This is a genomic window from Nitrosomonas sp., assembly GCF_019752415.1.
Lineage (GTDB): Bacteria > Pseudomonadota > Gammaproteobacteria > Burkholderiales > Nitrosomonadaceae > Nitrosomonas.
On sequence record NZ_JAIEME010000003.1, the window covers coordinates 1 to 57,671 of the forward strand.

The window sequence follows — 57,671 nt, forward strand, 5'->3', positions numbered from 1 at the left end:
ATTTTTTACGACATGAAAAGGATGCTCGACCTTGGCACGAATGCTAGCTTTCGCATGCTCAAGCTTCTCCATCAGTTTGCCTACTGTTGTTTTAGGCAATGCCTTGCGCTTGGAAGGGCGCATTGCAATATGCCAGGTTACGGGCAATTCAAGATTCTCTTCTCGTTTCTCAACGCCTTGATAACCTGCATCACCAAATACATCGGTTTCATCACCATGCAGTAGTGCTTGTGCCTGAGTAACATCGTGAACATTCGCTGCCGTTCCGATCAGGGTGTGAACAAGCCCGGATTGCGCATCAACACCGATGTGCACCTTCATGCCGAAGTGCCACTGCTTCCCTTTCCTGGTTTGATGCATTTCGGTATCGCGCGCTCGTTCCTTGTTCTTGGTCGAAGGAGGCGCTGCAATCAGCGTGGCATCAACAATCGTACCTTCACGAAGGAATAGCCCGCGTTCAGCCAGGTGCGCGTTGATTGCAGCGAAGATGGACTCAGTCAAATGATGCGCTTCCAGCAAATGGCGGAATTTCAGCAGGGTCGTCGCGTCCGGTGCCGCTTCTCGATTCAGGTCAATGCCAACAAAGCGGCGAATGGCTTGACTATCGTATACGGCATCCTCGGTGCCTTCATCCGAAAAACCAAAGCATTGCTGCACAATGTACATGCGCAGCATTCGCTCAAGACCAATCGGTGGGTGACCTCGTTTGCCACTAACGGGATAGTGCGGGGCGACGACATTCAGTAGGGAGAGCCAAGGCGTTACCGCTTCGATTTCGGACAAAAAGCGATCCCGTCGTGTTTGTTTCTTCTTTGCCGCATATTCCAGGTCAGAAAAGCTTGATTGCATCGCTCTATTCCATATTTATCAGTATGATGCATTTTATCAAACCTTTATGACCAAAGTCGATGTGATCGAATAAATCAGTGTTTCCCTAATAAAAATTATAATTTAGTTGTGAAAATTATATTTTCATTTTAATTATCATATTGTTATAAATTTATGCTTAAAATTGGCAAGACTATTTTAAGCTACTTTGCCAAGAAAATTTGTTTCTTTTTCATTTTATCTGTGGTATTTTTTTACACCTATTTCCATTTCTTCTCAAATTAAGCTGGTATTAGAAGCTCTAAATTAGCTGTCAAAAAACGAAAATCTTCACCGTTTCTTTCGATTCTGGAATTCCAGAAGTAGGTAATACCAAGAAGTAGAAGTGTCTTTTTTCTAACGAGAATGGATTCACTCTGTAACAGCTAAGGATCACTTTTAACTGAAATTGAAGGAGTCATCTTCAATATTTAAAGGAGCATTTTGCATGAGAGTTATTTCCCACAGGGAACCCAAGAATAGCACCAGTTTCTCCATGGTAGTGAGACAAATGCATAGCATACTAGTCGCAATATTATTCATCATAAGCATGATTTGGATTTCCTTCGGAACAGCGCATGCCGTTGTTGTCGGGACACCCGGATCAGTCAAATGGCACCCCGGCCATTACTATGCGATTATGAATTCGGGTAAAAATAAACCGGATTATCTGCAGCAAGTATATAGCGAACTGAAGGACACGCCAGCTCTGCGCGGAATGCAAGTGCGTTATAATTGGGCAGAGCTAGAAAAATCCTTTGGTGTATATGATTTCACATCCATTGAGGAGAGACTTGCTGAACTTGCCGCGCGAAATAAACGGCTTATAATTCTATTAGAACTAAAATCATGGGGTACTGACACGGATTTAGTGCCGAACTACGTGACAAATGATCCAATCTACGAACAAGGCATATTCGCTTTTAGTAGGGATGGCAGCGACACGATTACAGGGAGCAACATCAAGCTGTGGAATCCCATGGTGCGTGATCGTCTGGCTGCACTAATTAGTGCATTGGGAAAGCGCTTTAATTCCCACGAACACTTTGAAGGTATCGGCTTGACAGAAACCTCCCTGGGGTACCCGATAATACCGTTAACCAGTACTCAGAAAGCTGATTACTACGACAACCTGCTCGTAATAAACAAAAAGATGCGCGCATCTTTCCCCAATACGATGACATTCCAGTTCACAAACCATCCGCGTTGGCTTCTGACAACATTAGTAGATGATCTCAAAGGAATGGGATCGGCACTGGGTTGTCCGGATGTTTTCATAGAAGATCCGGGATTAAACTATCCAGGGAATAAATGGTCTCCTCCAGGTCTCTATACATACTATCCTAAAAATTCTGGTCTGATGCCCCTGACAGTTAAAGTGGAACCAGCGAATTATCGGAATACTCGGTGGGATAATAAAGGTTATCAGCCAACCGTCTCTGAGCTGCTCAATTTTGCTCGAGATAATCTGAAGGTCAACTACATTTTCTGGGTAAGGGACCTTGGTTATTATAAAAAAGTGCTGGAAACATTGAGTTTGAGACAACAAAATAGCAATCCATCCGGCGGATTGAATTCGACCTGTCCCGAAAACTATACTACCTGTATCGATTAGTATTGAATGGTACTAATTGAAACGTAGACGACAAACAGCCTCGTACAAAACTACGGGGCATTAGAAAAAGCTTGATGTGGTGGGCTCTATATGCCGGAAGCTCACCACCTACCCCACAGATCTCGTTGCAAAATACAGCTTCTCCTTAGTTTGCTCGTGAATTGACTACCAGTATCGGTACGCTAAAAAAAGTAACGATATGATAGAAATCATTATTCTAATCGGATTAATGGCAATTAGTATTCAGTTCTAACAAAATAGAATGAAGTTAAGCAGTTCACAATTCATGGATCATGTTCACTTTTTTGGTACAGTCAGTACCGACATATCGCTTGACCAAGCTTATGGTGCTCATTAAGAGCATAACCGAACGAGAAATTTTCAGACGATGTCCACAAGTTAAGAAGAAGCTTTGGGGTGAAGAATTTTAAACTGATGGTTATTTTGCAAGTGTAGTTGGCAAGCATGGAGATGAGCAGTTGATTGGCAAGTATGAACAGAATCAAGGTAAAACGTATCAGAAATTATACTCGGATTATCAGCTTGCATTGCTCTGAGCAAGAATGCCCTGCTGCTTGCGGCGGGATTCTTATTTCTGAAGGATTCATGCTGAGTTATTAAAGATGCTCAGCCATAATCTGGTTTTGTTAGCTGGATTGCGAAGAAAAACCCATATCATTAGTTGTTGCAATTAAATAGATAAAGCCACCCGATTTGCAATGGATGGAACCCATGTTGAAAACGTTATTTTGTCAAACGCTTGTTAATTTTTGTGTAAAGAGCAAGTAAGCTTTTCTTGTTTATAGCACATGATCTGTTCAGTTTTAAATAAATTCAAATTCAAGTCCGGTATGACCGTTATGCTATTTTTCTCTCTTGAGGCTGGAACTATGTTTGATCATTACGACCTGCTTGACGATCTCAATAAGCCATTGCCTTTAAGAGATAAGATTATCAGCGCGCACCATTCTGTTCAGGATAAATTTTCATTCATTTCACGTATCGCTATAGCACTGTACGATAGCAAAACACGGATTTTGAAAACTTATATGGACAGTAGCGGAGAAGACAAACCATTGATTCATTATCAAGCGCCCTTGGATAATGCGCCATCATTAAAGGAGATTCTGGCTAAAGGCTTGCCACGGATTGTCAATAATTTAGTGACTTTTGAAAATGGCACGAATGAGCACACACAAAGGATCGGCCGCCAAGGTTATGCGGCGAGCTACACCATGCCAATTTTTCATAGCGGTGAGTTTGTTGGATTTTTATTTTTCAATTCACACGAAAGTGACGTGTTTACAGAGAATGTTTTAAGCATCCTCGATATTTATGGGCATTTGATTGCACTGATGGTCGTGAACGAGCTCTCCACGTTAAAAGTCATGAGTGCAGCATTAAAAACAACCAGGAATATTACACATATGCGCGACCCTGAAACGGGTAGTCATTTAGATCGAATGTCACGCTATAGCCGCATAATCGCCGAATCGCTTGCCGATCAATATGATCTGAATGATGCGTATATTGAACATATATTTATGTTCTCGCCGCTTCATGATATTGGAAAGATCTCAATACCGGACAGCATTCTACTAAAGCCGGGACCGTTAAGTGAGGAAGAGCGATCGATCATGAATACGCATGCAAGTAAAGGCAGGAAAATGATTGATGATATTGTTGTAAATTTTGGTTTTGGTAATCTCAGTAACATCGATATTTTAAGAAATATCGCTGAATTTCATCACGAGGCCATTAACGGCAGCGGTTATCCAGTTGGCAAGGTGAACAATGATATTCCGCTCGAAGCTCGTATTATTGCGGTTGCTGATGTATTTGACGCACTTACTTCCAGTCGCCCTTACAAGGAAGCTTGGAGCAATGAGAGAGCATTTAACATGCTCAAACAGCTTGCTGGCGAGAAACTGGACAGTGATTGCGTGTATGCTTTGATTGAGAACCAGAAGAAAGTTGAATTGATTCAACAGCAATTCAAAGAAAGTGTCTACAGTTAGTCGTGGCTAACCGGCAGGGATGCTGCTATGAAAATTGCGTCGCAGGTACCCGGTGAATGCGCATTAGCTAAATCCGCTAAAATAGGCAGTTTTATTTGGAGGCTTTTGAATAAAAGCCATGACTGCTAATCACTCTACCCAAACTTTAATCAAACCCAGTGATGCTGCCGCGTGGATTGCATGCATCCGTCGTGTCTGGCTGGATAAGCATCAACCCGCTGTCTATGAGCCGGATGCATTTAATCAGTTACTCAGCGATCTAGGGCTAGCGCATGAAGCCGCCATACTGGCCAGACTAGAGAGCCAGTATCCTGTGACTCAAGCAATTTCCTTCGATCATACTCAAGATTTGATGAAGCAAGGCGCGCCAGTTATTTATCAAGGACGTCTGGTGGATAAGCAACATGGTTTGGTGGGCTATCCTGATTTTTTGATTCGTCATGAAAGTGGTGAATATCAACCTGCTGATGCCAAGCTTTCACTCAGTGAAAATAAGAAAGCAATTCAGATTCAACTGGGAATATATCGCCGTTTGCTGCGAAATGAATTACCCGCAATGGTTTTTCTCGGAGATGGCCGCACAGCAACGCTTGGCGATGAAGTCGACCCAGTAGTCGATGAATTTATAACCGGTATGAGAGCATTGCTAGGTCTCCCGCAACAGCCGACGGTTCGTTATAGCCACAGTAAATGCCGTATCTGTCCGTATGATGCTTATTGCCGTTTGGATTTTGAAACGAAAGAAGATATCTCGTTGCTTTATGGAGTTCACGGAAAAGCCGCTGAACATTTGGCGGAAGTAGGTATTTCAACAATTTCGCAACTTGCCGTGAGTACAGTCGAATCCATACCGGATGTGCCGTATCTCAAAGGCAATAAAAGAAAGCACCGCGCTATCCTGCAAGCGGGTTCGTTTTTAAGCGGTAAGGTATTTCAGTTGAATAAGGCCATTTTACCGGATGGCACCTGGATTCATTTCGATATTGAAGATAATCCCTTAACGCCAAACCGGGAGCGTCATGTCTATCTTTGGGGGTTTCTGGTACCCACATATACCCGGGAGAACTTTCACTATGTGTGGACCGATGATGAAGCCAGTGATTACAAAGGCTGGCTCGGTTTCTTGCAGAAAATTGAAGAGTATCGTGCACGCTATTCTCCACTGGTACTAGCCCATTACTCCAATCACGAAAAAGCCACTATCCGAAAATATGCCGAACGTTATGCAATGGAAAACCATACCACTGTGACATGGTTGCTCGGCGCGAATAGCCCTCTGTTTGATATGCAAAATCCAGTTCTGGATTGTCTGGTGCTGCCGCTACAGGGGTACGGTCTTAAAGACATTTGCAAACATCCGGATCTGGTTAATTTTCAATGGGAAAATGAAGAATCCGGATCGCAATGGTCAGTTGTGCAATTCAATCGTTTTCGATTAGAAACAGATCTAGCTGAGAAAGAAAAACTCAAGGCGGAAATACTGCGTTATAACCGTGATGATGTTATCGCTACCCGAAGATTGGAAGTATGGATGAGAAAGTTGTTTTTATAAAATCATAGGTGCTGGTTTTTTCATTTAAATGGTGCGTCCATAAGAATCTTCAAATCGTACGATGTCGTCTTCGCCCAGATAGGTTCCTGATTGGACCTCTATTAAGTGCAAAGGAATTTTTCCAGGATTCTCGAGGCGGTGCGATTTGCCAAGTGGGATGTACGTCGATTGATTTTCTGTAAACAAAGTTGCTTGATTTTCGACAGTAACTTTTGCGGTGCCGCTGACAACCACCCAATGTTCCGCTCTATGGTGATGCATTTGAAGTGATAATTTTTCTCCCGGCTTAACCATGATTCGCTTGACTTGAAAACGCTCCCCTTTGTCGATTCCTTCATACCAACCCCAAGGACGATGGACTCGTAGATGTTCGAGATGTTCCTTGCGATGATTGGATTCGAGTTGCTGTATTGCAGTTCTGAGATGTTGTGCCTTACTTTTGTGCATAACCAGCATAGCATCGGCTGTTTCGATGACAATCACGTTATCGAGTCCGATAACGGCGACTAGCCGATTATCCGCGCGAATATAGCTTTTTTGGGTATCAAACACGAGAGTATCGCCGCTGGTGACGTTGCCGTTGTCATCCTTAGGTGCAATCTGCCATAGGGAATCCCAAGATCCTACATCGCTCCAGCCGAACTGTGCGGGTACCACAGCGGCACGATCTGTTACCTGCATGATGGCATAATCAATCGAATCCGATGGAGAAGCCGTAAATGCATCCTTTCCGGGAAGGATAAAGTCAAGGTCCGTAGTTTTTTCTTGCCAAGCTTTTTGAACGGCGGCAAAAATATCCGGCCGATGCCGTTGCAATTCTTGCAGATAATTTTTGGCAGTAAAAACGAACATGCCGCTATTCCAGGTATAACCGCCTTCCTGTAGATATGCCGTAGCGGTTTCCCGGTTAGGTTTCTCAAAAAAAGATTGAACTTGATAAGCAGCCAGTGCAATGGGTGTGGCAAATGAGAGTGCTGTGCCAGCTTTAATATAACCATAGCCTGTTTCCGGTGCAGAGGGTACGACACCAAAAGTCACCAAATAGCCTTCCAGAGCTGCCACTTTCGCTGTTTCCACTGCTTGTGCAAAGGCAATCTGATCGTCAATGACGTGATCGGCTGGCAAAACGATCATTAAGGCATTTTCATCGATCTGCGCCAGATGAAATGCAGCAAGCGCAATGGCCGGTGCGGTATTGCGTCCGACCGATTCAAGATAAATTGCTTCCGGCTTGATTTTTATCGCTTCACATTGCTCCTGGATTAAGAAACGATGTTCGGAATTACACACAATAATCGGTGCCTGCGTATTCGATAGTGCGGCTGCTCGGGCGAGTGTAACTTGCAACATGGTATCCTTTCCAACGAGCGGTAACAGTTGTTTGGGATAATTGGCGCGCGACAGCGGCCATAACCGGGTGCCGCTTCCACCGGAAAGGATGATGGGGTGAATGTTTACGTTCATTTGTTTGGGGTATCCTTATTTTTATTTTACGAGACACACGTGATAAGTCGATTTTTTCTCTCTGGGATTGATATTGCCAATACTGCAAGGCATCTGACCGATTGTCAAATGGGCGACAAAAAGGCTGGCACGGTGTGCATAGTAAACGGAATGGTTTATTACATTGCAAATAATGAAGACCAGTAGTGTCCGGTCAAGAATTGAATAAATTTAGTTGGTTATCGGCACCGCACTGTTCTGGAATGTAAACGGCGTTTTGTAAGGTCTGCTGTAACTGGTTTTTCTCAAAAATAGAGACCGATAAAATCAGTACTTCGTGAGTCTTGCCATACGTGATGTGAATAACTGGTATAGCGGAGATACCGTCTCAAAGGTGATCGGCAGTTTCAAATTTCTGCTGAATACTCTCAAAAAATCTTCAATAATCTTTTTCCTGCTTGCTTTCATTCAATATAAATGCATGATCCTAAATCATTTAAAGTGTTTTCACTTCACTCAATACGAAGAAATAAATTACTTTAATCCATAATCAGATAGAATTTAACGAGTATTCAAGAGCCATATCCTATTCTTATTTAATTTTTATTTCATGTCCTCATTAAAAAAAACTTCACAAAAAGTTGGCTTTATTTCTCTCGGTTGCCCAAAAGCGCTGGTGGATTCCGAACAAATATTGACTCAGTTACGTGCCGAAGGGTATGAAATTTCGTCTTCATACGAAGACGCAGACTTGGTTGTTGTTAATACCTGCGGGTTTATTGATAGTGCGGTTGAAGAATCACTGGATGCGATTGGTGAAGCGTTAGCTGAAAACGGGAAAGTAATTGTCACCGGGTGCCTGGGTGCGAAAGAGGATGGAGACGTGGTTAAGAAAGCCCATCCTCAGGTGCTGGCCGTAACCGGACCTCATGCCCTGCCGGAAGTGATGTCTGCCATTCATATCCATTTGCCGCAACCGCATGACCCTTTTACCAGCTTGGTGCCGCCACAAGGAATCCGCTTAACGCCCAAACATTACGCGTATGTCAAAATTTCTGAAGGCTGCAATCATCGCTGTACGTTCTGTATTATTCCTTCGATGCGCGGTGATCTGGTAAGCCGGCCGATTCATCAGGTTATGCAGGAAGCAGAGCATTTGGTGAATGCCGGTGTGAAGGAACTTATGATCATTTCACAAGATACTAGCGCGTATGGCGTTGACGTAAAATATCGCACAGGTTTTTGGCAGGGCAGGCCGATTAAAACCCGCTTGACCGAGCTTGCTCAGGCATTGGGTACATTAGGGGTTTGGGTGCGCATGCATTATGTTTATCCCTATCCGCATGTCGATGAAGTTATCCCACTCATGGCGGAAGGTAAAATACTGCCTTATCTGGATGTTCCGTTTCAGCATGCAAATCCACGGATCCTGAAAGCCATGAAACGACCCGCCAATGCTGAGAATAATTTGGCGCGCATTCAGCAATGGCGCCAAATTTGTCCCGACATCACACTACGCAGCACCTTTATCGTAGGTTTTCCGGGTGAAACTGAAGCGGAGTTCGAAGAATTATTAGCCTTTTTGCAGGAAGCGCAATTAGATCGTGTCGGGTGTTTTGCCTATTCACCGGTTGAAGGGGCAACAGCGAATCAACTAGCTGATCCTGTGCCGGAAGCTATCAAGGAGGATCGCCGTGCACGCTTTATGCAATTGCAAGAAGAAATCAGCCGTCAACGTTTGGCAGAGAAAGTTGGCCGAAAGATGATGGTTATGATTGATGAGCTTGCTGCGGATCAGGTGATTGCAAGAAGTAGTGCAGATGCGCCAGAAATTGATGGATTGGTATATGTGAACAAGGCGGATCACGTTCAGCCTGGAGATTTTATTGAAGTTGAAATTATTGATTCGGATACGCATGATTTGTATGCGGTTGCATTAGCTAACCGTTGAAAAATATCGCCACTACAGTGTTACAACAGGTTAAGAATGCTCATTTATTGTGAATAAGCTGCGCTTTTCTGCCTGTTGGAGCCTTGCATCGACTGTTTCGAATACGTTTTCATAACAGCCTATAAAATATCGGTGCTCCAGCGGATCATCGCTAACCGCTAGATTGATCATTCGATGATGCTTTGCAAAAATTAAAGGGATTTTCGCTGACTGCCAGGGAACTAGGTTGTATTGGCAATTTGTCATAAATTGTAAATTTTATACCCTCTCTCCATGTACGGTGTACAAAACCAAGATACCAATGCTCTTGCTTGGAAAACTAAAAACCCCTGAACAATTACTTATTCAGGGGTTTCTTGAACTAAAATTTGAAGCTTATATTAGCGTACTTTCTGCTTCCGAATCGAAAAACCTATTAAACAAAGTCCAATTAACATCATGGCATACGTTTCTGGTTCTGGAACGGCACTTACGCCGATAACAAAATCATCCCAATCACCAAGATTCTTTTTGCCCGCGCTATCGTTGTAGCCGATAACATACTGATAAGTGGTAGTGCCGATGAGCATGTTTGTTCCAATCAGTCCGATCGAGGTACCTTTGTCCCAATGCCCGCCATTGAAGGCAAATTTTCCAATATTACCTTCAAAATTAAAATTTAACGGTCCGAGTGCACTGACTATTGAACTGACCGATGTTCCAATCGGATCGGATTCGAGCAGTGTCGTGCCACCTAAATTGTCATAAAATTTATTGTTATAACCGGATTCTTGACCAAGAAAGGTGTAAGTTACCGTTTGCGAGCCTGAGCCTGTGTAATCGAGGTGACCGACACTTAACGTTGAGCCAACAGCTAGGGTAGCAAACCCCCCGATATTAAATGCTTCGGTTCGAGTTGCTGTATCGGTTGGCACGAATACAAGCCCTGCATTAGCAGCGCCGCACGTAATCAGCAAAGCTGCAGCAATAATTGCCTGTTGCATGGAAAATTTTTTCTTCATTTTTACACCTCAAAAAGAATTAGTTATAAAGCTACCATTTGATGCGTTTAATAGAACTGCTTTTTGTGACACTTGATTCATTAAGTTTTAGATACATTTTTCATGAGTGGCTTCATCATAATTTTTAGAGCTGTTTACTGCTATAGTCAATTCATCCCAATTTATTAGTAGGTTTGTGTTGGTAGCTTTGTACTAGTCCCCTTGTCCCGGAAAAATAATTGATCGGTTATGAATCAGCAATACACTGGAGCGTTTGAGGAATCATTTTCCATCCTTCACGCGGCGGCGCCAGGTACGCCGAGTAAGTCGATTCGGCCTACCTGGCCATGCGTTTTGGTAGGTGACAGTTTTTTCTCGGGTAGTTTTTCCAGAACAACTGGTGTTTGATACACGATTAGTTACAAGACTGCTGAATTATTAAGGATGCGCCATTCCGGCGAAAGTAGAAATTAAGAAGATCAATGAACTGGTCACCAGCTTTCGCCGGTACGGCAAATAATTCAGTAGTTCCTGGGTTTTCTGCTAAAAATTGTTTTTCTGAGCCGGCAATTTATCCGCTCAGCGACACTTTTGACAATGCATTGGACTTTCAGTACATTTGCCCTCCATGATCAAAGTATTCATCAGCTACAGCCACGATTCCGACGAGCACCGCGAGTGGGTGCTCGGTTTATCCGAGAGCCTGCGCAAAAATGGCATTGAAACGATTCTTGACCGCTATGTCAGAAACGGTTCCCCGCCGGGGGGCTGGCCACGCTGGATGTCGGATTCTCTAGATGAGACCACGCATGTGTTGTGCGTTTGCACGGAAACCTATTACCGCCGTTTCCACGGGCACGAGGTTCCTGACAAAGGTAAGGGCGTGGATTGGGAAGGCGCGATGATAGCGCAAGAGCTCTACGATGCGCGCAGTGTTTCAAAAAAATTCATTCCAGTGCTGCGTCACTCAACCGACGAACTGCATATTCCAAAACCGCTAAGGCCACGAACCCATTATGTGTTGAACACCGAGGCCAATTACCAAGTGCTTTACGATGACTTGTTGGATCAAGGCGGTGTGGAGCCGGGTCCTATCGGTTTGCTAAAAATAAAACCTCGCACGGTTGGTACACCGCTAACTTTTGATGCACACCCACAAAGAACCGCATCGCAAGCGCACACGCGTGACAAAATCTCTCTCTACCATTCTGGTGATTTGGATCAAGTTGTTCAAAAAAGCAAATCAATACGTAACCCAGAGTACTTATTGGGTTTGTTAGATAGAAAACCGCAACATGTGCATTTTGATGGCCAGATTCCTGAAAAGCGACCTGTTGACGAAGGAAAAGCTTACGGATTTTGTATTTTCGGCCCCCGCAATGAATGGCCTAGCTCCGTGCGATATACACTGTCGTATTTACTTGAAGAACATAAGATTTCTTATTCCAAACATTCTCCAGAAATAAAACCACTGGAAACCAGGCTAAATCTGACTGACGAAAGTGCAGAATTGTTATCGATAGGAGAAACTCATTTGTGGAAGCTTTTGGGGCGCCAATTAAACTGCCGCTCTGAAGAAACAGATATTTTGAAGGTACTGCAGAGTAAAGAAGAATCGCATATTTTCTTCCGCGAATTGGTCGGAGACGAAGTTAAAAATCATAACTTTATCGCCGGAGTGCTTTTGGCATGGTCAAGGTTAACATTTGGCGTCAATTCCCACAGTCATTTTCTCCTGCTGATCTGTGAATCGGATTACTTGAGTGATTCAATGTTTTTTAGCCGGTTATTTCATAAGCGATCATCTTCCAGATGGTATCAGGATCTGCAAAAGCTACTATCCCGTCACCAGTTACAAAATTCGTTGCTGCCAACATTATGCTCACCGACCGTTGCCGAGGATATCGAAGATTGGTTTAAAAATCACGAAATACCGGAACATTTGCGTAGCACGATTCGAAAAGAGCTACCCAGGCATTCCGCCATCCCGCTTGGGGATTTGAAAGAAAAATTACTTCCTATTTTACAAAACCATCACTCACACTAAGAGCCAACCACCATGTCGATCATTCTACAACCCCATTATTATTCAGGTCGCGGCAAGGATTTAAAGCCAGAGAAATGGCGCAGTCTGCCGGGATTCGATCCCGACGATTTGACGCACCCGAAGGATTACCTGGCTCCGGCGGGTTTGGTTTCCGCCGTCAATGTGGCGCTGGAGCTGGGTATGCCGCTGCTGCTGACCGGCGAGCCGGGTTGCGGCAAGTCGCAGCTGGCTTATAGCCTGGCTTGGGAATTGGATCATCCGCAAAATCCGGATGATGCCTGGCAAAAACCGCTGGCTTTCACCGTCAAATCGGATACGCAAAGCCGCGATTTGTTTTATCACTTTGATACCTTGGGGCGATTCCGCGCTACCCGCAGGGATGGCGAAAACGACGATCCGCGGCGCTTTTTGCGGTTTGAAGCGCTCGGCATGGCGATCTTGCAAGCATTGGGAATAGACGCCGTCAGCAAGCTCGGATTGTACGATTGTCTTGATGTGTCGGGCGAATCGCAACCGGTTGCGGAACCGCGGCGTTCGGTGGTATTAATCGATGAAATCGATAAAGCGCCGCGCGAGGTGCCGAATGACATTCTGAACGAAATCGAACGCATGAGTTTTGATATTCCGGAGTTGTTCGAAACCGCGCGCAAGAAAACCACGATATCGCTGCAAGCAGCAGCAATGCGGCCGATCGTGATCATCACCAGTAATCGCGAACGCGAATTGCCGGATGCTTTTCTGCGCCGCTGCGTGTATTTCCACCTCGATCTGCCCGCTTTCCGCAGCAAACTGGACAGTACGGTAGCCGGCGCCGCAGGGGGTGGGGAGGGCGGCGATGTCACCATCGAAAGCATTATCGAGAAGCGCTTGAATATCAAAATCCCTAGCGAAGAGACTGTGCCGAATGCGCAGAAAAGCGTGTGGGCGGCGGGGATTTCTTTTTTCCGTTATCTACGTAGTGAAGGGCAATTGGAGAAACAGCCGTCGATTGCGGAATTGCTGAATTGGATGCAATTGCTGCAGAAACGCAGCCAACGGCTGACTGAAACACCGTACCTGACCAATACGGCATGGCTGGAAGTCTTTACTGCCAGCGCCGGTGTGACCTTATTCAAGCGCAAGGAAGATCAAGAACACCTCCCTCAATTAATCGGCCGCTGGAAAGAGCGGCCAGTCGCCTAATCTAACCTGAGCTAACCGAATTCCGTGGATAGCCGAGAATTTTATTCCCGCATCGATGAATTCGGTGTGTTGCTGCGCGCCGAAGGCATGGCGCACGGTGTCGATGTCTGGCTGTCGGTCGCGCGCTTGCTTAATCGGTTGCAACAGCAAGATAAGTTGCCAAAAGAGGCCAGCGAATTGGCCCCGCTGCTGGGGCCGCTGTTTTGCCGCAACCCGGAAGAGCAAGCGCGTTTTCCAGTGCTGTTTGAACAATGGCTAAAAGGCGAAAGCCAATCAACCCTGGCAACTAAAAACCGCATCAGTTCACCAGGCAGCAGTGCTTTCGTTGCCGCGCAAGAAACCGCGCAAAAAACGCAAAAAATCTGGATCATGGGCGGCGTCGCACTGATCGTTTGCGTGATCGCCGTATTGCTGGTCAAAGTACCGGATCGGCTTCAGGTAAAACCACCGCCGGGGCCGATCATAGAGCCATTCGGAGATAAACCGTCACCACCGATCCCCCGGAGCAAACCGCAACCGGCTACTGCATCCATTGCCATCGTTGATCACATCGCGCCACGGCCGCAACCGGAGCCGGACTATGTGCGGCTAGAGTGGAAAAATACCGTGCGCAATATTGGCTGGGCGTTGTTCGCATTGCCGTGGTTGCCGGTGCTGTTGATTTTGGCTTGGCGCTATCAACGCAACGCGGTTTTGCGCAAACAAACCGCTTCGGTTGACGACCTGCTGCATCATTTTCGCTTTGATCGCATACTGCAACCCTTTTTTGGCGGCGCCAAGGCCGAGCAGGCATTGCGCGAATTGCATGCAGCGCGGCTGGTGCCGACGAGCCGCCTGCATATCACCGCCACCATCGAAGCCACCGCGCGCAGTGGCGGTTATTTCCAGCCGGTACATCGCAACCGCCGGGTTGCCCCCGAACACTTATTGCTGGTTCGCAGCCAGCATCGCGACGACCAGCAAGCGGCATTGGCGGAAGAATTGGAGAAGCGCTTTAAAGCACTCGGACTGCCCATCAACACCTATCGCTTTCGCGACGATCCGCGCTGGCTGGTGCGCTGGCATGACGACGACAGCAAAGCCAGCTATTACCAACTGCAGCAACTGGTGGCGCGGCACGAAGCCGCGCGCTTGCTGATCATCAGCGAAACAGCGATTTTGTTTCATCCGTACAGCGGGGAGATTCGCACCTGGCTCGATGATTTGTCGCCTTGGCAGGACAAAGTTTGGCTGCACCCGCGCGATGCCGGTACCGCGCACGCAGCGGTATTGGCGCAGCACCACTTTCTGATGCTGCCGCTGGCGCAAGACAACCTGCCGCAACTGGTCAAACACCTGACCACACCGCAACCGCACAAGCTGATGCTACAAAAAACCGACCCATCGCCGCTGCCCGCGCTGATCGCTGCCGAGCCCGATGCCTGGCTCGGTGAGCGCCCGCCTTATGGCGCGAATCTTGCCTTGCTGGTGCAGCAATTGCAACAATTCCTAGCTGCCGATGGATTGCGTCTGTTGCGCGCAGTGGCGGTATTTCCAAAACCGCACTGGGCGCTGACGCGCGCGTTGGATTATTTGTTATTTGAGCGCTTAAATACCGCCGATCCGCTACCGCAGCGCGAACAGCGGCTGGCGCGCTTGAGCCGCTTGCCCTGGTTGACGCACGCGCATTTACCGGATTGGCTGCGGGAATACCTCCTGCTCGGCATGGGCCGTGACGAAAGGCAACAAGTAGCCACTGCCTGGCAGCGCTTATTCAACCGGCTGACCGATAAGGACAGCCCCAATTCGCTGAGCCTTGAAGTCAGAACACCACCCAAGCTGCAACTCAAACTAAATCTCGATGACTTGCGTGCGCTCTCTCAGGACAATGCCATTAACGACCCGATTTTCGCCAATATCCTGTTGGGCGGGAAACTGGGCTTGCTGGATTTTCGCATTCCGCAAGCGCTGGCTAAGCTACTGCCCAAAACCAATCAATCGCTGATTCTGCGCCCGGCCTTAATTCTGCTGTTTTGGGCGCTGCTCGGAACCGGTACGTTATTCGCCGCCTGGCATTACGTTGGCCAACACACATTCATCGACTATCAGCGCAACCAAATGGCACAGGAGAATGCCCAATGGCGCGTCACGCTCAACCACCGCGAAGACACGCAAGCACTGATGGAAGCCTTGCAAAGCAAGCTGAAAACCGCTCAGTTTCCCGTATCCATCGGATCGGATACCCTCGATGCTAAGCCAACGATCAACACCATCCGATTTGCGCGCGGCGGGCAGGCTGCTGCCGAACGGATTGCAGGCCGTTTGGCTTGGCTGACGTATGGCGCAGCAATTAACGTGATCGAGTCAACGGGCATCTCCGCAGGCACTATTCAAGTACAGCTTAACCGCACGTATCAACACGGTGCAGGATTTAATGATGAGTTACGCGCCGCAAAAGAATCCCGGCTTTCGTTTGAGCCCGAAATGGTACGTATTCCATCCGGAAAATTCCTAATGGGTTCGCCTAAAACCGAAGCCGGTCGAAGTTCTAACGAAGATCCGCAACACGAAGTCACTATCGCCTACGCTTTTGAAATCAGCAAATATGAAGTCACGTTTGACGAATACGATGCGTTTGCCAAAGCCACCAAGCGGCAATTACCCAGTGGTGGCAGTTGGGGGCGCGGCAAACGCCCGGTAATCAATGTGAGCTTTAACGACGCGCAAGCCTATGTCAAATGGTTGTCGGATAAAACCGGCAGGCAATACCGCCTGCCAACGGAAGCCGAATGGGAATTTGCCGCACGGGCTGGAAGCGAAACGGCATACTGGTGGGGTAATGACGTCGGCAAAATCTATGCAAACTGCGATGGTTGCGGCAGTGAAGGGGATGGTAAACAGACTGCACCAGCGGATTCATTTAACCCCAATGCATTCGGCCTGCATAACACGGCAGGTAACGTGTGGGAATGGGTGGAGGATTGCTGGCATGAGAATTATCAAGGCGCGCCAGCAGATGGCTCGGCGTGGAAGGAAGCCAATGGCGGGGATTGTAATCGCCGGGTGGTTCGGGGCGGTTCGTGGAACAACAACCGACTGCTCTTGCGATCGGCTAACCGTAACGGGGACAGCACCGATGAAGTCGTCGACGTCCTGGGTTTTCGTATCGCCAGGGCTTTTTGATGATTTGTTCTTTGTGCTTTGATTCTTTGTGATTTGTGTTTTTGTAGTTTTTGTCGGATGGATTAGCGCAGCGTAATCCGTCATTGCTGTAGTATCGTTCGCCGCTGTTCTTGGTGCATTGCGCTTTGCTTAATGCACCCTACTTTTGGGGTTTGCTGTCATTCCGAACGGAGTGAGGAATCTTTTTCAGTAATACAAGATTTCTCCCTTGGGTCGAAATGGCACAATGGGGTTTTCCGTCATGTATGCTTTGTTGCGTTTTAACGCGATAGGGTGTTTTTATGACATCGAACAGAGAAACAGTGGGGGGGTGACTCGCCACCACCCCGATTTTTAACGAGAAACTATATTCTTTTATACCATTTTCCGTTTTTTACCGAATCAACCTCAGTATATTCTTTCATCATTAACTCCCAAAGCTTTGCATGCTTTGACTCAATCAGCTTGTCATACTCATTTTTTACAAAGAGATAGGTCGGAAGCTTATTTTTGAATTGGTCATAAAAATCTTCCCATTGATAATCCAGATAATATTCCAATATCCAGCCGTTAATACTCAATTCAGGCAAATGGGATGTCAGTAGATACATTCTGGGGTTTCCACATATAAAGATGGTATCTTCTGGTTTAATAACATTAATGATATTTTCCGCATCATTTTTTGCGTAATCAAAAGTGTATCCTTTTTTATCGCCTTGTGGCGCTACGCCCTTCCAGAACGTATTCAATTGATTTGAAAATATCAAAGATATTATCGTAATGATTAAGAGACCTTTTATCAGCGGTGTGCCGAGTTTTATTTTCCGAAGAAAATGGTACAAAACAAAATCCAGTCCCATTACTGCAAACACGCCAATTGGGACATACAGAAGCTGAAAATGATAAGACCACCATGAGGTTTTTTGCATGAGTATGACCCCAAACCCTATAACCCCCCACGCTATGATCAAACTAAAAAAATGAGATTCTTTTTTCGTGATCAGAAAGACGCCAATTACTGCGAGTAATAGGAGCGCAAGCATTTGTTTGATAAACCACTTAATTGATGAGAGCAATCGATCCGGATCAATTTGATCGGCTAACGTTATGACACTCGTTGGGATTTTGAAATAGATATCGACCACCAGATTTTCGATCTGATGCGTAAAAACATAGGCTAGAAAAATCGATAGCGGTATCACGAATCCAACAAATAATGGGATTATTTGTTTAACAAGAATATATTTTAAACTCTGACTTCTTAGCGTGAATATAAAGTGAATTAGCAGAAAGAAGAAAATAATGGGAGCAAAAACCAGTTTGCTCAATAAAATAACGCCGATCAGAACACCTATCGTCAAGTACGTCACAAACAGAGCATTTCCCGTTTTGTAGGCTCTATCTAATAGCCAAACCATTAGAAACAAAGGAACGTTAATCAGTGCTTCCAGTTGAGTTAAATGAAAAATGGTCGCATTGCAATAATAGGATCCGACAATGAACAAGGGGAGCAGACTATTGAGATAATCCGCACGAAACAGTGAATAGCTCCTGATCGTATAAAATAATAGTATCGAAAATAATATCCAATAGCCTAATTCAAACAGATGAATACTGACATCACTCCAGCCTAAAGTTTTACCGGCCAGTAAATAAAATAAGAAAATTCCCGGCTGTTTATAATCAAACAGATCTTTGTATAGGATTTTTCCTGAATCTAGCAGTTGCGAAATGATTACGAATAAGGATTGATCGCCGCCCAAAACAGTGGGACTATGAAGTAAACCCATAGTCATGATAATTAACAGTACAGAGATAATATCCAGTCTATTTTTAATGTTTTGAAGCATCATAATTTTTAAAAAAGTTAGGTAAAGACAACTGAGAGTTTTTATGGAATTACTAATAAAACGCTAAAAATGTTATTTCTTTCCTGAGATTTACTTTGTTTTTTGTCTCCCAATGGGCGGATGGTTTTATGCTATCAGCTTTTCCTTCTGTTGAGTAATTAGCTGGTCATTTGCTTTCAAATTCACCTTTCCAAAACAGCGCCATACCCTAAGATTGCTTGTTTAGCACCACCATTAACATCAAGCCGTGTGAATTTCCTTTATTTCACCTCCGGTTGTGTCACCGTTCAAGTAACGCAAGGCTGCGAATTGGATGTCTAAAGTTGAGCGAAGTTAGACTGGATCCTGTTTTCAAAGACTTAATCGGGTATACTGAGCAGCTTTTATAATTCTGATTGCTTAAACTATGAGTGCATATCTTTTTACTTCTGAGTCTGTTTCTGAGGGTCATCCAGATAAGGTTGCTGATCAAATTTCAGATGCTGTTTTGGATGCGATTTTAAGTCAAGACGCCAATGCTCGTGTGGCTTGCGAAACATTATGTAGCACGGGTCTAATCGTGTTGTCAGGTGAGATAACCACTCATGCTACTGTTGATTACAACATAATTGCACGTGAAACCGTTAAGAATATTGGTTATACCAGTTCTAATATTGGTTTTGATTCTACAACTTGCGCGGTTTTAACAGCTTTCAATAAACAGTCGCCCGATATTGCGCAAGGAGTTGACCGTACCAAAGAAGAGGAAATGGAGCAGGGGGCTGGTGATCAGGGACTCATGTTCGGATATGCCTGCGATGAAACACCACAACTGATGCCCATGCCAATTTTTTATGCACATCGTTTGGTTGAACGCCAAGCCGAATTGAGGAAAAAGGGTAAATTGGCATGGTTGCGTCCTGATGCCAAGTCACAAGTGTCAGTGCGCTACCAGAATGGTAAACCGCAAAGTATCGAAACTGTCGTCATCTCAACACAGCATGATCCCGATATTTCTCATCACGCATTGACCGAGGCAGTGATTGAAGAGATTATTAAACCCGTATTACCTTCTGAACTCATCAGTAATCATATTAAGTATCTGGTCAATCCAACGGGTCGTTTTGTAGTGGGTGGTCCGATGGGGGATTGTGGTTTAACCGGCCGTAAAATTATTGTCGATAGCTATGGCGGTTCCGCGCATCATGGTGGCGGGGCTTTTTCTGGTAAAGATCCTTCTAAAGTTGATCGATCGGCGACTTATGCCGGGCGCTATGTTGCAAAGAATATTGTAGCGGCTGGGATTGCCAGCAGATGTGAGGTGCAAGTTGCCTATGCCATTGGTGTTGCTAGACCTGTTTCATTGATGGTCAACACATTCGGTACAGGAAAAATCACTGACGACAAGATTGTCGAATTAATTGAAAGACATTTTGATTTACGTCCCCGCGGTATCATTCATGCGTTGAATCTGTTACGCCCTATTTACGGGAAAACTGCAGCCTATGGACATTTTGGTCGTGAGCTTCCTGAATTCACCTGGGAAGCTACGGATAAGGCTGCTCAGTTACGTGTCGATGCTGGTCTATAAATTATTCATAGCAATTTGCCGCTATTGAAAAGCTTTAATTGATTCTTCCCCTATGCTGAGGAGCGCTGCAGCGGTTTGTTCCGTGAGGCTCAGCATGGAGGATATTGTTACAACGGCGCTCGTTCATATTTTAGGAGAAGACTATGAACGCTGTGCCTAATCCAAACGGTGGTTTTTTTACTGACTTTGAGGTTGCTGATATCTCATTAGCAGAATGGGGACGTAAAGAAATTGCAATCGCCGAAACCGAGATGCCAGGTTTGATGGCATTACGTAAGGAATATGCTGATCAGAAACCATTTGCAGGTGCACGCATTGCGGGTTCTTTGCATATGACGATTCAAACTGCTGTGCTGATTGAAACATTAGTGGCTTTAGGCGCAGAAGTGCGCTGGGCCTCCTGTAATATTTTCTCTACCCAGGATCATGCCGCTTCAGCTATCGCAGCTAAGAACATACCGGTATTTGCCTATAAGGGAGAATCTCTGGAAGATTACTGGATATATGCTCACCAGATATTCGAATGGACAGTTGCCGGCCAACCCAGTGGCGCCAATATGATCCTGGATGATGGCGGTGATGCTACATTGCTGCTTATTCTGGGAACCAAAGCTGAGAAAGACCCTTCAGTTATTGCCAATCCTACCAACGAAGAAGAAACTGTTTTGTTTGCTTCAATCAAAAGCAAATTATTATCAGAACCTAATTGGTATTCAAAGAACCTTGCCAGGATTCGTGGGGTTACTGAAGAAACCACTACAGGGGTTCATCGTTTGTATGAAATGCATAAAAATGGGGAACTTCCGTTTCCAGCATTTAATGTGAATGATTCTGTCACTAAATCAAAGTTTGATAATCTTTATGGTTGTAGAGAGTCTTTGGTTGATGGCATCAAGCGTGCAACGGACGTGATGATTGCTGGAAAGATTGCAGTAGTCTGCGGATATGGTGACGTTGGTAAGGGTTGTGCGCAATCATTGCGTGGCCTTGGTGCCACTGTCTGGATTACCGAGATTGACCCAATCTGCGCGCTTCAAGCAGCGATGGAAGGGTATCGTGTGGTTACGATGAACGATGCTTGTGATCAAGCGGATATTTTTGTTACAGCAACTGGGAATTTGCGAGTTATTGCACATGATCATATGTTGAAAATGAAGGATCAAGCGATAGTTTGCAATATTGGACATTTTGATTCGGAAATTGACATTGCATCTATCCAAAAGTATCAATGGGAAAATATTAAACCACAGGTTGATCATGTGATATTTCCGACTGGACGCCGTATCATTGTCCTGGCGCAAGGCAGATTGGTTAATCTAGGATGTGCTACGGGTCATCCTTCCTTTGTGATGTCCAGTTCATTTACCAATCAGGTATTGGCGCAGATGGAATTATGGCAGAATGCGGAAAATTACCAGAAAAATGTTTATGTACTACCCAAGCAGCTGGATGAAAAAGTAGCGCGATTGCACATCGGGAAGTTGGGGGTGAAACTCACTGAATTAACAGATGAACAAGCATTATATTTAGGTCTTGATAAGAACGGCCCTTATAAGCCAGCGATGTATCGATATTAATCCTTTATCCTTTAAGCCTTCTGAATGGGGGGATTGTTTGAATTTACATGAGTTCGAATGATTCTCTCATTTAGAAATAGCTTGTTATTAAACAGAGCTGATTGTTATTCGTGTTACTGTGGACCGAAATAATTCTGAACCTATAGACTCGTGCAGATGAAATCACAAAAGAAATTTTCCCCAACTTTCAGCTTTGAGCTTTTTCCACCTCAAACTCCGCAGGGTGTTGAGAAACTCCGTTTAGCACGTAGGCAACTGGCGCAATACAAGCCTAAATTCTTTTCTGTAACTTTTGGCGCTGGTGGCTCAACTCGTGAACGAACACTGGAAACCGTTTTAGAAGCTCAAGCAGAAGGACACATTGTTGCTCCTCACCTTTCTTGTATTGGCTCGACGCAGCAGAATATTCGAGCGATTCTTGAGAAATATCATCAAGCAGGCATTCGGCATATTGTCGCACTTCGTGGCGACTTGCCATCGGGTATGGCGCAAGCTGGTGAATTTCGTTATGCCAGTGAATTGGTTGCATTTATCCGGCAGGAGTTTGGATCTTCGTTTCATATCGATGTGGCTGCTTATCCGGAGTGCCATCCGCAAGCGCGTTCTGCACAGGCAGATTTCGAAAATTTTAAGCGAAAAATTGAAACCGGCGCCAATTCTGCGATTACTCAATATTTCTATAATGCAGATGCTTATTATCATTTCGTCGAATCCTGCGATTTAGCGGGTTTGAATATTCCGATTGTTCCGGGCATTATGCCAATTAATAAATTTTCCCAACTGGTTCGGTTTTCAGATACTTGTGGTGCTGAAATTCCGCGCTGGATTCGTAAAAAACTGGAAGGTTATAGTGATGATAGTGCATCCATTCAGGCTTTTGGATTGGATATTGTTACCGATCTTTGTGAGCAGTTATTGCAAGCCGGTGCACCCGGATTACATTTTTACACGTTAAATTCAGCCGATTTAACGTCTATCATATGGCAGCGCCTCAATCTGAAAGGAAATACTGCTTAATTTAAGTTTCCTTGTTTTGATTTGTTATTTTGATCCATTTCAGATCATATGGTCAGCAAGCTGCATGATCTTTTTCCTCAATTCTTTAGCCGGTATATAATACGCCTCACTATTCTGATTAAAATAATAAAGCACGAGGTTTCAAAATGAAAGAAGTAACAATTAATCCAGATAAATCCACAACCGAAGTAACAGATTCGGGAGGGGGTGCTCCAAATGTTTCAACAATGGATGCTTGTATAGCGCACGCAAGAGAAATAATAACTGCTCAGCTTGAACGCATTAAAAGCAAAGATTATGACTTTGCGCCAGAATTTAAAGAGATGACTACTCAACTTTATTTATTTGGGGTGATGTGGAAATTTGCCGAAAGCTTGGGAAATATTGATGATGCGCGTGAATTGGCCTTCGCAGCTTTGAAATCCATGCTGATCCAAGATGGGCTGCATAAACGGAAAGTAGCCAAACGCATTGAGTTTCTAAAAAAGATGTCTAAAATTGAAGATGATCACAATGCTTTGGCCGTAGCTATCGGGTATGAATCTGAGCCTGATGATAATAGTTTGGCAGAAGTTTTTGATCATTACGTAGATGATGTGCAAGTCTCTGGTGCCTTCTGGCGATTGTATGATCGCGGCAGAAAAATTATGCTGTATGGTGGATTATTTATCTCCTTTATCGTGATCTGGTTTATCACACTATTTATGCCAGGGAATAGTGCGATGGCAATTTTTGCTGCTGGATTAATCTCAGCGGCACTTTTTGTAATACCGGTATTTTTGATTGGTCTATTTATATATCGCAAAAAAATAAAGAAAGCCAAACAAGCGGACTGATATTTACTCGCACTCTGGGTGCTCGATATTGTCTGGTGAATAACGAGAAATTAAGATTAACTGATCAAACCGGTTGCTGGCGTAAAAATGGGCGCTCATATTATAGATGGCAAGAAACTAGCCGAATCAGTGCGTGCCGAATGGAAATTACGGGCTGAGAAATTGATCCAATCAGGTATTAAACCTGGATTGGCAGTGATTATCGTTGGAGACAATGCGGCATCTGGCATTTATGTCAAGAATAAAGTTAAAGCTTGCAGTGAAATCGGCATATACTCGGAAGTGCATAGTTTCTCAGGGGACACGCAGCAAAATGATGTGTTAAATTGCATCCAATCACTCAATGAAAATCCACATATTCATGGCATTCTGGTTCAGCTACCATTACCCTCGCATTTTGAAAATAATCGCGTAATTACATCCATTGCCGTAGAGAAAGATGTGGATGGTTTTCATCTTTACAACATTGGTGCATTGGTTACCGGAAATACAATATTTTCTCCTTGCACACCTTATGGTGTTATGGTGATGCTGGAAAAAAATCATATTTCGATTGAAGGTCAACACGCAGTAGTAGTGGGGCGTAGCAATATAGTGGGTAAACCGATGGCATTGATGCTATTGGAGCGGGGAGCTACTGTCACTATCTGTACTTCAAAAACACGTGACTTGCCGCAATTTACAAAAAATGCTGATATCCTAGTGGTAGCAATAGGGAAGCCGCGCATGATTACAACGGAAATGGTAAAGCCTGGTGCGGTAGTAATTGATGTGGGTATTAATCGATTGCCGGATGGGAAACTCTGCGGTGATGTTGATTATGAATCTGTTAAAAATGTTGCAGGTTATATTACTCCAGTTCCTGGAGGGGTAGGGCCGATGACCATTTCCATGCTGCTATGTAATACCATCCTAGCGGCTGAGCGTGCACAAACCGGTATTAATCATAGATAAGCAAGTTAAATTTTGATGAGTGTGCCAGACATGGAATTGCAACCTGATATTGATCCACAGGAAACACAAGAATGGTTGGATGCTTTGGATTCCGTCATCATCAATATGGGTGGGGAGCGTGCACATTTTCTATTGGAAAATCTCATTGAAAAAGCGCGTCGCTCAGGTGCTTACCTGCCATATAGCGCTAAAACGGCCTATATTAATACAATCCCACCTGGTAAAGAAGAACGCTCACCTGGTAACAATGCGATAGAGCATCGTATCCGTTCCTATGTGCGATGGAACGCGATGGCTATGGTGCTGCGTGCCAACAGGAATACCAACGTGGGCGGCCATATTGCTAGTTTTGCTTCCGCGGCCACACTCTATGATGTAGGTTATCATCATTTTTGGCATACACCCTGCGAAACGCATGGTGGGGATTTGGTGTATATACAGGGACATTCTTCCCCGGGAATCTATGCCTATGCATTTCTTTTCGGGCAATTAAGTCAGGAACAACTCGACAATTTTCGTCAAGAAACTGGCGGTAATGGTTTATCTTCTTATCCACATCCGTGGCTGATGCCGACTTTCTGGAAATTTCCGACAGTTTCAATGGGATTAGGGCCTTTGATGGCCATTTATCAAGCGCGATTTATGAAGTATCTAGATAGTCGTGGGCTTGTAAATACTGAAGGCCGTAAAATCTGGGCTTTTATGGGCGACGGCGAGATGGATGAGCCAGAATCATTGGGTGCAATTTCATTGGCATCTCGCGAGAATCTTGATAATTTAATCTTCGTTGTTAATTGTAATCTGCAGCGCTTGGATGGCCCGGTACGGGGAAATGGAAAAATAATTCAGGAACTAGAAGGTGCCTTTCGTGGTGCTGGGTGGAACGTGATCAAAGTAATTTGGGGTTCATATTGGGATCCTTTGTTGGCTAAAGATACCAAAGGATTACTGCAAAAACGCATGATGGAATGTGTCGATGGAGAATACCAAAATTTTAAAGCCAGAGATGGAGCATATGTTCGTGAGCACTTTTTTGGTAAATATCCTGAATTGCTGGAAATGATTGCCAATATGTCTGATGATGATATTTGGCGCTTAAACAGGGGTGGGCACGATCCTTACAAAGTTTATGCTGCCTATGCAGCTGCGGTAAAACATACCGGTCAACCGACAGTAATCCTGGCCAAAACCATCAAAGGTTATGGCATGGGAGAAGCCGGAGAAGCACAAAATATTACCCATCAGCAAAAGAAAATGGGAACAACTTCATTGAAAGCCTTCCGGAATCGCTTTGGTCTGGATATCCCCGATGATAAGATCGACGAAGTGCCTTACCTAACCTTCGCTGAGGATTCCCCTGAATTTGCTTATATGCAAGAACGGCGTAAAGCTTTAGGCGGCACATTTCAGTGTCGCAAAACAAGCGCTGAGGCATTGAAGGTGCCGCCATTGTCAGCTTTTGAGTCTTTACTGAAAGCTAGCGGGGAGGGACGTGAGTCCTCAACAACTATGGCCTTTGTGCGTGTTCTCAATATCCTGGTTAAAGATAAGCAGATTGGTAAGCATATTGTTCCGATTGTCGCTGATGAGTCGCGTACTTTTGGTATGGAAGGCATGTTCCGTCAACTGGGTATCTGGTCATCCGTAGGTCAACTGTATACGCCGCAGGATGCTGATCAGCTAATGTACTACAAGGAAGACAAGCACGGACAAATTCTGCAGGAAGGAATTAACGAAGCAGGTGCCATGTCATCCTGGATAGCTGCGGCGACATCCTACAGCACTCATGGAATTCAAATGATTCCATTTTTTATCTTTTATTCGATGTTTGGTTTCCAGCGTATTGGCGATTTAGCCTGGGCTGCTGGTGATATGCGCTGTCGTGGTTTTTTGCTGGGAGGCACGGCCGGACGTACGACATTGAATGGCGAGGGACTTCAGCATGAAGATGGGCACAGTCATATCGTTGCTTCGACGATTCCCAATTGCGTTTCATACGATCCAGCATTTGCCTATGAATTGGCCGTCATTATTCAGGATGGATTGCGTCGCATGTATCAGGAACAAGAGGATGTTTATTATTACATTACTGTAATGAATGAAAACTACCCGCATCCTGAAATGCCGGATGGTGTTGAAAAAGATATACTAAAGGGGATGTATTTACTCAGTGAGGGAGGCGCGAGCAATAATGATTTGTGTGTACAGTTACTGGGTGCCGGTACTATTTTGCGTGAAGTGATTGCGGCCGCAGAAATACTCAAAAAAGAATATAACGTACATGCTGATATCTGGAGCGTGACCAGTTTTAATGAACTTAGGCGTGAAGCATTAAGTATAACGCGCTGGAATATGCTGCACCCAACTGAGCCAGAAAAAGTATCTCATGTGGAAAATTGCTTCAAAGCTCGAAAAGGACCGATAGTGGCTGCCACGGATTACATGAAAATTTATGCGGATCAGATTCGTGAATTTGTTCCTGGAAAATATCGTGTTCTTGGAACGGATGGCTTCGGGCGTTCGGATACGCGTGAGAAATTGCGTCACTTCTTTGAAGTCGATCGATTCTATATTACAGTTGCAGCACTCAAAGCATTATCTGAAGAGGGGAAAATCTCAAACCAACAGATTGTTCAAGCGATAGAAAAATACGGTATTGATCCTGAAAGACCTAACCCGGCAATCAGTTAAATCAGAAATTTATCTATTAAATATAATAATCAATAATTTAATTAGAATGATTGCATCAATGTCTTTTCGTATTGAAACATTTTGAGGAAAGCATGTGGCTGAATTAAAGAAAATATTAATCCCTGATATCGGTGATTTCAAAGATATTCCAGTAATTGAGGTGCTGGTAAAAATAGGCGATGAAGTTAAAGCTGAAGATTCATTGGTTACGCTGGAATCCGATAAAGCGACTATAGAAATCCCGTCCGCATACTCAGGTTTGATTAAGGAAATTTTTGTCAAGACAGGGGATAAAGTATCGGAAGGTACAACAGTTCTAACCATTGAAACCTCGGATAGCGATCATGCAATAGCGCCTAATCAAGCTCCTGATATTGCGCCAGCTAAGAATGATGTTACAACACAACCTGAAATAGCAGTCAAGCAAGTCGCCATTCAACAAATTCAGAAATTGCCACAGCAGAATGGGTCCTCAATCAGCAGTACCTTTTCTAAAGCACATGCCAGTCCATCAATACGCCGCTTCGCACGGGAATTAGGGGTAAATCTCGAGTTAATCACAGGCGGCGGCCCTAAACATCGAATTCTCAAAGAAGATGTGCAAGCCTATGTAAAAACTGAACTATCAAAAACGCGGAGCAATGGAACCGGATTATCGCTTAATTTACTGCCGTGGCCACAGGTAAATTTTGCCAAATTCGGCCCAATTGAGCTAAAACCTTTAACGCGAATTAAACAAATTTCTGGTGCCAATTTGCATCGGAATTGGGTAATGATTCCGCATGTGACCCAGTTTGATGAAGCTGACATCTCTGATTTAGAGAATCTACGAAAAGAATCCAATGAAAGTGACAAAGAAAATAAAGTAAAATTAACATTATTGGCTTTTTTGATGAAGGCATTAATCTCGCCTCTGAAAAAATTTCCTGAATTCAATGCATCCCTCGATAATACTGTAGATGGCGAAGCTAATCTGGTCATTAAGCATTTTTATCATATCGGCTTTGCCGTCGATACGATCAATGGATTAGTTGTTCCTGTCATTAAGGATGTTGATCAGAAGGGAATCATAACTATTGCCGAAGAATTAACAAGACTCTCTTTGCTGGCACGTGAAGGTAAATTAAAGCCAACTGATATGCAAGGTGCAAGTTTTACCATTTCCAGCTTGGGGGGAATTGGGGGCACTGCGTTTACACCGATTATCAACGCACCTGAAGTTGCTATTCTGGGTATCTCAAAGGCAAGTATTAGGCCTGTTTATCGCGATAACCAATTTGTTCCACGCTTGATGCTTCCCTTGTCGCTTTCTTACGATCACCGAGTTGTTGATGGGGCAACTGCGGCGCGGTTTACGACTCATTTGGCGGAAGTGTTAACAGATATGCGCTTGGCTTTATTATAAAAAAATATGAATGATTAATGACATAGGTGGTGACTATCGAAAAAATTCCTCTCATTGGTATCTATGGTGGAACATTTGATCCTATCCATTATGGCCATTTACGTATTGCTGAAGAATTGCTTGATATAACCAATCTGAAGCGTATCATTTTCGTGCCTTCTGGCGCTCCCCGTTTACGTGCGACTCCTATTGCAGCAAGAAATCATCGTTCTAATATGGTACATCTGGCTATTCGGAATAACAGTAAGTTTTCGCTTGATGAACGGGAGGTTAATCGCCCTGGAATAAGCACATCAATCGAGACACTACAAGAATATCAATGCGAATTGGGGGATAGCGCGGCACTTTGCTTTATTCTTGGGATGGATGCGTTTATAAAAATAAATCAGTGGCATAATTGGCATGAGTTGTTCGGTCTATGCCATATGATAATTGTCGCACGTCCGGGTTATGTATCCATCAATGATTATCAGAATCTGCCGACAGATATCAAAAAAGAATTTGTTACTCGTCGAGTTCTGGATGCTGATGATCTAGAACTTCAAACCAGCGGTTTTATCTACACGGCACAAACATCATTGTTGGAAATCTCTGCATCACACATACGATCATTGGTAAGTGCTGGGAAAAGCATACGTTATCTACTCTCAGATAACGTCTCTGATTATATTAAATCCAATTGCCTATACACCGGGAATATATGAACTCAGAAAAGCTGGTCAATATCGTTGTCGATGCGCTGGAGGATATTAAGGCCTATGATATTGATGTCATTAATGTTTCTAAAATTACATCCATGTTCGAATATATCGTTATTGCGAGCGCAGATTCTTCACGCCAGACAAAATCTCTGGCAAACAATGTACAGGAACAAGTCAAAGCTGCCGGGGGAAGAATCTACAGTATGGAAGGAGAACAGACAGGAGAATGGCTACTCGTTGATTTAGGAGACGTGATTGTGCATATCATGCTACCGGTTGCACGCGAATACTATAATCTGAAGGCATTATGGTCCGGACAGAATTAGAACAGGCTATTTGGGGCAACAGAATGTGAGCAGTCAGTCTTCTGATTTTTCCTGATTATGAAATTTTTTATACTCGCGGTTGGGAACAAAATGCCGGATTGGGTTAGTGCCGGTTATTTTGAGTATATCAAACGCTTACCGCGTGAAATAACAATTAATTTAATTGAAATTAAGCCTGAGAAACGTGTTAGTGGAAAACAAACCGGACAACTGTTACTTGCCGAATCTCTGAGGATCCGTGCAGCGCTGCCACCAGATTGCCATACTGTGGTACTTGATGAAGGCGGTCAACAATGGACAACAGTAAAATTTGCAAATGTAATAAGAGAGTGGACGATTGATGGGGGGTCTGTTGCATTTGTTATTGGGAGTGCGGATGGGCTACATGCAGATATCAAGCAAGCAGCAAATGAAATGCTCGCTTTGTCAAAACTCACCTTGCCACATGGCCTTGTCCGTGTTTTGTTGGCAGAACAATTGTATCGAGCCGTATCTATTATCAAGAATCATCCTTATCACAGGAATTAAGTGAAATCATGAAATTATGACTCATGTCACTTGCTATCTCCATCTCTCTTTTAAGATATGATGGATGAAACAATAGGAATAAAAATTAAGCATATTTGAATTATAGAGTATTGATTGCGATGTTTTTAGAAAACCAAATATATCTTGCCTCAAGAAGCCCAAGAAGACGTGAATTGTTAAGACAAATCGGCGTGAAATGTAATCTATTAATGATGCGGGAAACGCTTGGCCGTGAAATTGATATTGATGAGCAACCATTTGTTGACGAGCCGCCGACTGACTATATCTATCGTATTACTCAATCTAAAGCAAATGAAGGCTGGAGGCGAGTGATCCAGCGCCGATTGCCGATACTGCCCGTTTTGGTCGCTGACACGATTGTTACTATTGATGGTTGTATTCTAGGTAAACCACAAGATATTAAACATGCAGAAGAAATGCTAAAAACATTGTCAGGTCGCTCACACCAAGTTTTAACGGCCATTGGTGTGGGGGTTAAAGATAATATCCAAGTGAGATTATCGACTTCAACAGTAAGATTCCGTCAAATCAGCGAGCGAGAGATTCGTAGCTACTTGGCAAATAATAGTATCTTGGATAAAGCAGGTGCTTACGCTGTTCAAGGTTTGGCTGCGGCATTTATTGTTGAGATATCCGGCAGCTATAGCGGAATCATGGGACTGCCCCTCTACGAAACAGCACAATTATTAGAAGAAACTGGTATAGAGATTTTTCAATAAATGTCAGTCAATTGTGACACTAAGTTAGTGAAATAATAATGTCGTATCGCACATATTGCTAGCGCAAGTATCGTCGTAAGCATTGCTAGCTTTCAACTCCAGAAATCAAACTGATTATAGGTATAGTTCATACGCAATATGAGCAATGAAATTCTTGTAAATATCACCCCGCAAGAAACCAGAGTAGCCATACTAGAACAAGGTGTGACGCAAGAGCTACATATTGAAAGAACGAGCGGCCGTGGCATTGTAGGCAATATTTATAATGGACGTGTCAGTCGCGTTCTGCCCGGAATGCAATCTGCATTTGTCGATATAGGCCTTGACCGGGCAGCATTTTTACATGTGGCAGACATAAAGACATCCAGTCAAGAAGGAGAGATCACCAAACCGATTGAGAAACTATTATACGAGGGCAATAGCATCCTAGTGCAAGTAATCAAAGATGCAATTGGTACTAAGGGTGCGCGACTATCCACACAAATCAGCTTAGCAGGTCGTCTATTGGTTTATCTGCCGCAAGAATCACACATTGGGATCTCTCAACGCATTGAAGATGACAGTGAACGTGAGATGTTACGCGAAAAATTACAACAAATTCTTCCGGTAGATGAAAAGGGCGGTTACATTATTAGAACAATGGCTGAAACAGCGAATGGAAGTGACTTACGTTCCGATCTCGAATATTTGCACAAGCTGTGGCACGATATCCAACAACAGTCTATGGACATTACAGCGCCTATTTTGCTATATCAAGATTTGGATTTAAGTCATCGGGTACTAAGAGATTATGTGAAAGAAGATACTTCAAGAATACTTGTAGACTCACGTGAGAATTATCAAAAGCTTGTGAAATTCGCGCAAAGCTATATGACATATATCGCTGATCGTATTAACTTATATACCGGGGATCGCCCATTATTTGATCTGTATGGCGTTGAGGAAGAAATTGATAAATCGTTGGCTAGGCGCGTTAATTTAAAGTCCGGTGGGTATTTGATTATTGACCAGACTGAAGCACTCACTACGATGGATGTCAACACAGGTGGATTTGTCGGCGTTAGAAATTTCGACGACACCATCTTCAAAACTAATCTTGAAGCCGCCCAGGTAATCGCAAGGCAGCTTAGGCTGCGTAACTTGGGTGGTATTATCATCATTGATTTTATCGATATGGATTCTGAAGAACATAAAAATGCGGTATTGGCTGAATTCAACAAAGCTTACTGAAAGATCGTACGCGCATCACAGTTAATGGATTTAGCGCACTTGGATTGGTTGAGATGACGCGGAAGCGCACTCGGGAAAGCCTTGCGCATGTATTATGCGAATCTTGTCCGACTTGTCAAGGACGAGGTGAAATCAGAACGGCACAAACCATTTGTTATGAGATTCTACGTGAGCTACTACGAGAATCCAGGCAATTTGAAGCCAATGAATTCCGTATTCTGGCATCACAGCAAGTTATTGAATTATTTCTTGATGAGGAATCTCAAAGTTTGGCGCAATTGGGTGATTTTATAGCAAAGCCGATAAGCCTTCAGGTAGAAGAATCCTATACACAAGAGCAATATGATGTGATATTGATGTAGTGTATTTCTTTTGAATTTTGATACTTAGCGAATCAAACAGATTTTATTTAACTTACTCGGAGATGCTTTAAGTTCACCCAAGAAGGCGATGTTAAATTATGGTTAAGCTGTACCCCAATTCCAGATCAAAGCGGTGTTGAGTTAAAACTTGTAGTCGCGGATACTGGAATCGGTATCGCAAGTGAGAATCAAGCGTGATTATTTCAGGAATTTTCACAAGTAGGCGAATCTACCCAACATATTCGCGGGACTGGATTGGGACTCGTGATTACCCGTAACTTGTTATCCCTGATGATGGGCGGCTCAATTACTGTATCCAGCGAAATTGGTAAAGGATCCGAGTTCTGTGCACGCATACCACTGAACTATGAACTGATTGATGCAAAAACATCAAAACAAGGTGAAGAAATCCACAATGAAGGTAAAAGCTATTACTGGATATCGTACGCGTATATTGGTTGTCGAAGATAATGAAGTGAATCAAGCTGGTGAGTAAGGCTATGCTAGAGCGTCTAAATTGTAAGGTTACCATGGTAAACAATGGATTGGAGGCAATTAATGCATATTCGTCGCAACAATTTGGTTTGATACTAATGGACTGCAACATGCCAGTGATGGACGGATTTGAAGCCACGCGGCGAATACGTTCCCTTGAGCAGCTAACCAATGCAATCAATGCCAACACCGGTTGTCGCGTTGACGGCGCATGCCTTCGATCATGTTAGACAAGAATGCTTTGATGCTGGTATGAATGAACATCTCAGTAAACCATTTGATGTTGCGCAGCTTAATAAGTTATTGCAACAATTTACTTCTGATCATCTTCCGTTGAGACAGGGCCCCTGAAAATCCCAATAAATCCAAACGGAATCTGAAGCGCCAATGCGATAATAGGCAGCAATCACTTTAATAGCAGATAGGGAAATATCATGCTGATTGATTTTTTATTTTTTTATCACTCAAGAGAATATGATTTGGAAACCCAATGTGACAGTTGCGGCTGTCGTTGAACAAAATGGCAAATATTTGCTGGTGCAGGAAGAGCCCGAAGCGGGCTCAGGTTTGTTTCTAAATCAACCAGCTGGGCACCTGGATCCTGGAGAAACCATTATTCATGGCACCATACGGGAAACACTAGAAGAAACGGCGTATACCTTTGTTCCTGAATATGTACTGGGTATTTATCAATGGCACTCCAGCCGCGTGGATACAACGTATCTGCGTTTTGCTTTTGGTGGTCACGTGACACATCATGATCCGGAACGTAAACTGGACACCGGCATCTTGCAAGCAGCTTGGTTCAGTGTGGATGAAATTAATCAGATGCGTCACCGCCATCGTAGTCCACTGGTTATGCAATGTATTCAGGATCATCTTGCCGGTAAACGGTATCCGTTGGAATTGCTGACACACTATGAGTCCTGACAGGATGAAAAAACAACGTGTAATCGTCGGTATGTCAGGTGGCGTTGATTCATCCGTGGCAGCTTATCTACTGAAACAACAGGGTTATGATGTCGTTGGGCTATTTATGAAAAACTGGGAAGATGATGATACCGATGAGTATTGTTCTTCCCGCCAGGATTTTTTGGATGCGGTATCTGTCGCGGATGTGATTGATATTCCGATCGAAGTGGTGAATTTCTCGGTTGAATACAAAGATCGAGTTTTTTCGCATTTTCTGTCTGAATATCAGGCTGGACGAACACCGAATCCTGATGTGCTGTGCAATGCCGAAATTAAATTCAAGGCTTTCCTGGATCATGCGTATAAACTGGAAGCTGATTGTATTGCCACAGGCCATTATGCTCAGGTACGTAAAGTCGGCAGTGTTTTTCAATTATTAAAAGGTGAAGATGGCACTAAAGATCAGAGTTATTTCTTATATCGTTTGAATCAAACACAACTTGCCAGTACTCTGTTTCCTATTGGACATCTTTATAAGCGCGAAGTACGTAAGATCGCCAAACAATTAAAACTACCCAATTTTTCCAAAAAGGACAGCACAGGTATCTGTTTTATCGGGGAACGCCCATTCCGGGAATTTCTCAATCGCTATCTCCCGCATGAGCCCGGGGAAATCCAAACCCCGGAGGGCAAGGTGATCGGCCGGCATATCGGATTGATGTATTACACCATCGGACAACGGCAAGGATTAGGAATCGGCGGGACACGTGATGGCAGTGATGAACCGTGGTTTGTGTCTGCCAAAGATATGTCTGGAAATATTTTAGTTGTGGTACAAGGTCATAATCACCCTGATCTGTTTCGGCCATCACTAAAAGCTGCCGATTTGACATGGATTAGCGGGAAACAGCCGCATTGCAACTGGGTTTATGCCGCCAAAACTCGCTATCGTCAGGTTGATGCTCCTTGCACGATTACAAATTTAACCCAGGATCATTGCCAAGTAGATTTTGCACAGGATCAATGGGCTGTTACGCCTGGTCAATCCGTCGTTATTTATGAAAGCAAGGTATGCTTGGGTGGTGGAATCATTATCGAATAATTCAGCTCAATAAGCTCCAGGCTAAAGTACCCGATGAGGGATACCTTCACTAACATTCTGAAAACGCCTCGAATCCTCTCGTAAAGAATCAGCTATATGATCGCTTTTTCTACGTCATTTCTTAAGCCGTATTAATTGCCGATAATTTGTATTATGTTAAATCGTAGGTTTAGAGTACGTCGAAAATCGGATAAATTTTATGCGTTTCTGGATAAGCTGTTTAGTAGTTTTCAGAATCTCAGCATTAGTCATTGAATCATCATTCTAAACCCGCATCATTCGTGCAATATCCTCATTTCCGACAAGCAATAACAACTTTTGAATACATTGCTTGTCGGCTTTCTTTTATCGAAATGAAAATCATTTGAAATTTGTAATGATCTAGTCTTTGCTCTCAGGTTGAGAAAATGAACGAGCTAATTTATGGCATCAACATAGAAGAAATCAAAAGAATCACTGGTGAAGATCAAAAAGTCATTAAGAAATGGAAAAAAGGAACAAAGGAAATTCCTGAATCGGCACTCAGGCTCTTAAGGCTATATCTTAATGGCGATGCAAGTGCTTTACTGGGAGATGAATGGAAAGGATATCGTTTCAAAAATAATTTGTTTTATGTTCCTGAGTGGAAAAATGGTTTTCCGCCGCATGAAATCAGGGCGTTATTCTGGAAATGTCAAAAGGTCTGGAGTTTAGAACGGGAAATTGAGTTGCTGAAGCGAGAATTAGAAAGAAGAAATGAAGAATTTGATAATCTTGAGGTTAAGGCTGCTTTTTATAGGCGTCAGTTAGTGCTTGAAAGCAGGTTCGGTATGATTTTGCAAAGAAGTTTTACTTGAAAGTATTCAAGTAAAACCACTTAAAGAATCGCAAAGAGATAAACTCACAAAAGGAATTTTCCAGCTACCCAACTGCAAGTAATACCAAGTATTAAAGCCCCGACCATGGAACAACCACTATAAATTAAGCTGCGATTAATTTTTGCTCGTGATTTATCTACAAACCGCACATCTGCAGGTGAAAAATTTATATAAGATAGTTCATAAATTTGATCTAAATTCTTCTCAATAAATTCTCCAATAAACATTCCTAATCGATACGAAAGAAAGGATATCAGAATGGATAATACAATAAATTCTGCAGTTAGACGCAAGCTTGCTTCAAAGGAAAGAAATTCTTTTGAATATTGCAAACTGTAGTACGCTACTACCGCTAGGAATCCATATTTCAGAATCACAGGAAAATATTGAGATTTTGAACGGAAAAATTTTAATACACCAGGGGTTGTTATTTCATGCAGCCCGCTTGCCCATGTCTTAATAGTGGATAAAATTGCCTGTGCAACTGTTATGTCAGTAAAGCTTATTGTGATTTGTCCAGTTCTTATGATTTTCTCAAAGTGAAATAACGGCACATAAAAAGGTGCTGAATCAAATTCATTTCTCATCCCTTCAACTTTAGCTACACGAGAGATTAAATTTATATTAATTTTGTATTCTTGAGGCCTACTTGTTTTCGGCAGAACTATCAGAAGGTTATAAGCTAAATTAATCTCATCAACTGCACATCCTTTGTGCCCGGCATGGAGCTTAAAGCGTTCAATTGAACTATAACGTTCGCTTGAGCCGTCAATATATTTAATCGAATACGTGGAGTTTTCCGAAACAATATTATACTGTTCAGTGGATTGAACAAGTCGATGGTGAAGCTGCTCAACGTCCGAAAGAGTCAGCACAAAAGAAGAATGTGTTTTCTCATTAAGACGTTCAGATTTACCAGTTATTTCATTATAGAAAGCCTGAGCGAGTTGAAAACTAATGGTTTTACCAGCTGAGTCTTCACCAATGTGCATTATTTCATTATCACCATTATCACCGTTAGTGATTAAATCACTCATATTGTCCTTCTACATTTAATTAACAAAAATATCATATTACCGAATAAAAATAAGTGTAACAAAATTATTTTTATATACTGAATATAAATAAAGATAAGTATAAGTTGGAAGAGTTTTTGTTCAGCAATAAGAGGAAGTCAGGGTAAAGATAATCTGTGTTAGGGATCGGGCAGCATGCCCCCGTTGGGGTCATACCCTTCGCGCCGGTCGACGGCGCGACCCTTGGGCGTGTGGTGGTTTTAAGTGGCGCTGCGAAAAATCCCTGAGTCTTGAAAGTTACAGTGTAACTGCCCTCCTCTTATGCTTTCTTACGGTGCCAGCCGGAGGAAACGGCCAGTTCGCAGGATTCCTTGGGAACAACTAAACGCTGGCCTGATTGGCCATAACAAACACATCCGAGTTTAGGACTCGCTAAACAGGCGGATACGATTGACCAGTCAATGTCATGTGTCAGTAATTGGACATCAAACAGGTTACGCGGTGATTCCACAGGCTGGACCGGCTGCGGTGTAACAGTAACCGGCTGCTCTATCGGTTTTTCGTCAGTTAATATAATTGCAGGTTCCGGATTGGTTTTAGCAACAACTCGCTGAACCCCAAAATAAGCAAATACGATGGTTAAAATAATGGCAACGAGAAAAATATAAAATGTCATCGGTGCGCGTTTCTTAGCTTTTACGTGCTGTGTTGCAGAATGGTATAAAGCAAAGGATTCCTTGGGGAGCTTATAGTTAAAGGTTACCGCAGTATCTTTGCTTGTTTTGGTCGAAGGCGAGCGGCAGTATTCTGACCATTCGTATATTTTTCGCCCTGCCCAGTTCACGCCAATATGCAAATGACGATCTACCAGCGCGAGGACATTGCGGTGTATGAGGTTTGGCGCTTGGGTTATCAGAAAGAAAGTAAGGCCGTAATGACGATGTACTGACAGTTCTTTGATGTCGTCCGATATCTTGGAGCCGGTGGCCGGCCAGATTCGCTGAACTTCATCAATTACAATGATTGAACCGTGTTCGATATTGAGTAATTCCGGCAAGCCCTCCTCGTTCGGCGATGTCTTGAACCATTGGCGGACTTGATCGTAAGTCAATTCAATCGTAGGAATAGTCAGTTTAGGGATTCCAACGGTGTAGATGATTTTTCCTTGTTCGTGGGCTTCTTTTATGACATTCCACACAGCGTAAGAAGTTTTACCGCCACCAGGTACAGCAGTTAGTAAGGATATGCTCATTGTTTTAGTCCCAATCGTTTAACGGTAGTCATGGTGAGTTTGAATGTCATCGCGCCGACAATTAAGCCCATGGCTTCACCTATGCCGCCCAGGCCGATCAAGGCCAACATGTCCCCGGCCAGGTTGTTGTAATTGGTTTGAGTGAAGGAAAGAGCCGCATTGAATGCAGTGGTTACAGCCGCGTAACTGATAATTCCAATTCCGGCCGCTGCTAATCCTTTGTGAACCAGTGCGCCAATGTTGGATTCGAAGAACTTGGCCAGGGGTAAAAGTACTTTAATCATTTCTGACTGCTCCTGAGATTATGAAAAGCGCAGCAATACCGGCAAGAATTACAACGAGCGGCTGCAGTGCAATTGCCGCATCACAGGCTGGCTGAAAACTAAGGTTTAAGGTTCCGTAGTGGTAAGAAACCGATCGATCACCCGGACAGGAACCGGAACCCCATGACGTATGGGTAAATATTCCGGGTATGGCTTGCTGTTCGAGTGGCTGGTCTGTCATGTTGTCTATTTCAATTTCTATTCCGTCTGTCTTGGGCTGTTGTGGGTCTGTAACAGTGGTAGAACTTGAGGTTAGGACGTTGCTGGTGTTGTAGTTATTGGTGATTGTCGTTTGCGTCAAATTGATGCGGTTTGGATTCTCAGACGTTGCGCCATCGGTAATGGATAAGGAATCAGTTGTGACTTCGGAGCCGGTAACATTTCCAGCGCCATCTTTAAGGGTCTTAGTTGAACTACCCAATGGAACAGTAACCGGGGAACCGGTAAGCGTTGGCGTGGTAATCGGTATAGCTTGCCCTTTGTCGAATAGCTCAGGAACGAAGCCGGAATTATTCAAGGCGGATTCTTTAGCGGTCCAGTCAGAGTCAGTGGCAGGGTTAGAAGATCCCGCATTTTTTAAACAATTAGAACCTGAGAGCGTATAGCCAGGGGAACAGCCAGAAGCTCTAGTAGTATTTGAGGCGGAATATTCAGATCCGGGAAACTCCGGCAAAGTGCCGAAACATTGATAAGTACCCTCGTTAAGCATTTGATGGGTGCATCAAGCGCCAACAGGCCAAGTTGCGGGGTCAAACTGAAACCATCGCTGAGCGCATGAAACGCGATACGGCTGCATTGATGGCTTTACCTGCAGTTGCTTTTGATGCCTGCCATAAGATTTCCACGCGTGTATCTTCATTATCGCTCGTGCGTTATCGAAGCAACGATTACTCGGTGCCTACTCAATACGGTCACTGGGAGGTACTGGTGAAGGGCTATGTGGATCGCGTAGATATTTGCCTGGGCACAGATACGATTGCACGTCATGCGCGCAGCTACGGTCGGGAAGAATTCATATACAACCCCTTGCACTACCTGGCATTGTTAGAGCAGAAACCGCGTGCGCTCGATCAAGCGGCACCCTTGCAAGATTGGGTACTACCTGAAGTATTCGATCGGCTGCGTCGCGTGTTGGAAGTCCGCATGGAACGCCGTGGCCGCAAGGAATATATCCAGATTTTGCGATTGCTGGAGAATTTTAGCCTAGCGCAAGTTGAGCAGGCAATCAAACAAGCGATGGGGTTCGGTACAATTGGTTTTGATGCCATCAAGCATTTGATTCTGTGCGCGATAGAGCAACGACCTGCCAATCTCGATTTGATGCTCTATCCCTATTTACCCCGTGCCAGCGTGAAATCCACTGAACCACGATCGTATTTAAGCTTGCTGCAAGGATTCAAGTCAAGCCAATCTACGGAGGTGCGTTATGACTGATACCTCTATTCCCACCACGGTCGCGCCGCAAGTCTTGCTGATCAATCACTTCAAGACCCTAAAGTTACCAACCTTTGCACGTGAATATGAAAAGGTGGGACTCGAATGCGTACGTGAGGATGTTGATTATGCACGCTATTTATTGCGACTATGCGAACTGGAATGCATTGATCGTGAACGGCGGAATACCGAACGGCGCATACGTCAGGCGAAATTCCCAGTAATTAAAAGCCTGGATACGTTCGACTTTGCTGCAATACCTGGACTGAATAAATCATTGGTACTGGAGTTGATGCGCTGTGAATGGATCGATAAGAGCGAGAACATCATTGCGTTGGGCCCATCAGGCGTTGGCAAGACTCATATCGCATTGGCTTTAGGGCTGGCTGCCTGCCAAAAAGGCATGAGCGTTTTATTCACGACAGCTGCAGCGCTGGTGCATGAGTTAATGGAGGCGCGCGATGAAAAGCGATTACGTACCTTGCAAAAGCAATTGACCAACGTCAAATTGACGATCATCGACGAACTGGGTTATGTGCCATTTACTGCAATTGGTTCAGAGCTCTTATTCGAAGTATTCAGCCGTCGATATGAACATGGATCCACTTTTAGTCACATCGAATTTACCATTTGATGAGTGGACCAGTGTGTTGGGATCAGAACGATTGACCGGTGCGCTGTTGGATTGCTTAACCCATCATGTTCATATTCTGGAAATGAATGGAGAATCGTATCGCCTGGCCGCAAGCAAGAAACGGCAAAAGCAGACAGTACAAACCAAGCCTATAGAAAAGGAGGATGCCAGACCAATATAAAAGATTTTAGGGGAAACACTGCGCCTTTACTGAAACCCAAGAAATAAAAAATCAGAGGCGCAAAACCAGAGGTTAATCCCTCTTTTTATTAACCTAACTGGTACACTCTTCGCGCGCTATTTGGTACCCTTTTACTCCGCCATTGACAACAGTACCAATGATCCGGAACATCGTCTTCCAGACTCAGGCCCAAAAACCGCATTACGTGCAGATTCGCGTTAGCCATGTCTTCAACTGATTCATCACTGAGTCCACCGTGCCAGATTCCTGTCAGCAACATTTTGAACAGCAATTAACTCAACAATATGATTAAAAACATTATCATATTATCCGCACCTGAAAATGGCTCTAGCCGTGCAAAGCTCTCTTCCAATGTCATTTTTTAACTAAATCATACAAATAAGATTCAAACTCCTGCTTGAGTTCCGGATGCTGTAGCGCGAATTCAACGGTTGCCTGCAAATAACCTGATTTACTTCCGCAATCGAAACGCTTGCCATCAAATTCATAGCCTAATACTGTTTCTTCATTTAACAACTTCGCGATTGCATCGGTCAATTGAATTTCATTGCCAGCCCCGCGCTCTGTCTTTTCAAGCAATTTAAAAATGCGCGGTGTCAGGATATATCGGCCCACCACTGCCAAGTTAGAAGGTGCTTTATCTATGGCTGGTTTTTCAACAATTGCATTGACCTTTGACAAGCTATCAGAAACCGGTGAACTGTCAATAATCCCATACCGGTTGACTGTCTCACGAGCAACTTGCTCGATTCCCAGTATTGAACAATGATGTTGGCTATAAATATCAACCATTTGATTCAAACAACTTCTTTCACTGGTGCTGATTAAATCATCCGCTAGCAATACTGCAAAAGGCTCATCACCAACGACAGATTGCGCACATAACACGGCATGACCCAGTCCGAGTGCTTCAGCTTGTCGGATATAGACGCAATCAATACGCGATGGCAGTATATTGCGAACAATATTTAGCATTTCATGCTTTTCACTCGCTTCTAATTCTGCTTCCAGTTCGTAAGCTTTATCAAAATGATCAGGAATCGAACTTTTGTTGCGGCCGATGATAAAAATTAACACATCAATTCCTGCAGCAACGGCTTCTTCTGCGGCAAACTGGATTAATGGTTTATCAACGATCGGTAGCATTTCTTTTGGATTGGCTTTGGTTGCGGGCAAAAAACGTGTTCCTAAACCGGCAACAGGAAAAACTGCTTTTCTTATCGCTTTCATTTAGAGCTCTCCTTAGTATTTAATACAGTAATATCAGATCCGGTGAATATACGGTTGACCTATGGACAGTAACTTCGATCAGTTTTGATAGCCCTTGGGATTGGTGCATTGCCAATGCCAACTGCTTGCGCACATTTCTTCCAAACCGCGTTTCGCTTGCCAACCCAACAACTCAAAAGCACGTTTCGGATCAGCGTAACAAGAGGCAATATCACCGGGACGTCTGGGTGCAATCCGATACGGAATAGACCGCCCGCTCGCCTTCTCAAAAGCCTGCACTACATCCAGAACACTATAGCCCAGTCCAGTACCTAGGTTCACAGTCAGGCACTGGCCTGATTTGTTATCTTGCGCACTTTGTGACGCTTCCAATGCCTTGAGATGCCCATGAGCTAAATCAACAACATGAATGTAATCTCTGACTCCTGTTCCATCGGGAGTGGGATAATCGTTACCCCATACGTTCAGAGATTCTCTTCGCCCTACAGCAACCTGTGCCACATAAGGCATTAAATTATTCGGTATTCCTTGTGGATCCTCCCCGATCAATCCGCTGGCATGTGCACCTACCGGATTGAAGTAACGCAATATACTAATCCTAAGTGTGTTATCGCTATGATAAAGATCACGCAGTATTTCTTCGACCATAAGCTTGCTGCGACCATAAGGATTGGTGGGTGCAAGCGGGTGAGCCTCGGTCAATGGCAACCGGACCGGATCGCCATAAACAGTTGCAGAAGAGCTGAATACCAGTGTTCTGACATCGCATTCTTGCATTGCTTGCAGCAGCCGCAACGTGCCAACCACGTTATTATCGTAATAGGAAAGCGGCTGCTCAACCGATTCCCCTACTGCTTTAAGGCCGGCAAAGTGAATAACAGCATTGGCATTACATTCTTTTAGGGCGGCTACCAAGCTCGCATAGTCGCGGCAATCGCCTTCAATCAATCCTATCTTTCTACCAGTAATTCGTTCAACTCGCGCCAGTGCTTCGGGATTGCTGTTGCAAAAATTATCAAATACCATGACGTCAAAACCCGCGTTTAGCAGTTCAACGCAGGTATGTGATCCGATATATCCGGCACCGCCAGTGACAAGAATCATGATTTTTAACCTCGATAATAGACAGATTTATCAACAGCATTGAAGACCACTGATGCGCTTCAAGACTCTACTCAGTTAACTGAAATGCTGCTTGAAGCGTGTAACAAAATTATCAAGCGAGTCTGTTGGTAAATGGTTGATACCTGCCGCAGCTTTACGCCCTCCACCTGTGTCAAATTGCAGGCAAAGCACGTCCGCACCTTGCGGGTTTGCGAGGGAAGCTCGTACGCTCACCGTATATTTTCCAGAGTGATTCGGCGTAATCACTGCATGCGCACGCTCAGGATTTTCATTTGCCAATTTGTTGGCAAAGTTACCGGTTGCACGCCTTGCCCAAGGCGCGTCAGGTAGTAAATAAGCTGCACAGCGGTCATTGCTCATTAATGGATTCAATAAGGCTGCCTGACTCATATCTTCGTTGAATCCGGATGCAAGCTGAGTAAAAGCATACGATTCAGCAATGAAATCAAATGGGTTACTATAAGATTCCAGTTCTTTGTATAGCTTTTCCGGATGAAAGTGTAGATCAGATAAACTATCACCATAACCATTGTAGTTCAAATATTCACCCAAACGAGCGAGCTGTTCTGCTTCGGCCTCTATTAATCCTGCCGTGTGCGCAAGCTGCTGCGCCTTTTTTATGAGATTATCACCAAAAGCTGCAGTAATCGCCCACAGATGAAATGCTCCATTTAAATACTGATCAACCAATAGACTGGTACATACCTCGGCCGATAAATCAATGTACGGCGTCAAATTGGGATGTTGCGGTATTTCTCCGGCATGGTGATGATCGAAATAATCAACAATTACACCCATTTCCAGCAAGCGCATCAAATCAATACGATTGCTATCCAAAGAAATATCGAGCACCGTTACCCGATCGCCTGAATTGGCTTCAACACGATCGAGTAGCTTGATATCCCGCTTAACCCCGGTAACCAAGTTGGCGCTTATCGGATCAACCAATCTCAACTGATGCAGTGCACACAATCCATCCGCATCACCATTAAACACATAATACTGAGTCATATTCTTATACCAAGGGATTTTTCATCTGGATTGCCATTAATTCAGATCTTCATCCAATTGAGAAGAAGGAAATCAAAGTTGATTAAGTGCGCCCTTGATCGTCAGATAATCGATAATGTGCTCAACAGCCTGTTCTGGAGTCTTATCCATCGTATCAATGCAAATCTCTGCATTTTCTGGTACCTCATACGGTGAATCAACGCCGGTGAAGTTTTTCAATTCTCCACGTCGCATTTTTTTGTACAGCCCCTTAGGGTCTCGCTCTTCTGCCACATGAATGGGTGTATCGATGAATATTTCAAAGAATTCCCCTTGCTCGACCAGTTCCCTTGCCATCCGCCGTTCGGAACGAAACGGTGAGATGAACGATACCAGTACAATCTGTCCTGCATCGACCATCAGCTTGGCGACTTCGGCGATACGGCGAATATTTTCAACCCTGTCTGCATCGGTGAAACCAAGATCCTTATTGAGACCATGACGCACATTGTCTCCATCCAGCAGATAGGTGTGCTTGCCCAATGAGTAGAGTTTTTTCTCGACCAGATTGGCTATAGTTGATTTGCCACTTCCTGACAATCCGGTAAACCAGAGTATGAATGGATTCTGCCCTTTAATAGCTGCATGTGCCTGCTTATTAATGTTAATCGCCTGCCAATGAATATTTTGCGACCGGCGTAAAGCAAAGTGTAGCATTCCCGCACCAACCGTATTATTGGTCAGGCGATCAATCATAATAAAGCCGCCCGTATCACGATCTTCTTTATACGGATCAAATGCGATCAGTTGATCAGAGCTCAGATTACAGATTCCGATTTCATTGAGTTCCAGCTTAGTAACCGCGACATGCTCAAGCGTATTGATGTTAACTTTATATTTCAACAATGAAATGTTAGCCGTTACCGTTTTTGCACCAATCTTCATTAAATATGGTCTACCCGGCAACATTGGTTCGTCAGACATCCATACAACAGTTGCCTCGAATTGATCCGCCACACTCGGGGGCGAGTCGGTCGCCGCCAGGATATCGCCCCGGCTGATATCGATTTCATCGGTTAGCGTCAACGTGACAGATTGGCCGGAAATAACTTGCTCAAGATCGCCATCACTGGTTACGATCCGTGCCACTCGACTCTCTCTACCAGATGGCAAGACTCGAACTGAATCGCCCGGTTTGATACTGCCACGTACAACCATACCCGAGTAACCACGAAAATCCAGATTGGGACGATTTACCCACTGCACCGGCATGCGAAATACCCCAGATTCCTCAGCCACATCTTCCACCTGTATGTTTTCAAGGTGTCCCATCAATGATTCCCCGTGATACCAAGGGGTATTCGTACTCAGTTCGGTGATATTGTCGCCTTTCAGAGCGGACATAGGGATGGTCACAATATTTTGCAAACCAACTTCTTTTGCAAAAATTCGGTACTCATTATCAATTCGATTATAAATTTCTTCCGAGTACCCCACCATATCCAGCTTATTAATTGCCAGCACTACGTGACGAATTCCGATTAATGAAACCAGATAGCTATGTCGTCGGGTTTGTGTCAACACGCCCTTACGGGCATCGATAAGAATAACTGCAACATCAGCCGTTGAAGCACCAGTGATCATGTTGCGCGTATATTGTTCATGTCCTGGCGTATCCGCTACGATAAACTTCCGTTTATCCGTCGAAAAGAAGCGATAGGCCACATCTATGGTAATGCCCTGTTCACGCTCTGCTGAAAGCCCATCCACCAGAAGTGCAAAATCCAAGTCACCAGCTTGTGTGCCAACTTTCTTTGAGTCTACTTCCAGCTGAGCCAATTGGTCTTCAAATAACATCTTTGACTCATAAAGTAACCGCCCAATCAGTGTACTTTTTCCATCATCGACACTACCACAAGTGATAAAACGTAGTAAACTCTTGTTTTCATGAGTTTTTAAATAGAGCTCAATATCTTCAGCTATCAAATTAGATACATGTGCCATTAGAAGTACCCCTCCTGTTTCTTTTTTTCCATTGAGCCGGTAGAATCATGATCGATTAGACGACCTTGCCGTTCAGATGTTTTTGCAAGCAGCATTTCTTGAATGATTGCCGTTAAAGAATTCGCTTCACTCTCAATCGCTCCCGTTAGTGGATAACAGCCAAGCGTACGGAAACGCACTTTCTTCATCAAAGGAACTTCATCCTTCTGCATCGGTAGACGATCGTCATCCACCATAATCAATGTACCATCACGTTCTACAACGGGACGTTCCTTAGCAAAATATAATGGTACGATAGGAATATTATTCAAATAGATGTACTGCCAGATATCGAGCTCAGTCCAGTTTGAAAGCGGAAATACTCGAATACTTTCACCTTTGTTTTTGCGCGTGTTATATAGCCGCCAGAGTTCAGGGCGCTGCAACTTAGGATCCCATCGGTGTTGTGCTGAACGGATTGAAAAAATACGCTCCTTGGCACGTGACTTCTCCTCGTCTCGGCGTGCACCTCCGAATGCGACATCAAAACCGTGTTTATCAAGCGCCTGCTTTAGACCTTCCGTCTTCCAAATATCGGTATGAACTGCGGAACCATGGGTAAATGGATTAATTCCCTTTTCAATCCCCTGCGGATTAATATGAACGATCAGATCAAGTTCGAGTTTCTTCGCCATGACATCACGAAATTCAATCATTTCTTTGAATTTCCATGTGGTATCAACATGTAGTAAAGGAAAGGGCAGTTTCGAGGGATAAAATGCCTTTACTGCAAGATGCAGCATTACTGCACTATCCTTACCAATAGAATAGAGCATTACCGGGTGTTCGCACTCAGCAACCACCTCCCGCATAATCTGAATACTCTCCGCTTCAAGGCGTTGTAAGTGTGTCAACATGTCAATGCTTCCTTTCATAATAAAACGGCATAGTTGAGTTATATTAATACGAATATAGATTTTTCTTATTGGGAAATAAGCTACTTTATTCCCGTAATCTTAATTCTTCTTTTATTTGGGGTGATAATTTGTATGCCCAATGGCATGTTTATTTATGGCGGATTAGATGTGCACGCGATTTCGGTTATTCTGATTTATAGTATTTTATTAAAAAATGAGAATTCACTCTAGGTTCCAGAGAAATCCTTTTGTTTATTTTAATAAGTATTGTATATGATTCTAGCGATATTATCAGAGAACAAGAGAATTACAAGCGATTTTGCTCGGCTCTACTGCTAGCGCTAATTCCGCTATCCGTTGAATCAGCGCTGTCGAAAACTGCTTGGCATCTTCACTTTTAGTGCGAATGTTTTTGAAGCGTGTGTGGTTTTCTTATTTTTCACGTCCCCGAATGTTACAAAAGAACAATTATTCTTGGCTATAGACCTAGCCTCTTATTTCCTTGTTTCCTTAAGAAGCCAAAGCAATTCAGATTTGTGACTTCGCCGCATTCTCAGATGTACTCGTAGAATTTCTTGATTCGCGAATTAGAGCCAGAAAGACGCAATCAACGGATCCAGGACTGGAACATAATTCGCTGGCAGCGTAGTTTCTCCGATGTCAGGCAGACCAAAATCCGCCATCGCGTTAACCAGTTCATCCACTTGAATATCATGTAGCGTCAAGCCATCAGAGGTTTTAAATCGTTCAATGTGATTAGCCGATCCGAGGTACCAGTCATTGATTACTATTTTATCCGTTGTTCCTATAATGCTTACCTCCAGATCATTGCCGACATGTTGAAACCATATCTGGTTAGCATTAATACCTGGCAGGAATCGCACGGCATCAATATTACCGGCTGCTGAATCATTTTCAATCAGCAAATCCACGCCATAATCCCGCCCAAGGATATAGAGGTCATTACCGCTTCCGCCTATCAGCGTATCATTACCTTCTCTGCCATTGAGCCGGTCATTCCCCGCTTCACCCCGCAATGTATTGCCAGCACTATTACCAATCAGAATATTGTTCAGTTCGTTGCCAGCCCCATTGATCGCCATACTATCGATCAAGACAAGATCCTCTATGTTTGCGCTTAACGTGAAACTAATGCTTGATCTCACTTTATCAATTCCTTGACCATTCAGTTCGATGACCGAATCTCGGATGTTATTCACCACATATATATCATCTCCGTTGCCACCGATCATCATATCAGCGCCTTCTTTGCCATCCAGCTTGTCATTACCTGATTTACCCGTCAGCGTATTGCTGGCGCTGTTGCCGATCAGTTCATTATCCAATTCATTGCCCACCCCACGGATAGCACCGATACCAATCAGATGAAGATTTTCAACATTGGCGCCCAGCCCGTATGAAATAGAAGATCGAACGGTATCGACACCTTCATCAAAATTCTCGATAACAATATCTAACGTGCTATTTATCACATAAATATCATCGCCCGCTCCACCCGTCATCGTATCGTTACCCGCGCCCCCATTGAGACGATCATTGCCAGCATAACCAGCCAAGATATCATTACCGGCTAGGCCGTTGAGCGTGTCGTTACCAGCGTCGCCATTCAGCTTGTCTGAACCCGATGTGCCATTGACTGTCATGCCCAGATCACTGACATCGATATCGAAGCTATCCGAAACTTGCAAATTGCCGATATCTGTTGCTGTCACAATCACGCTAAATATTCCAAATCTATCAGGTGTGCCGCTAAATGTACTTGTTTCCGAATCAAAACTGAGCCATGAGGGCAAAGGGTTGCCATCGGCCAGTGTGGCACTGTAAGTAAGTATGTCGCCAGCATCCGGATCGGTAAATGTATTGGGATCCAAAGTATAGCTAAAGACACTCCCTTTAGCTGCTTTCTGATCTGGAAGAACAATTGATAGCCGCGGCGCTTTATTGCTTTCCAGTTTTGTTTTAATCGTGGACAGATCCCAAATGATACTATTTCCTCTGAAATTGATCTGCCCAACCGAGAAGGGAGTAATCCCGTCGTTTTCCAAGTAATTCTGAATAGTAAGCGTATCGGGAGTCCCGATTATGGCGAGCACCAAGTTATATCCAGAACGACTGACGTGCACCTTATCCGGAGTAATACCATAGTCAAATCGAACCGTATCAATCTTTCCAGCGATCGTGTCATAACTGTTAATCGTATCCTGGCCAGAGCCTTTACTGAACAAATACGTGTCATTACCTGCTCCGCCCGTCAGGATATCGTTGCCTGTACCGCCACTTAGCAGATCGTCTCCATCGCCACCCGCCAGCGTATCGTTACCACCCTCGCCATAAATCACGTCATTTGCATCCTGACCAGCAATAATATTATCCTGGTCTTGTGGATTAAGGGTAGGAGCAGAGCCAGCAAACGTGATTAGTTCAGCCACTGTCAAAAAAGTACCATCGCCAAACCGGATAAGCTCCAATCCCATGCCGGACAGATCGGTCGAATTCGGCAGTACGATTTCTACGCCACCGCCTATCCATGCCATAGTAAGAGTTGCATGCATGGTCTGCGTATATAAGGACTCTTCGTCATTTAGAGCGCGTATTCCTTCAACTGCATGCATTCCCCAAGTAAAGGTAACATTTTCCATGTTAATACCAGTTAGTTGCAATATATCCTCTGAAATCTCCTTTGGCTCTTGTGTTATATAAGAATAAACTCCCCCTGTTGAAAAATCCCGCCATTGCTCGAGTTGAGTTCCTGTGTCCCAAATACTGTCTACTCCAAACTCTTCACCAAATAGAACATACTTATCTTCACTGAAACCACCATTTAGAAAATCATTACCATTCCCCCCTACCAACGTATCCCTGTAATATCCACCATAAAGGAGATCATTACCAGAATTGCCATATAAGAACCCACCAATTTTCAAATCATTATCGGTGTAATAAGGCACCTCATTGCTTAAATAGGGAATACCCGGCGCATAAAGTGTGTCATTTCCACTGCCGCTATCTATCAGGGAAATTTCATCTGAGTATCTGGGGTTTTTGTAACCTTTAATGATATTGTCACTATCGTCCCCCTGAATACGCTCAACTAGAGTATTAATGGTCGTAGTGGTTTGCCAGTAGTTTCGTGTCACTTCAGGTACCGGTATCGGTGAAACTTGATCGTCTGTTATGAATCCGACAATGACACTACCTTCATACACAGGTATCAGGCCCTCGATGCTCATTCCTACTGCACCGATTTCACGTAATCGTTGAACCCATTCGGAAAAAGGAATAAATTGCCGCTCCGCTGATGGATTCACCACGGGGGTGCCAGGAGATGATGATATATTGAGCAGATCAACTGTAAAGTTGGAAGAAATATCGCTATCAGATTGCCGTTGGATTACAGCAGTATCAGCAGTAGTATCCACTAGCATAAAATGTTGCAGCACAATTTTTGTTTCATTGGCAGACACTGATTCAGCACGGTAGGTTGCACCATCCACCCGTGTGTAAGAGCCGAAATTCGAGCCATACCGATTACTCAGCAAATCATTTGCCCATTGCGCACGCGCCGCATCTAAAAAATCTGCTTGTAATTGCGTAATATCGATATTAGTTTCAGGCAAATCGAGCCAATCGGCTACATTAATTACCGCATTAGTTGCTTCGTGGAGCATCCAAACATGTGGTGACACAAAATAATCTTTCAGCGTCAACATCGCGCCACCTTGCAACATCAGGATCAAATCGTTCCCCATGCGTTCGTGCCGCAGGTCGGTCAGTGCCGTGCCCTCTGTCAGCGCAATAATGCTCGTGCCCTCCAGTGGCTCCACTGCCACATCGTTTCCTGCCGACATCCAGCCAAAAAGATAGGTATCGTTGCCATCACCGCCAACGAGTACGTCATTGCCTGCACCGCCATCGAAAATGTCATTGCCCGCATAGCCTTCAATATGATCGTCAGCAATTGTCCCTAGCAGCACATCGTCACCTGCCGTACCGCCAAAAACGTCGGCTGCAAGTGCACTAATTTCGCTGGCATCCATCAGCGAATTATCATTCAGACGTAATGCCGTGATATTGGATCCGTTTGCAAACCAATTTTCGAACATAATGCTGTCCTGAGTTCCAGCAATGCGCATGAGTAAACTGTCGTCAGCCAGCCGGAAAAACCGCAGATCGCTTGCTGCAATGCCAGAACCTAGCTGAACTTCATCACCTTCTGCGTCACTGATATTAGCCGACGCAATGATGTCGGCGCCATCACCCAGCTCGAACACATAGATATCTGCACCACTGCCACCCGCTAACCGGTCGGCACCCAAGCCTCCCTGCAAAGTATCGGCGCCAGCCTGTCCATACAAAGCATCGTTGCCAGAACCGCCCACAAGCAGATCGTTGCCTGCACCACTCAGGATATAATCGTTACCGCCGTAGCTCTTAATAGTGTCATCATAAATATCCCCCTGAATTAGATCATTACCGGAACCGCTATAGGCATGCGTAACGGGTTGTCCGAAATACGCCACCGATTTCAGACTCAAGACCACATCTTCGGATAAATTCTCACTCACCCAGGATTCCAGATCGATTCCGTTGGAGCCATGGTCAGAATATATTTGCGCGTCCATACCATAGAGCGCACCAGCCAGATCGAGCGTTTCGCCGTTGCCGAGAGTTATTTGCAAAATACTGGAATCGTCCAACCATGTTGCATTGAACAACGCGGTTGCCGGTGCAGCATTGATTGCACCCAATGAATTCATCGATACAGTCTTGGCTTTAGCAAACGCAGTCGTCGACACAGCGGCATCATCTGCTAAAAAAATGATATTACGCCCTTCCAGGTCATCAATCGAATCACCCGCTTCCACGCCAAAATATGTGTCATCGCCTGATCCACCAAGAAGAATATCATTACCGGCACCACCGATAAGCGTATCGTTACCACCCCAGCCAATCAGATAATCATTACCTTCTCCGCCGTCCAACAGATCATTCCCCTGGTATTCCATCGGAGTATCTCCATCATCCGCCGAAAGAATATCATTACCTTTGTCGCCCGTCAGATAATCCGAGCCACCACCACCTTCTAACCGATCGTTTCCATCGCCGCCATTTAAATAATCATCGCCATGCAGAGACACATTCAGATTCGATGCATCCCCTACCAAAACATCGTCTCCACTCTGACCCAGAATTGTGTCATTGCCCGCTTCGCCAAAAACAACATCATTATCCGCACCTGCATCCACAAAATCATGGCCTCCTTGCGAAAATATCCAGTCATTTCCCGCACCGCTATAGATTACATCATCGTCACCGGCGCCATTATTTGCTTCAGCAGCACTGAGATCGTAATTCCGGCTGTATAAAGTTGTGCTGCCTTGGTTATTAATTGCACGGGTAACTTTCCAGTCTCGATCAGCCAACTCAATGTTACGATCCCCTTCGATCGTGTCGTTCCCGCCCAACCCCATCAGCACATCTTTGCCCATACCGCCCATCAGAATGTCATCGCCAGCATCACCGATAACAGTATCATTACCTAGTCCGCCATCCAACAGATCACCACGTTGTCCGCTGGCCGCCTGAGTATTTCCCAGCGTGTAGGCATCATCAAGGGTGTATTCAGTTTCAGCAAATAACCGGTCGTTATTTTCACGCCCCATAATAATGTCGCTATCTGCGCCGCCTAACACAATGTCATCACCCAGACCGCCATTCAGGATATCCTGCCCGGTCCCGCCTTCAATCCGATCTGCGCCATCTTCCCCTTCGACATCGTCGTTACCACCCAGACTCTGAATCAGATCGTTTCCAGCGCTCCCATAAAGTACATCCTCCCGGTTGGGTGACTCGTCCGTACCTACAACAACATTATCGAGCTCATCGACTCTGAGTGGATCTTCAGGTTTTAAGTCACCGGTGATAATACGATCGAGTACAGCGGTGCCGGGTGATGTATTGTCTCCCAGAGTGATGCCCAGATCACCGTCGCGCCAATTCTTCACCACTGCCCTAGCACTGTCTGCGCCGGTAACAAAACTGATTAGGAGGTCCTGCGCACCATTGGGTGGCGTGCTGAGCAAATAGACAAGGCCATTTTCCATATCCATCCAGCCATTGCCAATTTTGACCCAACTCTTGCCGTCAGTGACACCATTTCTACCCTCGGCAACTACGCTACCGAATTTGATAGATCCTTGACCATCAATGTCGAACACCGTATCAAAACCATCCCCGGGGTTAACAACATAAGTGTCAGAACCGGCGCCGCCTTCGAGATAGTCGTTGCCTTCGCGGCCATTAAGCGTGTCATCTCCACCACCGCCATAAAAATGATCTTCAGCCGCCGATGCAGCAGGATTGTCCGTGCCCTCACCACCGAAGAAGTACCGTGGAGTTTTTCCTGATAATTCACCTTGTGAAATCTTGTACCCTGAAGTGACATCTTCATAATAATCATTGATATTTTGATAACTATGATTGCTTGGACTGAACGTAACAGTGGAATCCAGCGGATTCTTGTCTTCGATATTGAACCAATTTTTACGCATCAGCATCGCCATACGATCAACCAGATAGGACGATGTCAGCGCGCCCGTACCGGTCTCCGGATTGAAGAGATCCAACGCACCGTTTGTATTAAAAACACCATAATCAATGTTTTCACCTTCCAGGATGAAAGGATTGAGCGCAACCAGTGCAAAGCGGGCTGCCAGACCCTGCTGACTATTGCTTTCAATTTTAGCGATGACATCGCTGGCAGCAAGCTCTGATAGCAGCGTCAATTGGACTTTTCCTGTCAAATCTTTAAACTGGACACTGTTCTGTAATTCATAAAGATTTGCATAAAACTTGTCGCGATTGCCTGTTTCAGTTTTCTGATTCTCACCCAACTCAATCTTACCGCCCGCAGGATTGATCAAAATGGTGCGCAAAGCATCGAGAGCGGATTCGAGGGTTTTACTATTGGAGGCGCTTGCAACATCCTTAATGGATCCGAAGGAATCGATCAATTTGCTGAGTTGTTCCTGATTCAGGTTGGGCGCCAACTGGGAATAGGCTGAATAGACGGCTAGCGCATCGGTTAATAAACTAATGCTATGATTATTGGTCGATGCTTCAGTTTGGATACTGACGGGCGAGCCGAGCTGGTAACCCAAACCGGCAATGATGGGAAAACCCTCAGAGCCGCGTATATTCGAAATATTGTCTGATCCTATGCTGCTTAAGCCAAGAACGCCGCTCACTGCATCCGCCAAATTACCGAGCAATCCGCTAACTCCTGGCGCATTATAGAGATAAGCTTCTGTTACTTGCGTATAGTTTTGCTTGACAGCAGCAGCCAAATAACCGCCCAGACTGTGCCCACTGACGACAAAGGTTTGGTCTTGAAGTACATTAGGATCATTCGCCCAAATTTCTAACTGCGCTTTAAGCACAAGGAATTGGAGATTAAGATTTGGAGGAATCGCTGACGCGAGAAGCCCATCAGCAGTCAAATCATTAACTGCAAGTTCAGTACCACGTATCGCAAGATATTTTGTTCCCTCTTCTTTTGCTTGAAATACGATAGCTGAAACTCCTGTGATTGGATCGGAGTATTGGGCAGCGATCTCCCATTTCTCAGCAAAGCGAGCGGCTTGGGATAACGACATACCTACGTTATTTTCCGTTAATTCAATTGTGCGTATTGCTGCTCCAGAAAATGTGCCATAAGCTGCTTGTGCTAACTCTGCCTGAGTAAAGTAACCTTTGACATTGCTCATTTTTCAGTTCCTTCAGTAGCTTTTGTAAAAATTTTATTCAGTAAAATGCTTTCATTAGCTTCCGATCTATTAGGGCAATGATACGATGAAGGCATCCACGGACCCGGAAAATCACCACCGGCTCTATGATATTTAACGAATTCTCCTAATAATTTCATATCCGATATCCTGATAATCTGAATATGATCTCGTCTCATAGAAGCTTCCTGAGCACCTTGTGATACAGGATCTCCTTTTTTGTAATAGTGAATAACCCATTTATAGATATATTCTGGCCCTAGCGTATTTTCACCTTGAGTAGGTCGATAAAAATTAATCTGCCCATGCTTATCAAATTTGTCCGGTGGCAATGTCACTATTTCATACACCTTGATGCCGCCATCAATCGCACAGAGCCGTTCTACTTCCCTATCCAGTCTGTCTTTTTCTGTAAAAAACGCCGCATAAACGGTCAATGAAACAAGCAAGAACAAAATGATTTTTCTCATGCGGCAAGCCTCCATTGGTCAGTGGCAAGATTAGTCGCCAGAATCCACCCATTCAGTAGTAAGTTACGGTAATTTATGGAAATATCGGTCACTTTTTAATCGCACTTTACTCTGTGCCGGGGGTTCCGTTACCATGGGTCATAAGAGTAATTCCCGGATACCTTATTAGCAAAAATCGTTCCTGAAAGACCGGTTGCATCGGTATAAAGAGCATCGAAAAAAGCACCGACTGAGTCACGTTGCCAGATAATCGTGGCAGTCAGGGTTTTAATGATCTATTTTGGTTTGATTCAACCCGAATGAACCTACTTGAATGACATTATCGATACAAACAAAGCCCAACATTCTATTTGCTGGGCTTCGGCTAAGATACTTAAATCTTAGGGATTCTCTGAATAATTGTCATTTCGAGCATAGCGAGAAATCTATACTGCTGTTCTCCAAAGATTCCTCACTTCGTTCGAATGACAAAGGTGGGTAATTCAGAGACTCCTTAACCAGGAAGGTGAGATAATGCCGCTTGGAGAGCATGCCCATTAATGTTTTTACGAGAGGTTTATGATGCGCTTTATTTCTTCGCCGAATTGGCATAAAAGTTCTTTAGTACTCCGATTTTTGTTGTTAGGGGTAGCGACGACAATCAGTTTCTCAATTTCGGCCAGTCAGACTACCGGCACGGAGAAACATCCATTGAAAACATTTGAGATCGCGGGTATCTCGTTAAATACACCGCTGGAAACGATAGCGAAAATTCTGCAAACGCACGATTACACCCCAGTCAATGCAACCCTCTATACCAAACAGGAACCGGCACAAAACGGGCGCAGCACCGTCTACCGCATCGAAGTCGAGGATACGGCAACGTCTCGCCAGTTGAGTTATTTCAGAAGTTTAACCGGCGGTCGGAATAAAAGCCCTTCGGCGCGCGATGCGGCTATTCCTGCAACCGAAATAACCACAGCGCAACAACTTTATGACTACGTTTGTGCCGTTCCGCAAGCACTTCAAACGGAAAGAGCCTGCATGCCACAGACACCGGCGAATATTATTTTCGGCCATGGACAATTGATAGCCATCGATGCACATTACTCGGCATTACTGAAGTCATCGGACTCAAGTACATCGATGATTATCAAGTACATTGAGTGATTTTGTACAATATGCTTACCAAGCACCGAATCTCGAGTCCAATATTGGCAACGCACACACCACCAGGTCACAAAACTGAAATCAGGCTTAATCCTTCGGATATATTCTCAATTCTAGACCTGGCTCCATGCTTTGATCCGTTAATTCTGGGTCTCTCGGCAGCAACACTTATCGAAATATCCAAGCCAGATAATACAAAGTTTGAGGTTATCGCTTTCATTATCGTCCTAATAGCTGGGATAGGGTTTCTGTTTTGGTTGAAAGAGCATTTAACATTTAAAACTGAAGTGAATAAAACGCTTAACCCATCAATCCTCCAGAGGCTGCGCGATAAAGCTGCACATCGCCGGTGATTCCAAGCGTTAAAACCCCGAGGAAATTTATGCACAACGAAACTGAGCTTATAATAACTGCAATAGAAAGCTTGAGGCAGGAAGGTAGCATTTTCAAAGATTACATATTCCCCATAGCTAGCGCTTTATTTGCATCATTATTGGGCGCTAGAATTGCTTACTATTTTTTTCATTACCAAGAAAATATAAAAATTGAAAAAGAAAAAATGAATACTTGCTAATAAGTGGACATTGCTCGCTGATGAAGCAATGTTTAACCTTATCTCAATCAAACAAAATTATCATGGTAAGTTAGAGGAGGCCCCCATTCAAAGAGCGGCTGTAATACCAACAATTCTATTAATCCCCAAACCTATCGTAGAGGACTATTCTCAGCTTTCCTTTTTGGAGCCAAAACAAGAGAGTGGCGAGCATCCAACGTGGAGCAATATAAGAAGAATTAGAACCATGATACATAACTACAACTATGTGCAAGAGCTATGGGTAATGCGGAACGAAATTGACAGGCCAATCAGAGAAAAAATTGTGCAACGGTATTCCACAAAAGGATATGCATATGTTTGTCCTGAGCAAATATATGAATGCGTAGGAGAGGCTAATTTCTCCGTGCTTGTGGATCTAACTGAGAAGGTTATAAATTTAACCGATGATTTGCTAGTTGAATTAGATGACTTTCGGGCTAATTTTCCAGTGTATGCAAAAACTCATATAAATTCCGAAATACTCAAAAGGTATGGTTCTGTTTTGACCTATTCTATCGACAAAAATGAAATACTACTTGCCATGCTAAAGAAGTCTCCAAACACCGATTACTCATCGGTTACGACTCTATTTGGCGC

At 44.2% G+C, this 57,671-nt stretch carries 46 protein-coding genes, 3 pseudogenes and 1 riboswitch (1 of these 50 running past the window's edge); of the genes and pseudogenes, 33 read left to right on the forward strand and 16 right to left on the reverse strand.

What is annotated here, in order from left to right:
* On the reverse strand, positions 1 to 849 hold an 849-nt coding region (locus K2P83_RS00675; protein WP_292925950.1), incomplete at its 3' end, for an IS5 family transposase.
* A gap of 466 nt (positions 850 to 1,315) precedes the next feature.
* On the opposite strand from K2P83_RS00675, the gene K2P83_RS00680 reads away from it, so the two are divergent.
* The 4 genes and pseudogenes from K2P83_RS00680 (at position 1,316) to K2P83_RS00695 (ending at position 6,052) form a co-directional block, all read left to right on the forward strand.
* Positions 1,316 to 2,482, forward strand: coding sequence for a glycoside hydrolase (locus tag K2P83_RS00680; protein ID WP_292925951.1), 1,167 nt, complete (start codon positions 1,316 to 1,318; stop codon positions 2,480 to 2,482).
* A 289-nt stretch (positions 2,483 to 2,771) separates the two neighbouring features.
* A pseudogene (gene tnpA / locus K2P83_RS00685) lies at positions 2,772 to 3,039 on the forward strand (IS200/IS605 family transposase); the annotation flags it as partial.
* A gap of 333 nt (positions 3,040 to 3,372) precedes the next feature.
* Positions 3,373 to 4,500 (forward strand): HD domain-containing phosphohydrolase, encoded by a 1,128-nt coding sequence (locus tag K2P83_RS00690; RefSeq protein WP_292925952.1) that lies wholly within the window; start codon positions 3,373 to 3,375, stop codon positions 4,498 to 4,500.
* A gap of 118 nt (positions 4,501 to 4,618) precedes the next feature.
* Complete coding sequence (locus K2P83_RS00695; protein ID WP_292925953.1) at positions 4,619 to 6,052, forward strand: TM0106 family RecB-like putative nuclease; 1,434 nt, start codon at positions 4,619 to 4,621, stop codon at positions 6,050 to 6,052.
* A gap of 24 nt (positions 6,053 to 6,076) precedes the next feature.
* Here the strand turns inward: K2P83_RS00695 and K2P83_RS00700 are convergent, their stop codons facing one another.
* Entirely contained in the window at positions 6,077 to 7,516 is a 1,440-nt protein-coding gene (locus K2P83_RS00700; RefSeq protein ID WP_292925954.1) for a mannose-1-phosphate guanylyltransferase/mannose-6-phosphate isomerase, read from the reverse strand.
* Positions 7,517 to 8,105: 589 nt separating this feature from the next.
* Between K2P83_RS00700 and rimO the strand changes: the two genes are divergently transcribed.
* The gene (gene rimO, locus K2P83_RS00705; RefSeq protein WP_292925955.1) at positions 8,106 to 9,446 is read left to right on the forward strand and encodes a 30S ribosomal protein S12 methylthiotransferase RimO; all 1,341 of its coding nucleotides are present in this window, start codon (positions 8,106 to 8,108) and stop codon (positions 9,444 to 9,446) included.
* A 380-nt stretch (positions 9,447 to 9,826) separates the two neighbouring features.
* Here rimO and K2P83_RS00710 read toward each other — a convergent pair whose 3' ends face one another.
* Positions 9,827 to 10,447 carry a PEP-CTERM sorting domain-containing protein gene (locus K2P83_RS00710; RefSeq protein WP_292925956.1) on the reverse strand — a complete coding sequence of 207 codons (621 nt, stop codon included), beginning with the start codon at positions 10,445 to 10,447 and terminating at the stop codon, positions 9,827 to 9,829.
* Between the two features lie 607 nt (positions 10,448 to 11,054).
* On the opposite strand from K2P83_RS00710, the gene K2P83_RS00715 reads away from it, so the two are divergent.
* Genes K2P83_RS00715 through K2P83_RS00725 form a run of 3 tightly spaced genes read left to right on the forward strand, consistent with a single transcriptional unit; the run spans position 11,055 to position 16,817 of the window.
* Complete coding sequence (locus K2P83_RS00715; RefSeq protein ID WP_292925957.1) at positions 11,055 to 12,473, forward strand: SEFIR domain-containing protein; 1,419 nt, start codon at positions 11,055 to 11,057, stop codon at positions 12,471 to 12,473.
* Between the two features lie 12 nt (positions 12,474 to 12,485).
* Entirely contained in the window at positions 12,486 to 13,655 is a 1,170-nt protein-coding gene (locus K2P83_RS00720; protein WP_292925958.1) for a MoxR family ATPase, read from the forward strand.
* Between the two features lie 24 nt (positions 13,656 to 13,679).
* The gene (locus tag K2P83_RS00725) at positions 13,680 to 16,817 is read left to right on the forward strand and encodes a formylglycine-generating enzyme family protein (protein ID WP_292925959.1); all 3,138 of its coding nucleotides are present in this window, start codon (positions 13,680 to 13,682) and stop codon (positions 16,815 to 16,817) included.
* Between the two features lie 344 nt (positions 16,818 to 17,161).
* Here the strand turns inward: K2P83_RS00725 and K2P83_RS00730 are convergent, their stop codons facing one another.
* Positions 17,162 to 18,649, reverse strand: coding sequence for a hypothetical protein (locus tag K2P83_RS00730; protein WP_292925960.1), 1,488 nt, complete (start codon positions 18,647 to 18,649; stop codon positions 17,162 to 17,164).
* Positions 18,650 to 19,052: 403 nt separating this feature from the next.
* Between K2P83_RS00730 and metK the strand changes: the two genes are divergently transcribed.
* The 18 genes and pseudogenes from metK (at position 19,053) to K2P83_RS00815 (ending at position 35,928) form a co-directional block, all read left to right on the forward strand.
* The gene (gene metK, locus K2P83_RS00735) at positions 19,053 to 20,216 is read left to right on the forward strand and encodes a methionine adenosyltransferase (RefSeq protein ID WP_292925961.1); all 1,164 of its coding nucleotides are present in this window, start codon (positions 19,053 to 19,055) and stop codon (positions 20,214 to 20,216) included.
* Positions 20,217 to 20,267: 51 nt separating this feature from the next.
* Positions 20,268 to 20,344, forward strand: a riboswitch (S-adenosyl-L-homocysteine riboswitch).
* A 15-nt stretch (positions 20,345 to 20,359) separates the two neighbouring features.
* Complete coding sequence (ahcY, locus tag K2P83_RS00740) at positions 20,360 to 21,793, forward strand: adenosylhomocysteinase (protein WP_292925962.1); 1,434 nt, start codon at positions 20,360 to 20,362, stop codon at positions 21,791 to 21,793.
* Between the two features lie 156 nt (positions 21,794 to 21,949).
* The gene (gene metF / locus K2P83_RS00745) at positions 21,950 to 22,810 is read left to right on the forward strand and encodes a methylenetetrahydrofolate reductase [NAD(P)H] (protein WP_292925963.1); all 861 of its coding nucleotides are present in this window, start codon (positions 21,950 to 21,952) and stop codon (positions 22,808 to 22,810) included.
* Positions 22,811 to 22,956: 146 nt separating this feature from the next.
* A complete protein-coding gene (locus K2P83_RS00750; protein ID WP_292925964.1) occupies positions 22,957 to 23,646 on the forward strand; it encodes a hypothetical protein in 690 nt (229 codons plus the stop codon).
* Between the two features lie 87 nt (positions 23,647 to 23,733).
* Positions 23,734 to 24,600, forward strand: a complete 867-nt coding sequence (gene folD, locus K2P83_RS00755; protein ID WP_292925965.1) for a bifunctional methylenetetrahydrofolate dehydrogenase/methenyltetrahydrofolate cyclohydrolase FolD — start codon at positions 23,734 to 23,736, stop codon at positions 24,598 to 24,600.
* Between the two features lie 30 nt (positions 24,601 to 24,630).
* The gene (aceE, locus tag K2P83_RS00760) at positions 24,631 to 27,291 is read left to right on the forward strand and encodes a pyruvate dehydrogenase (acetyl-transferring), homodimeric type (protein WP_292926033.1); all 2,661 of its coding nucleotides are present in this window, start codon (positions 24,631 to 24,633) and stop codon (positions 27,289 to 27,291) included.
* Positions 27,292 to 27,385: 94 nt separating this feature from the next.
* The gene (aceF, locus tag K2P83_RS00765; protein WP_292925966.1) at positions 27,386 to 28,696 is read left to right on the forward strand and encodes a dihydrolipoyllysine-residue acetyltransferase; all 1,311 of its coding nucleotides are present in this window, start codon (positions 27,386 to 27,388) and stop codon (positions 28,694 to 28,696) included.
* Between the two features lie 29 nt (positions 28,697 to 28,725).
* A complete protein-coding gene (gene nadD / locus K2P83_RS00770) occupies positions 28,726 to 29,400 on the forward strand; it encodes a nicotinate-nucleotide adenylyltransferase (protein WP_292925967.1) in 675 nt (224 codons plus the stop codon).
* Positions 29,397 to 29,723 carry a ribosome silencing factor gene (rsfS, locus tag K2P83_RS00775; RefSeq protein ID WP_292925968.1) on the forward strand — a complete coding sequence of 109 codons (327 nt, stop codon included), beginning with the start codon at positions 29,397 to 29,399 and terminating at the stop codon, positions 29,721 to 29,723. Before nadD ends, rsfS begins: the two co-directional genes overlap by 4 nt.
* Before the next feature lie 57 nt (positions 29,724 to 29,780).
* Complete coding sequence (rlmH, locus tag K2P83_RS00780) at positions 29,781 to 30,251, forward strand: 23S rRNA (pseudouridine(1915)-N(3))-methyltransferase RlmH (protein ID WP_292925969.1); 471 nt, start codon at positions 29,781 to 29,783, stop codon at positions 30,249 to 30,251.
* 119 nt (positions 30,252 to 30,370) lie between these two features.
* Positions 30,371 to 30,991, forward strand: a complete 621-nt coding sequence (locus K2P83_RS00785; RefSeq protein ID WP_292925970.1) for a Maf family protein — start codon at positions 30,371 to 30,373, stop codon at positions 30,989 to 30,991.
* A gap of 138 nt (positions 30,992 to 31,129) precedes the next feature.
* A pseudogene (gene rng, locus K2P83_RS00790) lies at positions 31,130 to 32,583 on the forward strand (ribonuclease G).
* 210 nt (positions 32,584 to 32,793) lie between these two features.
* A pseudogene (locus K2P83_RS00795) lies at positions 32,794 to 33,054 on the forward strand (ATP-binding protein); the annotation flags it as partial.
* Between the two features lie 29 nt (positions 33,055 to 33,083).
* The gene (locus K2P83_RS14275; RefSeq protein WP_363279258.1) at positions 33,084 to 33,308 is read left to right on the forward strand and encodes a response regulator; all 225 of its coding nucleotides are present in this window, start codon (positions 33,084 to 33,086) and stop codon (positions 33,306 to 33,308) included.
* On the forward strand, positions 33,250 to 33,429 hold the full coding sequence (locus K2P83_RS00800; RefSeq protein WP_292925971.1) for a response regulator: 180 nt from the start codon (positions 33,250 to 33,252) through the stop codon (positions 33,427 to 33,429). The genes K2P83_RS14275 and K2P83_RS00800 overlap by 59 nt, the downstream gene beginning before the upstream one ends.
* Before the next feature lie 123 nt (positions 33,430 to 33,552).
* Positions 33,553 to 34,008, forward strand: coding sequence for an NUDIX hydrolase (locus tag K2P83_RS00805; protein WP_292925972.1), 456 nt, complete (start codon positions 33,553 to 33,555; stop codon positions 34,006 to 34,008).
* Between the two features lie 4 nt (positions 34,009 to 34,012).
* Entirely contained in the window at positions 34,013 to 35,092 is a 1,080-nt protein-coding gene (gene mnmA / locus K2P83_RS00810) for a tRNA 2-thiouridine(34) synthase MnmA (protein WP_292925973.1), read from the forward strand.
* A gap of 407 nt (positions 35,093 to 35,499) precedes the next feature.
* Positions 35,500 to 35,928 carry a hypothetical protein gene (locus K2P83_RS00815; RefSeq protein ID WP_292925974.1) on the forward strand — a complete coding sequence of 143 codons (429 nt, stop codon included), beginning with the start codon at positions 35,500 to 35,502 and terminating at the stop codon, positions 35,926 to 35,928.
* Positions 35,929 to 35,972: 44 nt separating this feature from the next.
* On the opposite strand, the gene K2P83_RS00820 is transcribed toward K2P83_RS00815, so the two are convergent.
* The 4 genes from K2P83_RS00820 to K2P83_RS00835 all read right to left on the reverse strand — a co-directional run bounded on the left by K2P83_RS00820 (position 35,973) and on the right by K2P83_RS00835 (position 39,057).
* Positions 35,973 to 36,986 (reverse strand): hypothetical protein, encoded by a 1,014-nt coding sequence (locus K2P83_RS00820; protein WP_292925975.1) that lies wholly within the window; start codon positions 36,984 to 36,986, stop codon positions 35,973 to 35,975.
* A gap of 298 nt (positions 36,987 to 37,284) precedes the next feature.
* Complete coding sequence (locus K2P83_RS00825) at positions 37,285 to 38,217, reverse strand: zonular occludens toxin domain-containing protein (RefSeq protein WP_292925976.1); 933 nt, start codon at positions 38,215 to 38,217, stop codon at positions 37,285 to 37,287.
* Positions 38,214 to 38,501, reverse strand: coding sequence for a DUF2523 domain-containing protein (locus tag K2P83_RS00830; RefSeq protein ID WP_292925977.1), 288 nt, complete (start codon positions 38,499 to 38,501; stop codon positions 38,214 to 38,216). The genes K2P83_RS00825 and K2P83_RS00830 overlap by 4 nt, the downstream gene beginning before the upstream one ends.
* Complete coding sequence (locus K2P83_RS00835; RefSeq protein WP_292925978.1) at positions 38,494 to 39,057, reverse strand: virulence factor TspB C-terminal domain-related protein; 564 nt, start codon at positions 39,055 to 39,057, stop codon at positions 38,494 to 38,496. Before K2P83_RS00835 ends, K2P83_RS00830 begins: the two co-directional genes overlap by 8 nt.
* Before the next feature lie 257 nt (positions 39,058 to 39,314).
* On the opposite strand from K2P83_RS00835, the gene K2P83_RS00840 reads away from it, so the two are divergent.
* The 3 genes from K2P83_RS00840 to K2P83_RS00850 are packed head-to-tail and all read left to right on the forward strand — an operon-like array spanning position 39,315 to position 40,789.
* Entirely contained in the window at positions 39,315 to 39,974 is a 660-nt protein-coding gene (locus K2P83_RS00840; RefSeq protein WP_292925979.1) for a hypothetical protein, read from the forward strand.
* Complete coding sequence (gene istB / locus K2P83_RS00845; protein ID WP_292925980.1) at positions 39,967 to 40,608, forward strand: IS21-like element helper ATPase IstB; 642 nt, start codon at positions 39,967 to 39,969, stop codon at positions 40,606 to 40,608. The genes K2P83_RS00840 and istB overlap by 8 nt, the downstream gene beginning before the upstream one ends.
* Positions 40,571 to 40,789 (forward strand): ATP-binding protein, encoded by a 219-nt coding sequence (locus K2P83_RS00850; RefSeq protein WP_292925981.1) that lies wholly within the window; start codon positions 40,571 to 40,573, stop codon positions 40,787 to 40,789. The genes istB and K2P83_RS00850 overlap by 38 nt, the downstream gene beginning before the upstream one ends.
* An 88-nt stretch (positions 40,790 to 40,877) precedes the next feature.
* On the opposite strand, the gene K2P83_RS14280 is transcribed toward K2P83_RS00850, so the two are convergent.
* The 8 genes from K2P83_RS14280 to K2P83_RS00885 all read right to left on the reverse strand — a co-directional run bounded on the left by K2P83_RS14280 (position 40,878) and on the right by K2P83_RS00885 (position 55,330).
* Positions 40,878 to 41,069 carry a transposase gene (locus K2P83_RS14280; RefSeq protein ID WP_363279260.1) on the reverse strand — a complete coding sequence of 64 codons (192 nt, stop codon included), beginning with the start codon at positions 41,067 to 41,069 and terminating at the stop codon, positions 40,878 to 40,880.
* Positions 41,070 to 41,164: 95 nt separating this feature from the next.
* Positions 41,165 to 42,040, reverse strand: coding sequence for a UTP--glucose-1-phosphate uridylyltransferase GalU (galU, locus tag K2P83_RS00855; protein ID WP_292925982.1), 876 nt, complete (start codon positions 42,038 to 42,040; stop codon positions 41,165 to 41,167).
* 78 nt (positions 42,041 to 42,118) lie between these two features.
* The gene (gene galE, locus K2P83_RS00860) at positions 42,119 to 43,144 is read right to left on the reverse strand and encodes a UDP-glucose 4-epimerase GalE (protein ID WP_292925983.1); all 1,026 of its coding nucleotides are present in this window, start codon (positions 43,142 to 43,144) and stop codon (positions 42,119 to 42,121) included.
* A 75-nt stretch (positions 43,145 to 43,219) separates the two neighbouring features.
* Positions 43,220 to 44,176, reverse strand: a complete 957-nt coding sequence (locus tag K2P83_RS00865; protein WP_292925984.1) for a DHH family phosphoesterase — start codon at positions 44,174 to 44,176, stop codon at positions 43,220 to 43,222.
* 72 nt (positions 44,177 to 44,248) lie between these two features.
* Positions 44,249 to 46,159: a sulfate adenylyltransferase subunit CysN gene (gene cysN / locus K2P83_RS00870; protein WP_292925985.1), complete on the reverse strand. Its 1,911-nt coding sequence runs from the start codon at positions 46,157 to 46,159 to the stop codon at positions 44,249 to 44,251.
* Entirely contained in the window at positions 46,159 to 47,073 is a 915-nt protein-coding gene (gene cysD / locus K2P83_RS00875) for a sulfate adenylyltransferase subunit CysD (RefSeq protein WP_363279262.1), read from the reverse strand. Before cysD ends, cysN begins: the two co-directional genes overlap by 1 nt.
* A gap of 569 nt (positions 47,074 to 47,642) precedes the next feature.
* Positions 47,643 to 54,842, reverse strand: coding sequence for a calcium-binding protein (locus K2P83_RS00880; RefSeq protein ID WP_292925987.1), 7,200 nt, complete (start codon positions 54,840 to 54,842; stop codon positions 47,643 to 47,645).
* Complete coding sequence (locus K2P83_RS00885) at positions 54,839 to 55,330, reverse strand: hypothetical protein (RefSeq protein WP_292925988.1); 492 nt, start codon at positions 55,328 to 55,330, stop codon at positions 54,839 to 54,841. Before K2P83_RS00885 ends, K2P83_RS00880 begins: the two co-directional genes overlap by 4 nt.
* Positions 55,331 to 55,888: 558 nt before the next feature.
* Here K2P83_RS00885 and K2P83_RS00890 point away from each other — a divergent pair.
* The 4 genes in view from K2P83_RS00890 to K2P83_RS00905 are tightly spaced (at most 44 nt apart) and all read left to right on the forward strand, a layout consistent with a single transcriptional unit that may run on beyond the window.
* Complete coding sequence (locus tag K2P83_RS00890; RefSeq protein ID WP_292925989.1) at positions 55,889 to 56,479, forward strand: hypothetical protein; 591 nt, start codon at positions 55,889 to 55,891, stop codon at positions 56,477 to 56,479.
* A 44-nt stretch (positions 56,480 to 56,523) separates the two neighbouring features.
* Positions 56,524 to 56,832, forward strand: coding sequence for a hypothetical protein (locus tag K2P83_RS00895; RefSeq protein WP_292925990.1), 309 nt, complete (start codon positions 56,524 to 56,526; stop codon positions 56,830 to 56,832).
* 29 nt (positions 56,833 to 56,861) lie between these two features.
* The gene (locus K2P83_RS00900; protein ID WP_292925991.1) at positions 56,862 to 57,053 is read left to right on the forward strand and encodes a hypothetical protein; all 192 of its coding nucleotides are present in this window, start codon (positions 56,862 to 56,864) and stop codon (positions 57,051 to 57,053) included.
* Between the two features lie 28 nt (positions 57,054 to 57,081).
* Positions 57,082 to 57,671: the 5' portion of a hypothetical protein gene (locus tag K2P83_RS00905; RefSeq protein WP_292925992.1), read on the forward strand. 97 nt of this gene lie beyond the right edge of the window; only the first 590 of its 687 coding nucleotides appear in the window; the start codon lies at positions 57,082 to 57,084; the stop codon falls past the right edge of the window.

Bases quoted from the DNA above. Each gene is read 5' to 3' on its own strand.
- K2P83_RS14280 (WP_363279260.1), bottom strand. From the start codon at position 41,069: ATGTTGCTGACAGGAATCTGGCACGGTGGACTCAGTGATGAATCAGTT.
- metF (WP_292925963.1), top strand. From the start codon at position 21,950: ATGAAATCACAAAAGAAATTTTCCCCAACTTTCAGCTTTGAGCTTTTT.
- ahcY (WP_292925962.1), top strand. From the start codon at position 20,360: ATGAACGCTGTGCCTAATCCAAACGGTGGTTTTTTTACTGACTTTGAG.
- istB (WP_292925980.1), top strand. From the start codon at position 39,967: ATGACTGATACCTCTATTCCCACCACGGTCGCGCCGCAAGTCTTGCTG.
- K2P83_RS00710 (WP_292925956.1), bottom strand. From the start codon at position 10,447: ATGAAGAAAAAATTTTCCATGCAACAGGCAATTATTGCTGCAGCTTTG.
- K2P83_RS00700 (WP_292925954.1), bottom strand. From the start codon at position 7,516: ATGAACGTAAACATTCACCCCATCATCCTTTCCGGTGGAAGCGGCACC.
- K2P83_RS00805 (WP_292925972.1), top strand. From the start codon at position 33,553: ATGATTTGGAAACCCAATGTGACAGTTGCGGCTGTCGTTGAACAAAAT.
- K2P83_RS00885 (WP_292925988.1), bottom strand. From the start codon at position 55,330: ATGAGAAAAATCATTTTGTTCTTGCTTGTTTCATTGACCGTTTATGCG.
- K2P83_RS00690 (WP_292925952.1), top strand. From the start codon at position 3,373: ATGTTTGATCATTACGACCTGCTTGACGATCTCAATAAGCCATTGCCT.
- K2P83_RS00730 (WP_292925960.1), bottom strand. From the start codon at position 18,649: ATGATGCTTCAAAACATTAAAAATAGACTGGATATTATCTCTGTACTG.
- cysN (WP_292925985.1), bottom strand. From the start codon at position 46,159: ATGGCACATGTATCTAATTTGATAGCTGAAGATATTGAGCTCTATTTA.
- K2P83_RS00825 (WP_292925976.1), bottom strand. From the start codon at position 38,217: ATGAGCATATCCTTACTAACTGCTGTACCTGGTGGCGGTAAAACTTCT.
- K2P83_RS00815 (WP_292925974.1), top strand. From the start codon at position 35,500: ATGAACGAGCTAATTTATGGCATCAACATAGAAGAAATCAAAAGAATC.
- K2P83_RS00695 (WP_292925953.1), top strand. From the start codon at position 4,619: ATGACTGCTAATCACTCTACCCAAACTTTAATCAAACCCAGTGATGCT.
- metK (WP_292925961.1), top strand. From the start codon at position 19,053: ATGAGTGCATATCTTTTTACTTCTGAGTCTGTTTCTGAGGGTCATCCA.
- rsfS (WP_292925968.1), top strand. From the start codon at position 29,397: ATGAACTCAGAAAAGCTGGTCAATATCGTTGTCGATGCGCTGGAGGAT.
- K2P83_RS00820 (WP_292925975.1), bottom strand. From the start codon at position 36,986: ATGAGTGATTTAATCACTAACGGTGATAATGGTGATAATGAAATAATG.
- folD (WP_292925965.1), top strand. From the start codon at position 23,734: ATGGGCGCTCATATTATAGATGGCAAGAAACTAGCCGAATCAGTGCGT.
- cysD (WP_363279262.1), bottom strand. From the start codon at position 47,073: ATGAAAGGAAGCATTGACATGTTGACACACTTACAACGCCTTGAAGCG.
- mnmA (WP_292925973.1), top strand. From the start codon at position 34,013: ATGAAAAAACAACGTGTAATCGTCGGTATGTCAGGTGGCGTTGATTCA.
- K2P83_RS00750 (WP_292925964.1), top strand. From the start codon at position 22,957: ATGAAAGAAGTAACAATTAATCCAGATAAATCCACAACCGAAGTAACA.
- K2P83_RS00720 (WP_292925958.1), top strand. From the start codon at position 12,486: ATGTCGATCATTCTACAACCCCATTATTATTCAGGTCGCGGCAAGGAT.
- K2P83_RS00680 (WP_292925951.1), top strand. From the start codon at position 1,316: ATGAGAGTTATTTCCCACAGGGAACCCAAGAATAGCACCAGTTTCTCC.
- K2P83_RS00840 (WP_292925979.1), top strand. From the start codon at position 39,315: ATGAAACGCGATACGGCTGCATTGATGGCTTTACCTGCAGTTGCTTTT.
- K2P83_RS00900 (WP_292925991.1), top strand. From the start codon at position 56,862: ATGCACAACGAAACTGAGCTTATAATAACTGCAATAGAAAGCTTGAGG.
- galE (WP_292925983.1), bottom strand. From the start codon at position 43,144: ATGATTCTTGTCACTGGCGGTGCCGGATATATCGGATCACATACCTGC.
- K2P83_RS00800 (WP_292925971.1), top strand. From the start codon at position 33,250: ATGCAATCAATGCCAACACCGGTTGTCGCGTTGACGGCGCATGCCTTC.
- aceE (WP_292926033.1), top strand. From the start codon at position 24,631: ATGGAATTGCAACCTGATATTGATCCACAGGAAACACAAGAATGGTTG.
- K2P83_RS00890 (WP_292925989.1), top strand. From the start codon at position 55,889: ATGATGCGCTTTATTTCTTCGCCGAATTGGCATAAAAGTTCTTTAGTA.
- rimO (WP_292925955.1), top strand. From the start codon at position 8,106: ATGTCCTCATTAAAAAAAACTTCACAAAAAGTTGGCTTTATTTCTCTC.
- K2P83_RS00880 (WP_292925987.1), bottom strand. From the start codon at position 54,842: ATGAGCAATGTCAAAGGTTACTTTACTCAGGCAGAGTTAGCACAAGCA.
- K2P83_RS00715 (WP_292925957.1), top strand. From the start codon at position 11,055: ATGATCAAAGTATTCATCAGCTACAGCCACGATTCCGACGAGCACCGC.
- galU (WP_292925982.1), bottom strand. From the start codon at position 42,040: ATGAAAGCGATAAGAAAAGCAGTTTTTCCTGTTGCCGGTTTAGGAACA.
- K2P83_RS00830 (WP_292925977.1), bottom strand. From the start codon at position 38,501: ATGATTAAAGTACTTTTACCCCTGGCCAAGTTCTTCGAATCCAACATT.
- K2P83_RS00865 (WP_292925984.1), bottom strand. From the start codon at position 44,176: ATGACTCAGTATTATGTGTTTAATGGTGATGCGGATGGATTGTGTGCA.
- K2P83_RS14275 (WP_363279258.1), top strand. From the start codon at position 33,084: ATGCTAGAGCGTCTAAATTGTAAGGTTACCATGGTAAACAATGGATTG.
- K2P83_RS00785 (WP_292925970.1), top strand. From the start codon at position 30,371: ATGTTTTTAGAAAACCAAATATATCTTGCCTCAAGAAGCCCAAGAAGA.
- rlmH (WP_292925969.1), top strand. From the start codon at position 29,781: ATGAAATTTTTTATACTCGCGGTTGGGAACAAAATGCCGGATTGGGTT.
- K2P83_RS00850 (WP_292925981.1), top strand. From the start codon at position 40,571: ATGGATCCACTTTTAGTCACATCGAATTTACCATTTGATGAGTGGACC.